Annotated in this window: 53 protein-coding genes, 1 tRNA gene, 1 other RNA gene and 1 pseudogene; 25 read left to right on the top strand and 31 right to left on the bottom strand. The window is 66.1% G+C overall.

The genetic code is table 11. From position 1 onward, the window contains the following. Nucleotides 1-288 precede the first annotated feature (288 nt). The 4 genes from J6500_RS28300 to J6500_RS28285 all read left to right on the top strand — a co-directional run bounded on the left by J6500_RS28300 (nt 289) and on the right by J6500_RS28285 (nt 4,651). Nucleotides 289-978 (top strand): DUF938 domain-containing protein, encoded by a 690-nt coding sequence (locus J6500_RS28300; RefSeq protein ID WP_225715988.1) that lies wholly within the window; start codon nt 289-291, stop codon nt 976-978. 248 nt (nt 979-1,226) lie between these two features. Next, nucleotides 1,227-1,721 (top strand): type II toxin-antitoxin system HicB family antitoxin, encoded by a 495-nt coding sequence (locus tag J6500_RS28295; protein ID WP_225715987.1) that lies wholly within the window; start codon nt 1,227-1,229, stop codon nt 1,719-1,721. Nucleotides 1,722-2,070: 349 nt separating this feature from the next. After that, nucleotides 2,071-3,315, top strand: coding sequence for an MFS transporter (locus tag J6500_RS28290; RefSeq protein WP_225715986.1), 1,245 nt, complete (start codon nt 2,071-2,073; stop codon nt 3,313-3,315). 118 nt (nt 3,316-3,433) lie between these two features. Then, nucleotides 3,434-4,651 (top strand): MFS transporter, encoded by a 1,218-nt coding sequence (locus J6500_RS28285; protein WP_225715985.1) that lies wholly within the window; start codon nt 3,434-3,436, stop codon nt 4,649-4,651. Nucleotides 4,652-4,736: 85 nt separating this feature from the next. Here J6500_RS28285 and J6500_RS28280 read toward each other — a convergent pair whose 3' ends face one another. Both J6500_RS28280 and J6500_RS28275 read right to left on the bottom strand, forming a co-directional pair. Beyond that, nucleotides 4,737-5,231, bottom strand: coding sequence for a VOC family protein (locus J6500_RS28280; RefSeq protein ID WP_225715984.1), 495 nt, complete (start codon nt 5,229-5,231; stop codon nt 4,737-4,739). Nucleotides 5,232-5,380: 149 nt separating this feature from the next. After that, nucleotides 5,381-5,926 (bottom strand): carboxymuconolactone decarboxylase family protein, encoded by a 546-nt coding sequence (locus J6500_RS28275; protein ID WP_225715983.1) that lies wholly within the window; start codon nt 5,924-5,926, stop codon nt 5,381-5,383. 164 nt (nt 5,927-6,090) lie between these two features. Here J6500_RS28275 and J6500_RS28270 point away from each other — a divergent pair, with 164 nt between their 5' ends. Both J6500_RS28270 and J6500_RS28265 read left to right on the top strand, forming a co-directional pair. Next, on the top strand, nt 6,091-7,275 hold the full coding sequence (locus J6500_RS28270; RefSeq protein ID WP_225715982.1) for an acyl-CoA dehydrogenase family protein: 1,185 nt from the start codon (nt 6,091-6,093) through the stop codon (nt 7,273-7,275). 151 nt (nt 7,276-7,426) lie between these two features. After that, a complete protein-coding gene (locus J6500_RS28265) occupies nt 7,427-8,566 on the top strand; it encodes an acyl-CoA dehydrogenase family protein (RefSeq protein WP_225715981.1) in 1,140 nt (379 codons plus the stop codon). Between the two features lie 45 nt (nt 8,567-8,611). Here J6500_RS28265 and J6500_RS28260 read toward each other — a convergent pair whose 3' ends face one another. The 9 genes and pseudogenes from J6500_RS28260 to J6500_RS28220 all read right to left on the bottom strand — a co-directional run bounded on the left by J6500_RS28260 (nt 8,612) and on the right by J6500_RS28220 (nt 16,555). Beyond that, nucleotides 8,612-9,649, bottom strand: a complete 1,038-nt coding sequence (locus J6500_RS28260; RefSeq protein ID WP_225715980.1) for an amino acid ABC transporter substrate-binding protein — start codon at nt 9,647-9,649, stop codon at nt 8,612-8,614. 58 nt (nt 9,650-9,707) lie between these two features. Further along, nucleotides 9,708-10,301 (bottom strand): L,D-transpeptidase, encoded by a 594-nt coding sequence (locus J6500_RS28255; protein ID WP_225715979.1) that lies wholly within the window; start codon nt 10,299-10,301, stop codon nt 9,708-9,710. 170 nt (nt 10,302-10,471) lie between these two features. Next, complete coding sequence (locus J6500_RS28250) at nt 10,472-10,600, bottom strand: DUF2474 domain-containing protein (RefSeq protein ID WP_225715978.1); 129 nt, start codon at nt 10,598-10,600, stop codon at nt 10,472-10,474. Then, entirely contained in the window at nt 10,600-11,610 is a 1,011-nt protein-coding gene (gene cydB / locus J6500_RS28245; protein ID WP_225715977.1) for a cytochrome d ubiquinol oxidase subunit II, read from the bottom strand. Before cydB ends, J6500_RS28250 begins: the two co-directional genes overlap by 1 nt. Then, entirely contained in the window at nt 11,607-13,016 is a 1,410-nt protein-coding gene (locus J6500_RS28240; protein WP_225715976.1) for a cytochrome ubiquinol oxidase subunit I, read from the bottom strand. The genes cydB and J6500_RS28240 overlap by 4 nt, the downstream gene beginning before the upstream one ends. A gap of 161 nt (nt 13,017-13,177) precedes the next feature. Next, nucleotides 13,178-13,756, bottom strand: coding sequence for a thioredoxin family protein (locus J6500_RS28235; protein WP_225715975.1), 579 nt, complete (start codon nt 13,754-13,756; stop codon nt 13,178-13,180). Nucleotides 13,757-13,773: 17 nt separating this feature from the next. Next, a pseudogene (locus tag J6500_RS28230) lies at nt 13,774-14,299 on the bottom strand (cytochrome c biogenesis CcdA family protein). Between the two features lie 345 nt (nt 14,300-14,644). Continuing rightward, nucleotides 14,645-15,256, bottom strand: coding sequence for a sigma-70 family RNA polymerase sigma factor (locus tag J6500_RS28225; RefSeq protein WP_225715973.1), 612 nt, complete (start codon nt 15,254-15,256; stop codon nt 14,645-14,647). A gap of 234 nt (nt 15,257-15,490) precedes the next feature. Next, nucleotides 15,491-16,555, bottom strand: a complete 1,065-nt coding sequence (locus J6500_RS28220; RefSeq protein ID WP_225715972.1) for an acyltransferase family protein — start codon at nt 16,553-16,555, stop codon at nt 15,491-15,493. 165 nt (nt 16,556-16,720) lie between these two features. Between J6500_RS28220 and J6500_RS28215 the strand changes: the two genes are divergently transcribed. The 4 genes from J6500_RS28215 (at nt 16,721) to J6500_RS28200 (ending at nt 23,329) form a co-directional block, all read left to right on the top strand. Further along, nucleotides 16,721-18,040, top strand: coding sequence for a UDP-glucose dehydrogenase family protein (locus J6500_RS28215; protein WP_225715971.1), 1,320 nt, complete (start codon nt 16,721-16,723; stop codon nt 18,038-18,040). A 152-nt stretch (nt 18,041-18,192) separates the two neighbouring features. After that, nucleotides 18,193-20,661 carry an ATP-dependent helicase HrpB gene (hrpB, locus tag J6500_RS28210; RefSeq protein WP_225715970.1) on the top strand — a complete coding sequence of 823 codons (2,469 nt, stop codon included), beginning with the start codon at nt 18,193-18,195 and terminating at the stop codon, nt 20,659-20,661. Nucleotides 20,662-20,821: 160 nt separating this feature from the next. Further along, entirely contained in the window at nt 20,822-21,334 is a 513-nt protein-coding gene (locus tag J6500_RS28205) for a TIGR02281 family clan AA aspartic protease (RefSeq protein WP_225715969.1), read from the top strand. A 495-nt stretch (nt 21,335-21,829) separates the two neighbouring features. Then, on the top strand, nt 21,830-23,329 hold the full coding sequence (locus J6500_RS28200) for a phosphomannomutase/phosphoglucomutase (RefSeq protein ID WP_225715968.1): 1,500 nt from the start codon (nt 21,830-21,832) through the stop codon (nt 23,327-23,329). Between the two features lie 125 nt (nt 23,330-23,454). On the opposite strand, the gene J6500_RS28195 is transcribed toward J6500_RS28200, so the two are convergent. The 6 genes from J6500_RS28195 to J6500_RS28170 form a co-directional block, all read right to left on the bottom strand. Continuing rightward, on the bottom strand, nt 23,455-24,918 hold the full coding sequence (locus J6500_RS28195; protein WP_225715967.1) for a methyl-accepting chemotaxis protein: 1,464 nt from the start codon (nt 24,916-24,918) through the stop codon (nt 23,455-23,457). Further along, nucleotides 24,902-25,276: a hypothetical protein gene (locus tag J6500_RS28190; RefSeq protein ID WP_312018245.1), complete on the bottom strand. Its 375-nt coding sequence runs from the start codon at nt 25,274-25,276 to the stop codon at nt 24,902-24,904. Before J6500_RS28190 ends, J6500_RS28195 begins: the two co-directional genes overlap by 17 nt. A gap of 84 nt (nt 25,277-25,360) precedes the next feature. Beyond that, nucleotides 25,361-25,858 (bottom strand): Lrp/AsnC family transcriptional regulator, encoded by a 498-nt coding sequence (locus J6500_RS28185; protein WP_225715966.1) that lies wholly within the window; start codon nt 25,856-25,858, stop codon nt 25,361-25,363. Between the two features lie 76 nt (nt 25,859-25,934). Next, on the bottom strand, nt 25,935-26,882 hold the full coding sequence (locus J6500_RS28180) for a sugar kinase (RefSeq protein ID WP_225715965.1): 948 nt from the start codon (nt 26,880-26,882) through the stop codon (nt 25,935-25,937). A gap of 79 nt (nt 26,883-26,961) precedes the next feature. Next, nucleotides 26,962-27,912 (bottom strand): NAD(+) diphosphatase, encoded by a 951-nt coding sequence (gene nudC / locus J6500_RS28175; protein ID WP_225715964.1) that lies wholly within the window; start codon nt 27,910-27,912, stop codon nt 26,962-26,964. A 6-nt stretch (nt 27,913-27,918) separates the two neighbouring features. After that, nucleotides 27,919-28,335 carry an HIT domain-containing protein gene (locus tag J6500_RS28170; RefSeq protein ID WP_225715963.1) on the bottom strand — a complete coding sequence of 139 codons (417 nt, stop codon included), beginning with the start codon at nt 28,333-28,335 and terminating at the stop codon, nt 27,919-27,921. Between the two features lie 109 nt (nt 28,336-28,444). On the opposite strand from J6500_RS28170, the gene ffs reads away from it, so the two are divergent. The 5 genes from ffs (at nt 28,445) to J6500_RS28145 (ending at nt 32,213) form a co-directional block, all read left to right on the top strand. Further along, nucleotides 28,445-28,541, top strand: an RNA gene (gene ffs / locus J6500_RS28165) — signal recognition particle sRNA small type. A gap of 214 nt (nt 28,542-28,755) precedes the next feature. Continuing rightward, a complete protein-coding gene (locus J6500_RS28160; RefSeq protein WP_225715962.1) occupies nt 28,756-30,606 on the top strand; it encodes a DNA polymerase III subunit gamma/tau in 1,851 nt (616 codons plus the stop codon). Between the two features lie 21 nt (nt 30,607-30,627). Beyond that, nucleotides 30,628-30,948 (top strand): YbaB/EbfC family nucleoid-associated protein, encoded by a 321-nt coding sequence (locus J6500_RS28155; protein WP_225715961.1) that lies wholly within the window; start codon nt 30,628-30,630, stop codon nt 30,946-30,948. A 93-nt stretch (nt 30,949-31,041) separates the two neighbouring features. Next, nucleotides 31,042-31,647 (top strand): recombination mediator RecR, encoded by a 606-nt coding sequence (gene recR, locus J6500_RS28150; RefSeq protein ID WP_225715960.1) that lies wholly within the window; start codon nt 31,042-31,044, stop codon nt 31,645-31,647. Nucleotides 31,648-31,787: 140 nt separating this feature from the next. Further along, nucleotides 31,788-32,213, top strand: coding sequence for a hypothetical protein (locus tag J6500_RS28145; RefSeq protein ID WP_225715959.1), 426 nt, complete (start codon nt 31,788-31,790; stop codon nt 32,211-32,213). 212 nt (nt 32,214-32,425) lie between these two features. Here the strand turns inward: J6500_RS28145 and J6500_RS28140 are convergent, their stop codons facing one another. After that, on the bottom strand, nt 32,426-33,796 hold the full coding sequence (locus J6500_RS28140; protein WP_225715958.1) for an AmpG family muropeptide MFS transporter: 1,371 nt from the start codon (nt 33,794-33,796) through the stop codon (nt 32,426-32,428). Between the two features lie 191 nt (nt 33,797-33,987). After that, on the bottom strand, nt 33,988-35,196 hold the full coding sequence (locus J6500_RS28135; RefSeq protein ID WP_225715957.1) for a DNA recombination protein RmuC: 1,209 nt from the start codon (nt 35,194-35,196) through the stop codon (nt 33,988-33,990). 171 nt (nt 35,197-35,367) lie between these two features. Between J6500_RS28135 and def the strand changes: the two genes are divergently transcribed. From def to truA, 3 genes are read left to right on the top strand one after another with little or no spacing between them, the layout of a single operon-like run. Beyond that, the gene (gene def, locus J6500_RS28130) at nt 35,368-35,895 is read left to right on the top strand and encodes a peptide deformylase (RefSeq protein WP_225715956.1); all 528 of its coding nucleotides are present in this window, start codon (nt 35,368-35,370) and stop codon (nt 35,893-35,895) included. A gap of 4 nt (nt 35,896-35,899) precedes the next feature. Further along, on the top strand, nt 35,900-36,835 hold the full coding sequence (gene fmt, locus J6500_RS28125; RefSeq protein ID WP_225715955.1) for a methionyl-tRNA formyltransferase: 936 nt from the start codon (nt 35,900-35,902) through the stop codon (nt 36,833-36,835). Beyond that, a complete protein-coding gene (truA, locus tag J6500_RS28120; protein ID WP_225715954.1) occupies nt 36,835-37,575 on the top strand; it encodes a tRNA pseudouridine(38-40) synthase TruA in 741 nt (246 codons plus the stop codon). The genes fmt and truA overlap by 1 nt, the downstream gene beginning before the upstream one ends. Nucleotides 37,576-37,765: 190 nt before the next feature. Here truA and dapE read toward each other — a convergent pair whose 3' ends face one another. The 9 genes from dapE to rpmH all read right to left on the bottom strand — a co-directional run bounded on the left by dapE (nt 37,766) and on the right by rpmH (nt 45,802). Continuing rightward, nucleotides 37,766-38,932 carry a succinyl-diaminopimelate desuccinylase gene (dapE, locus tag J6500_RS28115; RefSeq protein ID WP_225715953.1) on the bottom strand — a complete coding sequence of 389 codons (1,167 nt, stop codon included), beginning with the start codon at nt 38,930-38,932 and terminating at the stop codon, nt 37,766-37,768. A 225-nt stretch (nt 38,933-39,157) separates the two neighbouring features. Then, a complete protein-coding gene (locus J6500_RS28110; RefSeq protein ID WP_249781704.1) occupies nt 39,158-39,853 on the bottom strand; it encodes a pyrimidine 5'-nucleotidase in 696 nt (231 codons plus the stop codon). A 190-nt stretch (nt 39,854-40,043) separates the two neighbouring features. Then, the gene (locus J6500_RS28105) at nt 40,044-41,030 is read right to left on the bottom strand and encodes a DUF1036 domain-containing protein (protein WP_312018247.1); all 987 of its coding nucleotides are present in this window, start codon (nt 41,028-41,030) and stop codon (nt 40,044-40,046) included. A gap of 86 nt (nt 41,031-41,116) precedes the next feature. Beyond that, nucleotides 41,117-42,007, bottom strand: coding sequence for an acetylglutamate kinase (argB, locus tag J6500_RS28100; protein ID WP_225715951.1), 891 nt, complete (start codon nt 42,005-42,007; stop codon nt 41,117-41,119). 213 nt (nt 42,008-42,220) lie between these two features. Beyond that, nucleotides 42,221-42,592: a DUF423 domain-containing protein gene (locus J6500_RS28095; protein WP_225715950.1), complete on the bottom strand. Its 372-nt coding sequence runs from the start codon at nt 42,590-42,592 to the stop codon at nt 42,221-42,223. Next, nucleotides 42,589-43,242, bottom strand: a complete 654-nt coding sequence (yihA, locus tag J6500_RS28090; RefSeq protein ID WP_225715949.1) for a ribosome biogenesis GTP-binding protein YihA/YsxC — start codon at nt 43,240-43,242, stop codon at nt 42,589-42,591. Before yihA ends, J6500_RS28095 begins: the two co-directional genes overlap by 4 nt. 128 nt (nt 43,243-43,370) lie before the next feature. Further along, nucleotides 43,371-45,254 (bottom strand): membrane protein insertase YidC, encoded by a 1,884-nt coding sequence (gene yidC, locus J6500_RS28085; RefSeq protein ID WP_225715948.1) that lies wholly within the window; start codon nt 45,252-45,254, stop codon nt 43,371-43,373. A gap of 28 nt (nt 45,255-45,282) precedes the next feature. After that, on the bottom strand, nt 45,283-45,636 hold the full coding sequence (gene rnpA / locus J6500_RS28080) for a ribonuclease P protein component (protein WP_225715947.1): 354 nt from the start codon (nt 45,634-45,636) through the stop codon (nt 45,283-45,285). Between the two features lie 31 nt (nt 45,637-45,667). Then, nucleotides 45,668-45,802 (bottom strand): 50S ribosomal protein L34, encoded by a 135-nt coding sequence (rpmH, locus tag J6500_RS28075; RefSeq protein ID WP_008542748.1) that lies wholly within the window; start codon nt 45,800-45,802, stop codon nt 45,668-45,670. Nucleotides 45,803-46,181: 379 nt separating this feature from the next. Here rpmH and J6500_RS28070 point away from each other — a divergent pair, with 379 nt between their 5' ends. Next, on the top strand, nt 46,182-47,660 hold the full coding sequence (locus J6500_RS28070) for a sensor histidine kinase (RefSeq protein ID WP_225715946.1): 1,479 nt from the start codon (nt 46,182-46,184) through the stop codon (nt 47,658-47,660). A 219-nt stretch (nt 47,661-47,879) separates the two neighbouring features. Further along, a tRNA-Arg gene (locus tag J6500_RS28065) sits at nt 47,880-47,956 on the top strand. Nucleotides 47,957-48,023: 67 nt separating this feature from the next. On the opposite strand, the gene J6500_RS28060 is transcribed toward J6500_RS28065, so the two are convergent. Next, nucleotides 48,024-48,557 carry a dihydrofolate reductase family protein gene (locus tag J6500_RS28060; RefSeq protein WP_225715945.1) on the bottom strand — a complete coding sequence of 178 codons (534 nt, stop codon included), beginning with the start codon at nt 48,555-48,557 and terminating at the stop codon, nt 48,024-48,026. A 31-nt stretch (nt 48,558-48,588) separates the two neighbouring features. Next, entirely contained in the window at nt 48,589-48,822 is a 234-nt protein-coding gene (locus J6500_RS32255) for a DUF1963 domain-containing protein (protein WP_225715944.1), read from the bottom strand. 235 nt (nt 48,823-49,057) lie between these two features. On the opposite strand from J6500_RS32255, the gene J6500_RS28050 reads away from it, so the two are divergent. The 3 genes from J6500_RS28050 to J6500_RS28040 all read left to right on the top strand — a co-directional run bounded on the left by J6500_RS28050 (nt 49,058) and on the right by J6500_RS28040 (nt 51,941). Then, nucleotides 49,058-49,435, top strand: a complete 378-nt coding sequence (locus J6500_RS28050) for a hypothetical protein (RefSeq protein WP_225715943.1) — start codon at nt 49,058-49,060, stop codon at nt 49,433-49,435. A gap of 420 nt (nt 49,436-49,855) precedes the next feature. Beyond that, entirely contained in the window at nt 49,856-50,929 is a 1,074-nt protein-coding gene (locus J6500_RS28045; RefSeq protein ID WP_225715942.1) for a GNAT family N-acetyltransferase, read from the top strand. Between the two features lie 13 nt (nt 50,930-50,942). Beyond that, nucleotides 50,943-51,941, top strand: a complete 999-nt coding sequence (locus J6500_RS28040; protein ID WP_225715941.1) for a glycosyltransferase family 2 protein — start codon at nt 50,943-50,945, stop codon at nt 51,939-51,941. Here the strand turns inward: J6500_RS28040 and J6500_RS28035 are convergent. After that, complete coding sequence (locus J6500_RS28035) at nt 51,864-53,249, bottom strand: lipopolysaccharide biosynthesis protein (protein ID WP_225715940.1); 1,386 nt, start codon at nt 53,247-53,249, stop codon at nt 51,864-51,866. The genes J6500_RS28040 and J6500_RS28035 overlap by 78 nt on opposite strands. A gap of 429 nt (nt 53,250-53,678) precedes the next feature. On the opposite strand from J6500_RS28035, the gene J6500_RS28030 reads away from it, so the two are divergent. Both J6500_RS28030 and J6500_RS28025 read left to right on the top strand, forming a co-directional pair. Beyond that, nucleotides 53,679-55,040, top strand: coding sequence for a GumC family protein (locus tag J6500_RS28030; protein ID WP_225715939.1), 1,362 nt, complete (start codon nt 53,679-53,681; stop codon nt 55,038-55,040). Continuing rightward, a partial coding sequence (locus J6500_RS28025) for an O-antigen ligase family protein (RefSeq protein ID WP_225715938.1) occupies nt 55,037-55,931 on the top strand: 895 nt, incomplete at its 3' end. The genes J6500_RS28030 and J6500_RS28025, both read left to right, overlap by 4 nt.

Below are 55,931 nucleotides of genomic sequence, written 5' to 3'. Positions count from 1 at the left end.
TCGCAATATAGAGAGTGGAAAGCACAAAGGCCATCGGCTGGCAATGCGGAGAATAGGCTGGCGAGACGGCGGTTAATGATGTCCGCGTGCGCCCATTCAGATCCGTCGCCCTGAGGTGGCCGCTTCTTCAGCGGCCCTCGAAGGGTCGACGGCCCCGCTGGCGGCCGTGCATCTTTCGAGGCTCGCCGAAGAGGCTCGCGCCTCAGGATGACGGGGCAGACAATGTTGGGCGGGGTTCCAACTTTGCCGTTGGGATCGAGTCCACAAACAGGCTGACAGGAGAATGCGGTGGCAGAGTTCGTCGTGGAGTTCGGCAAGGACGGCAGCCCCGTTGAGCCGGATGGGCGGCTCGATGCGGCTGCGTTCCATCGCAACCATCGGCCGATCTGGGCGGTCCTGAAGGATTTCCTCGCCGGCCGGTCCGGCGACGTGCTGGAGGCCGGCAGCGGCACCGGCCAGCATGTCGTCTATTTTGCCGGTCATACGCCCGACATCGTCTGGTGGCCGAGCGATCTGAGTGCCGCGCATCTGCGCAGCATCGCGGCCTGGCGCGCTCATGCCGGCTTCGCCAACATCCGGCCGCCGCAGCCGATCGATCTGTCCGATCCGGCGTGGTCGCCGGCACCGCCGGACGGCAAAGGTCCGGACAAACTGCTGGCGATCTTTTGCGCCAATGTCGTTCACATCGCGCCGTGGCGCGTCGCCGAGGGCCTGTTCGCCGGCGCGGTGCGGCATCTGCGCGCCGACGGGCGGCTGTTCCTCTACGGCCCGTTCAAGCGTGACGGCAAGCACACCGCGCTGAGCAACGCCGTGTTCGACACTTCCTTGCGCGAGCGCGATCCGGAGTGGGGCGTCCGCGACATCGCCGATCTACAGGCACTGGCCGACAGCGTCGGCCTGCGACTGGCCGAGACCTTCGAGATGCCGGCCAACAACATGATCCTGATGTTCGTCCGCAAGGATGTTGCTCAGTCGTAGGCGAGGCGCCACCCGCTGCCGCGCAGCCGGCAGCGCTCGTCGGAAATATCTGAAACGCGCTAGGTCCGTGTCACCTCTGGCAGCCGCGGTGGGCGAAGGCTTCAGCAAGCGCTTGTTCTCCTGTCCCAGCCGTCATGATGCGGAGTTCGGCTTGCCGGTCCATTTGCGGTTCTCCTGCTGCCCCGATGATGTGTCATTTGACACACCTAGGTATGTGAAATAGCATACTCGCGGATACGGAGGCCAGAATGAAGAAGCGGCTTTATCCGGCAGTGCTGGAGCGCGGGTCCCGCGGCGCTTTCGGCGCCTGGTTTCCCGATTTCCCCGGCTGCGTGGCCGGCGGCAAATCGCAGGAGGAGGCGATCGAGCGTGCCGAGCGCGCGCTGGCGCAGGCTGTCGACGGCTGGGTCGAGCAGGGGCGCGTGCTGCCGGAGCCGACGCCGATCGAACGGATCGTGCCGCCCAAGGGCTCCGACGTCGCGGCCTATTTCATCGTCGGCGTCGATCCGCCCGATCCTTCCGAGCGCGTCAACGTTTATTTGCCGAAAAGCCTGATCGCGCGGATCGACAAGCGCGCCGCCGAGCTCGGCATGAGCCGCTCCAGCTTCTTCGGCTTCGCCAGCTCGCTCGCGCTGGAATGGCCCGGCGGCTATCCGCGCGGTGCCCCGATCGGCCCGCGCTCCAAGGTGCACAAGACCGGCACGATCCGCGCCGAGAAGCGGCCGGGGAGGAAGGCGCGATAGGAGCGCAGTCGTTTCTCTCTGTCATTCCCCGTGCCCAATGCGCACCTGAGGGCTCGCCTCTTGGCGCGAGCCCGGAATCCATCAGGCCGCACGTTCTGACGATGAATGGATTCCGGGCTCTCGCTTCGCGAGCCCCGGAATGACAGAGTGGACGGCTCGTTCCTTCTCGCCGCGCCGCGCGCGAACTCCATGACCGTCACCCTCTCAGGATGACGGGACCGGCAATGCGAGCCACCGTGCGCTCCCCGCATAGCCTGCGCCCGTTTGCGTCGGTTGATCGGCCCCCATGCGCTCTCCATAGTGCCGGCCATTCGAGGCTCCCGCCGGGGCCTGCCAGGCGGGACTGCCGATGATCGACGTGACTGCTTCCGACGAGACCGCCGACGACGCGCGGGCGCGCAGCAATGTGTGGCGGCTCGCGGCGGCGCAGGCGCTGACCGGCGCCAACTCGGCCGTGATCTTCGCCACCGGCTCGATCGTCGGCGCGACGCTGGCCCCATCAGTCTCGCTCGCGACCGTGCCGCTCTCGATGTATGTGCTCGGGATGGCCCTCGGCACGCTGCCGACCGGCGCGATCTCGCGCGCCTATGGCCGCCGCACCGCCTTCATCATCGGCACGTTCTGCGGCACGCTGACGGGCGCGCTCGGTGCCTGGGCGATCCTGCATTCGTCGTTCTGGCTGTTCTGCGCCGCGACGTTCCTCGGCGGGCTCTATGGCTCGGTCGCGCAATCCTACCGCTTCGCGGCGGCCGATGGCGCCAGCGTCGCGTTCCGCCCCAAGGCGGTGTCGTGGGTAATGGCCGGCGGCGTGTTCGCCGGCGTGCTCGGGCCGCAGCTCGTGCAGTGGACCATGGACGTCTGGCCGCCCTATCTGTTCGCGTTCTCCTTTGTGATGCAGGCGCTGGTCGCGCTGGTGGCGATGGCCGTGCTGTCGGGCGTCGATGCGCCGAAGCCGGCGGCGGCGGACCTGCATGGCGGCCGTCCGCTGCTCGAGATCGCAAGGCAGCCGCGCTTCATGGCCGCGGCGTTGTGCGGCGTGATCGCCTATCCGATGATGAACCTCGTGATGACCTCGGCGCCGCTCGCGATGAAGATGTGCGGGCTCACAGTCAGCGATTCCAATTTCGGCATTCAGTGGCACATCGTCGCGATGTACGGCCCGAGCTTCTTCACGGGATCGCTGATCGCGCGGTTCGGCGCGCCGCTCATCGTCGCGCTCGGGCTGGCGCTGGAAGCGGTCGCCGCGATGATCGGGCTGTCCGGCATCACGGCGCCGCACTTCTGGGCGACGCTGGTCGTGCTCGGGGTCGGCTGGAACTTCGCCTTCGTCGGCGCCTCAGCGCTGGTGCTGGAAACGCACCGGCCGCAGGAGCGCAACAAGGTGCAGGCGTTCAACGATTTCCTGGTGTTCGGCATGATGGCGGTCGGCTCGTTCTCGTCCGGCCAGCTGCTCGCGCATTACGGCTGGAATGCCGTGAACCTGGTGGTGTTCCCGCCGGTGCTGCTCGGCCTCGTCGTGCTGTCGCTCGCCTCATTCGCGCAGCGCCGCGCCAAATTGCGCGCGGTGGACGAGATTCCCGATCCCAGCATCTGATCTCTTGCTGCCAGCTGCTGACATTTCGATCCGGATCGAAATGATCGGCTTGCCAGCCTTCTTACATCGTGAGAACGGATTGGTCCGGCCATGACGATGTGAGAAGCAAGAGCAAGAAATGGACGCATCCTCATCCTCCCCGAATGACGAAGCGACACTGCGCTACGAGGGCTGGCGCATCGTCGTCGTCTGCTTCCTGCTGGCGACCTTCGGCTGGGGCCTCGGCTTCTACGGGCAGAGCGTCTACGTCGCCGAGCTGCAGCGGCTGCACGGCTGGCCGGCCTCGCTGATCTCGTCGGGCACGACGTTCTTCTATCTGTTCGGTGCGGCGCTGGTCGCCTTCGTCAGCGAGGCGATCCGGGCGTTCGGTGCGCGCAGCTGCCTGATCGCCGGCACGTTTGCGATGGCGGTTGCAGCGGTCGCGATCGGCGAGGTGCGCGAGCCCTGGCAGCTTTATCTCGCCAACGCGCTGCTGGCGTTCGGCTGGGCCGGCACCAGCCTCGGCATCATCACCAACACGCTCGGCCTGTGGTTCGACAAGAAACGCGGCATGGCGATCAGCCTGGCGCTGAACGGCGCCAGCTTCGGCGGCATCGTCGGCGTACCGCTGCTGGTCGCGGGAATCGGCGCCTTCGGCTTCTCCGGTGCGATGATCGCCGCCGCGGTGCTGCTGGTCGTAGTGATGGTGCCGGTGATCGTGCTCTTCGTCGGCCGGCCGCCGGCGCATCTGCACGCGGTGACGGCGGCCGCCGCCGACGCGCCGTCGGCGACGCAGGTGCGCGCGCGGGCGCTGCGCGACGTCAGCTTCCTCTCGGTCTCGGTGGCCTTCGCGTTGGTGCTGTTCGCCCAGGTCGGCTTCATCGTGCATCTGATCGCCTATCTCGACCAGGTGATCGGCCGCGAGCGCGCCACGGTGGCGATGGCGCTGCTGACCGCGATGGCCGTGGTCGGCCGCGTCTCGTTCTCCTTCGTCATCGACCGGCTCAACCAGCGGCTGGCCTCGGCGCTGTCGTTTGCCAGCCAGGCGGTCGCGCTTGCCGTCATCATCAACGTGCACAACGACATCGCGCAGATCGCGGCCTGCGCGCTGTTCGGTTTCTCGGTCGGCAATCTGATCACGCTGCCGGCGCTGATCGTGCAACGCGAGTTCGATCCGCGGGCGTTCGGCGTGCTGGTCAGCCTGATCACGGCGATCAACCAGATCACCTATGCGTTCGGCCCCGGCGTGGTCGGCCTGCTGCGCGATCTCTCCGGCAGCTACGCGCTGCCGTTCTACGGCTGCATCGGCCTCGAGCTGATCGCCGCCGTGACGATCATGGTCCGGAGACGATTGTAGCCCGGATGGAGCGAAGCGTAATCCGGGGGCAGTCTCGCCCGGCGGAGAGATCCTGGATTGCGCTGCGCACATCCGGGCTACGGAATTAGGTCACCCGCTGCTTCATGAGATCATCGAGATCGAGCCGCCGCGTGAACATCGCGAGCTTGCCGTCGCCATCGCGCGGCCATTCCGCTTCAGGGCGATCCCAATACAGCTCGACGCCGTTCTCGTCGGGGTCGCGCAGATACAGCGCCTGGCTGACGCCGTGGTCGCTGGCGCCGTCGAGCTGGATGCCGGCCGACAGCACCCGATGCAGCGCATCGGCGAGAGCCGGGCGGGTCGGATAGACGATCGCGGTGTGGAACAGGCCGGTGGTGCCCGGCGGCGGCGGATGGCCGCCTTTGCTCTCCCAGGTGTTGAGGCCGATGTGGTGGTGATAGCCGCCGGCCGCGATGAACGCCGCGCCCGAGCCGAGCCGCTGCTGCAGCTCGAAGCCGAGCACGCCGCAATAGAAGCCGAGCGCGCGGTCGAGATCGGCGACCTTGAGATGGACATGCCCGATCCGCGTGCCCGCGATGATGGGAGGATTTTGCGGCATGCCCTGGCTCCATTGTTTTCTCTAAACCGCAATCTAAACCTCGGTTTGGGGATCGAACACCGATCAGTTCCGAAACACATCGTTTCCGGCGGCGGCGCCGCCAGCCTCGCTCCGCTTCTCCCCGTAAGAACGGGGAGAGGGAGAAGATATCAGCCGAGCTCCGACAGCTCGCCGCCGGGCAGCTCGAATTCGAACGTGTTCAGCGTCATCGACACCATCGTGTAGTAGCCGCATAGGCCGATGATCTCGACCACGCCGCGCAGGCTCAGCACCTCGACCGCCTCGTCGTAGAGCGGCTTCGGCAGGCCGTGCCCCTCGTGCAGCGCCTTGGCGACGTCATAGATCATCTTCGCCCTGGGGTCGTCGAAAACAGGCGTGCGGCGGACGCGGATGTCCTCGATCAGCTTCGGATCCATGCCGCCCTTCAGGGCGAGCCGCTTGTGGGCGTACCATTCGTAATGCGCGGTCCAGTGCCGCGCCGTGACGAGGATCGCGATTTCCGACAGCTTTGGGGGAAACACCGTGTCGAAGCGCAGCACCTCGCCGAGCCGCGTGGCGTGCCGCGCCATCTCCGGGCTGTTGAGCCAGGCCATCATCGGCGCCGGCGGCGCGCCGCGTTTGCCGGCGATCGATTCGTCGTAGGTTTCTTTTTGGGCGGCGTTCATTTCGCTAGGCGAAAGCAGCTTGAGCCGCATGTCCGTTTCCTCTTGTTTTTCAATTGTTACCCTGTCTCGCGATACACCCGATCATGCAGCCTGACCACCGCCGTCAGAGCATGGCGCGGCCGCGAGACATATTGAATTCCACGGTGTGGTGGCTAAGGTCGATTTCAATTCGTCTGATATGACCGGAAACGTACATGGCTGACCTCGAGACATTCCGCAGTGAGACCCGCGCCTGGCTGGAGCAGAACTGCCCGCCGGAGATGCGCAAGCCGATGACCTCCGACGGCGACACCTTCTGGGGCGGCCGCAACGCGACATTCTCCTCCGAAGCGCAGCGCGTCTGGTTCGAGCGGATGCGCGACAAGGGCTGGACCGTGCCGCACTGGCCGAAGGAATATGGCGGCGGCGGCCTCGATGCCGAGGAGGCCAAGATCGTGCGCCAGGAAATGGCCGCGATCGGCGCGCGGGCGCCGCTGACCTCGTTCGGCATTTCGATGCTCGGGCCGGCGCTGTTGAAATACGGCACCGAAGAGCAGAAGCGGGAGCATCTGCCGAAGATCACGGCGGGCCTGATCCGCTGGTGCCAGGGCTATTCCGAGCCGAATGCCGGCTCCGACCTCGCCTCGCTGCAGACGCGCGCGGTCAGCGACGGCGACGACTACATCATCAACGGCCAGAAGATCTGGACGTCCTATGCCAACTACGCCGACTGGATTTTCTGCCTGGTGCGCACCGACCCGGCGGCGAAGAAGCACGACGGCATCAGTTTCATCCTGTTCGACATGACCTCGAAGGGCGTATCGACCAAGCCGATCCTGCTGATCTCCGGCTATTCGCCGTTCTGCGAGACCTTCTTCGACAATGTCCGGGTGCCGAAATCGCATGTCGTCGGCACCGTCAACCGCGGCTGGGATGTCGCAAAGTATCTGCTGCAGCACGAGCGTGCGATGATCTCGGGCATGGGCGAGCGTGGCGTCGGCCGTCCGCTCGGCCAGATCGCGGCGGATTCGATCGGCACCGATGCGCAGGGCAAGCTCGACGACGCACAGCTGCGCAGCCAGATCGCAAGCTTCGAGGTCGACGAGGCCGCGCTTGCCGCGGCCGCTGAGCGCGCGGTCGATCTCGCCAAGGCCGGGCAGTCGCATCCGGCGTTTTCCTCGGCGATGAAATATTACGGCACCGAGCTCAACAAGCGCCGCCACGAGATCCTGATGTCGGCCGGCGGCATCGACGCGCTGGAGTGGGAAAGCGAACGCTCCAAAGGCGGCGCCCGCCCGCGCGCCTGGCTGCGCACCAAGGCCAATTCGATCGAGGGCGGCACCTCAGAGGTGATGCTCGGCATCGTCGCCAAGCGCATCCTGGATTTGCCGGGAGCCTGACGCTCTCCGCCGTCATGGCCGGGCTTGACCCGGCCATCCACGTCTTTGTTGCGGCAGGCTGAAGACGTGGATGCCCGGCACAAGGCCGGGCAGACGACATCTTGGAATTCAACCGAACGAACGATCAACTTCAGAGTTACCGGATCCATCCATGGCCCTCGTCCTCACCGAAGAACAATCCATGCTGCGCGACAGTGCGCGCGGTCTCATCAGCGACAAGGCGCCGGTGTCGCATCTGCGGGCCCTGCGCGACGGCAAGGATGCCGACGGCTTCTCGCGCGAGCTCTGGAAGACCTTTGCCGAGATGGGCTTCTCCGGCCTGTTGGTGCCGGACCAATTCGGCGGCAGCGGGCTTGGTTGCGTCGAGGCCGGCATCGTCATGGAGGAGATCGGCCGCACCTTGATGCCGTCGCCGTTCCTCGCGACGTCGGTGCTCGCCGCATCCGCGCTGTCGCGCGGCGGCAGCGTGGCGCAGAAGGCGCAACATCTGCCCAAGATCGCCGACGGCTCGCTGCTGGCGGCGCTCGCGATCGACGAGGGCGCCAAGCACCGGCCGTTGCAGACCAGGCTCGCGGCGACGCGCTCCGGCAACGGCTTCAAGCTGTCGGGCGACAAGGCTTTCGTGGTCGACGGTCACGCCGCCGATCTGTTGATCGTCGCTGCGCGCAGTGCAGGCAGCGCCGGCGACAAGGACGGGCTGACGCTGTTCCTGGTCGATCCGAAGGCCAAGGGGCTCGCGATCGAGCGCACCGCGATGGTCGATTCCCACAATGCCGCGCGCATCGTGTTCGACAAAGTCGAGGTCAACGCCGACAGCGTGCTCGGCGAGGTCGATCAGGGCTTTGCATTGCTTGAGAGCGTGCTCAATATCGGCCGCGGCGCTGTCGCCTCCGAGATGGTCGGCCTCTCCGAGGAGGTGTTCGGCCGCACCGTGACCTATCTGAAGGAGCGCAAGCAGTTCGGCAAGGCGATCGGCGAATTCCAGGCGCTGCAGCACCGCGCCGCCCAGCTCTATATCGACATCGAGATTACCCGCGCCGCGGTGTTGAAGGCACTGCAGGCGCTCGACGCCGATGTCGGCAAGGCCGGCACGGCGGTCGCCGTGGCCAAGGCGCGCGCCGGCACCACGGCGACGCTGGCGGTGCAGGAGGGCGTGCAGATGCATGGCGGCATGGGCATGACCGACCAGTTCGATATCGGCTTCTTCATGAAGCGCGCCCGCGTCTGCCAGGAACTGCTCGGCGACAGCAACTTCCACGCCGACCAACTCGCGCGCGGCAAGGGTTATTGAAGGTAGGCCTCACCACTTAGGCGCGGTCCTCGCGAGACTTCGCCGTCACCGAATCGGCGGCGCGTACTGGACGCCGCCGGCGTTCCAGAGCTGGTTCATGCCGCGCGGAATTTTCAGCTTGGAGTCGGCGCCGACGTTACGGTCGTAGATCTCGCCGTAATTGCCGACACGGCGGATGATGCGCGCCGCCCAGTCCTTGCTCAGGCCGAGATCCTCGCCGTAGGAGCCCTCGGTGCCGACCAGCCGCATCACCTCGGGCTTCTTCGACTTCAGCGCCTCGTCGATGTTCTTGGAGGTGATGCCGAGCTCCTCGGCGTTGATCATGGCGTAGAGCGTCCACTTCACGATCATCATCCAGTCGTCGTCGCGCTGGCGGACCACCGGCGCCAGCGGCTCCTTGGAGATGATGTCGGCCAGGATCATGTGGTCGTTCGGCTTGGCGAGGTTGAACCGCAGCGCGTAGAGCTGCGATGCGTCCGAGGTCAGCGTGTCGCACTGGCCGGAATTGTAGGCATTCACCACGTCGTCGAGCTTCTCGAACTTCATCTCCGTGTACTTCATGTTGTTGGCACGGAAATAGTCGGCGAGGTTGAGCTGCGTCGTGGTGTTGGCCTGCACGCAGACCTTGCTGTCGTTGAGGTCGAGCGCGGAATCGATGTTGCGCGAGCGCGGGATCATGAAGCCCTGGCCGTCATAATAGGCGACCGCTGGGAAATAGAGGTCGTAATTGGTCTCGCGCGACATGCTCCAGGTGGTGTTGCGCGAGAGGATGTCGACCGTGCGGTTCTGCAGCTCCTTGAAGCGCTCGCCGGCATCGAGCGGAACGAACTTCGCCTTCGACGGATCGTCGAAGATCGCGGCGGCGACCGCGCGGCAGAAATCGACGTCGAAGCCGGTCCAGTTGCCCTTGTCGTCGGGGATCGAGAAGCCGGGCAAGCCCTTGTTGACGCCGCACAGCACCTCGCCGCGGCGCATGGTGCGCTTCAGCGTCTTTGTGTCGTAACGCTCGTAGGTGATGGCGGCGGCCGCCACCAGCACGGCGACCGCGAGCCCGATGATCAGGCCGCCTCGAAATGTGCGCATGGATTCTCTCTCGCGAATGACCGGGAAAAGCGGACGGATATCGAAGGCGGGTGAGCGGCTAGAGTTCGGGCTTCTGGCGGATGATCACCTTGGTGCCGACAGGCACGCGGTTGTAGAGGTCGGCGACGTCGTTGTTGACCAGGCGGAAGCAGCCCGAGGAGACGGCGGTGCCGATCGTGTCGGGCCGGTTGGTGCCGTGAATGCGGTAGACCGTGGTGCCGAGATACATGGCGCGGGCGCCGAGCGGGTTGCCGGGGCCACCGGCCATGAAGCGCGGCAGGTAGGGCTGACGGGCGATCATTTCGGGCGGCGGCACCCAGTCCGGCCACTCCGCCTTGCGGGTGATGGTGACGAGGCCCTGCCACTGAAAACCCTCGCGGCCGACGCCGATGCCGTAGCGCAGCGCGCGACCGTTGCCCTGGACGAGATAGAGGTGGCGCTCGGCGGTGGCGACGATGATGGTCCCCGGCGCCTCGTTGGTGCGGTAATACACCACCTGCTTCTGCCATTCCGGATCGAGCTCGTAGCTGTCGTCGGCGATCAGGCCGGGCTCGTCGGCGTCCGGGCGCCCCTGGGCGAAGCCCTGCGATGTCGACAGCACGAGGACGCCCGTGGCGATCAACATCCAGACCAGGTGACGAAGTCTCGTCATTGCAAAGCTCTCCTTGTTGGCCCGAGGCCAAACGGTTGCTCCACCCAAATCGCCGAATCATCAAATCCCAGCGGCAGCTTGATGGCAAGCTTGCGGCGAGCATGGTCGGTATATCGCTGTAATGCTTCCGTTTTTTGTCGCCGGGTAGAAACGCGCGACGGTGTCCGGCTTTACTTCGGCGCGATCCAGATTCGCAGGACGAACGAGATCAGCGCCACGGTGCCGACGCCGCCGAGCCACAGCGCCACGAACCACAGCAGGCGCTGGCCGAGCGGCCGCCGGGATGGATCGGTCGGCATCAATGGTACCCGTGCCCGGGACGGACCTTGCCGCGGAACACCCAATAGGCCCATGCGGTGTAGCCGAGGATCAGCGGGATCAGGATCGAGACGCCGAACAGCATGAAGATCTGGCTGTTCTCCGGCGCGGCGGCCTGCCAGATCGTGATGCTCTGCGGCACGATGTAGGGATACATGCTGATGCCGAGCCCGGCATAGGACAGCGCGAACAGCGCCAGCGATAGGAAGAATGGCTGGACGTCATTGCGATTGCTGAGCGCACGCAGCAGCAGCGCGGTGACGGCGGCGACCGCGATCGGCACCGGCGCGGTCAGGATGATGTTGGGCCAGGCGAACCAGCGCTGGGTGTATTGCACGGCGAGGAAAGGCGTCGCGATGCTGACCGCGCCGATCGCGCCGAGCATCGCGATCAGCAGCACCCAGCTCAAGACGTAGGCGCGCTCGCGCAGCCCGCCTTCGGTCTTCAGCACGAGCCAGGTCGCGCCCAGAAGCGCATAGCCGATCACCAGCGACACGCCGGTCAGGATGCTGAACGGCGTCAGCCAGTCCCACCAGCCGCCGGCATAGTGGCGTCCCTCGACATGGATGCCCTGCAGGATGGCGCCGAGCGCAATGCCCTGCGCCACCGTTGCCAGCAGCGAGCCGCCGGTGAAGGCGATGTCCCACTTGTTGCGCGCCTTCTGGGTGCGCCAGCGGAATTCGAAGGCGACGCCGCGGAACACGAGGCCGAGCAGCATCGCGATCATCGGCGTGTAGAGCGCCGGCATCAGCACCGCATAGGCCAGCGGAAACGCCGCCATCATGCCGCCGCCGCCGAGCACCAGCCAGGTCTCGTTGCCGTCCCACACCGGCGCCACCGTGTTCATGATGACGTCGCGGTCGGTCTTCTGCGGAAACAATGGAAACAGGATGCCGAGGCCGAGATCGAAGCCATCCATCACGACATAGACGAACACGGCAAAGGCGATGATGAAGGCCCAGATCGTGGTGAGGTCGATCGCGATGCTCATCGTGCGCCCTCCACAGCTGCGGCACCTGCCGCCGGCGTGATGCCCGCGGCCCGTGCCGGCAGGTCGGTCGCCGGGCCCCGCTCGCCGGGCTGCGGCGGCTGTGCCATCAGCCGCAGGATGTAGATCACGCCCGCGGTGAAGACGGCGAAATAGACGATGATGAAGGCGATCAGCGAGGAGCCGACCGCCGGCGCCGCCAGCGGCGACACCGAGTCGGCGGTGCGCAGCAGCCCGTAGACGGTGAAAGGCTGCCGTCCCGTCTCGGTGGTGATCCAGCCCGCGAGCACCGCGATGAACCCGGCCGGCCCCATCGCGACCGCGAAGCGATGCAGCAGCGCCGACTGGTACATCATTCCGCGCACGCGCATCAAAAGGCTGAGCAGGCCGAGCCCCATGATCAGGAAGCCGAGCCCGACCATGACGCGGAACGCCCAGAAGGTGATCGGCACCGGCGGCCAGTTCTCACGCGGCACGGTGTCGAGGCCGGCCAGCGGCGCGTCGAGCGAATGCTTCAGGATCAGCGACGACAGTTTCGGCACCTCGATCGCGTATTTCACCTTGGCGTCCCTTTCGTCGGGCCAGCCGAACAGCACCAGCGGCGCGCCATTCGGATGGCTCTGGAAGTGGCCTTCCATCGCCATCACCTTGGCGGGCTGATGCTCCAGCGTGTTGAGGCCGTGCTGGTCGCCGGCCAGGATCTGCAGCGGCGCCACCAGGGTCGCCATCCACATCGCCATCGAGAACATCACGCGCGGTCCGGCCAGATGCTGGTCGCGCAGCAGATGCCAGGCGCCGACCGCACCGACCACCAGCGAGGTGGTGAGATAGGCCGCCAGCACCATGTGCACGAGACGGTAGGGGAACGACGGGTTGAAGATCAGCTTCAGCCAGTCGGCGGCGACGAACTGGCCGTCGGCGTTGATGGCGTGACCGGCCGGCGTCTGCATCCAGGAATTCGCCGACAGGATCCAGAACGCCGAGATCAGCGTGCCGATCGCAACCATCAGCGTCGCGACGAAATGCAGCCGGGGACCGACGCGCTCGAGCCCGAACAGCATCACGCCGAGGAAGCCCGCCTCGAGGAAGAACGCGGTCAGCACCTCATAGGCCATCAGCGGGCCGATCACCGGCCCAGTCTTGTCGGCGAAGGCGGACCAGTTGGTGCCGAACTGGTAGGACATCACGATGCCCGACACCACGCCCATGCCGAACGCGACCGCGAAGATCTTCAGCCAGTATTTGAACAGGTTGATGTAGACCTCGCGCCTGGTGATGAGCCACAGCGCTTCCAGCACCGCGAGGTAGCTCGCAAGGCCGATCGAGAACGCCGGAAACACGATGTGGAACGACATCGTGAAAGCAAATTGCGCGCGGGCCAGCGCGACCGCATCCCAGCCTTCGAACATCACGCACCATCCATCACTGCTCTGGCGTGGAGCCTACCACGCCAGAGGTGACGGCAATACGGGACGGATTGTCTAGGGATTGCTGCTCTTATTGAATCAGGAGCAAACCCTTAGAGTCTTGTTTTGATGCGCTTTCTTGACGCCATTATGCGCGAACCGCTCTAGCTGTTGGCGTTCAGCAGCCGGGCGACGGTGCGGTCGATCTCGTCATACTGGCCCTCGCCGGCGTGCTGGAACACGATCTTGCCGTTCTGGTCGATGATATATTGCGCCGGCCAATACTGGTTGCGGTAGGCGTTCCAGGTCTGCGAGTCGTTGTCCTGCGCCACCGGATAGAGGATGCCGTGGCGCTTCAGCGCCGCCTGCACGTTGGACGCGGAATGCTCGAACGGGAATTCCGGGGTGTGGACGCCGATCACGACGAGGCCGCGATCCCGGTACTTTGAATGAAGTTGCGTGACATGCGGCAGTGTGTTGACGCAATTGACGCAGCCATAGGTCCAGAAGTCCACCAGCACGACCTTGCCACGCAGATCGGCCAGCTTCAGCGGCTGCGAGTTGAACCATCTGTTGATGCCGACGAATTCGGGCGCGGTCTCGGTCTGCCCCGCGGTCATCGCGGTCAGCATCGGCACCGGCCGCGCCGGCACGTCGGCCTCGGTGCAGAGGCCGGGGATCACGGCGCCGCCGAGGCCGAGGGCGGCAACGAGGGCGGATACGGCAAGCAGGCGGACGGGCATCGAACTCTCCTCTCGGTCTACAGGCCGATCTGGCCGTTGGGATAGAATTGCGTCAGCCACGCCACGATCAGCGTGTCGTATTGCAGGTAGGACAGCGCGGCGAAGCCGATGATCACGACGCCGAAGCCCTGCTGCAGCCGCGGCGCGATCCGCGCCAGGCCGCGCACGCGGGTGGTGACCGTCTGGCCGCCATAGGCGATCGCGAGCATCGGGATCGCCGCGCCGACCGCGTAGATGACGAGCTGCAGGCTCGCCCACGCGGTGTCCTTCGAGGTCGCGACGATGGTCAGGATCGAGCCGAGCACCGGGCCCGCGCACGGCGTCCAGACCAGGCCGAGCGTCGAGCCGAGCACGAAGCCGCCGAACAAGCTCGGCGACGGCACGGCGTTGCCGAGATTGCCCGCGGCGGAGCGCGATCATCGCGGGCCGCGCCTTGCGAGTCTGCCCTATCGATGCCCCGAGCAGGATCGGCAGCATCGGCAGGGTGCAGGGGGCGGCGACGGTGGCGACACCGGCAAGCAGGGCAAGAGCAAGGCTGAGCATCGTCATCCGTCCATCAGATCCCGGCGCGCCTGATCAGGCCGTGCCAGGGACGCCTGATGTACTTCGGGAGACGGCTTGCGCCGTTACGCCGATCCGGTCGCTGACACCCTCACGTCTGTGTGAGACGGGCCAGGCTCTGCATCACGCAAATCGGACCGGGGCTGATCGCAAGCATGCGCCAAACAGAGAACGACCCGGCTAGGGGGCATCCCGCCGGGTCGTTGGAGGCTACTTGGGAGGTTGGTTCAAAAAGCGTCGTCGTCGGTAGCAGGTATAAGGGCTAAATTTTTCGGGCCGATGTCGTCGTCTGTTTCAATTGTTTCGTCGTCGGAAATTTTCGGCTTTCTATGCCGCCACGCTGTCCACGCCGGCGCACTTCAGCAGGTCGGCGAGCTGCTTGCGGGCGTAGAACATGCGGGTCTTCACCGTGCTCTGCGGAATGCCGATGATCTGTCCGGCCTCCTCGACCGACTTCTCATGGTAGTAGACCAGGTTGATGATCTCGCGGTGCGCCGGCGACAGCTTGGCGACGCAGGCGCGCAGGATCTGGCTGGTGGTGGCGCGGTCCAGCGAGGTTTCCGGCGTGTCGGCGCTGTCGGCGATCTCCAGCACGTCCTCCTGGTCGATATCCTCATGCTTGCGCTGGCGCAGCGCGGTCAGCGCCTTGAAGCGGGCAATCGACAGCAGCCAGGTCGAAACCTGCGAGCGGCCTTCGAACTGCGTGGCGGTGCGCCAGACGTCCAGGAACACCTGGCTGACAAGGTCCTCGGCCAGCGTGGTATCGCGCACCATCCGCAGCACGAAACGGTAGACCCGGACGTTGTGGCGGGAATAGAGCACATGCATCGCGGTGCGGTCGCCCTTGCCGATACTCTCGAGCAGCATTTCATCCGAGGTCGCGCGGGCAGCGACAATGTGCTTCTTGGCTGCGGCGTTGATGGCGATGACGTTCGGCATGACAGGCTCCCAGTTCGCCGTTAGGCGGCAGTTCGTTGGGAGGATTGTTAGTTACCGCCGGTTTCTGGATGTCTGCGCGAAAAGCGGAAAATGGTTTCGTGAGCGGGAGAATTGTTTCGTCGGCGGCGCCGCGACGAAACATTCGGGGCCAAAAAACCAATTATTTCAATGGGTGGAAAATTCGAACGGCAAGAATCCGCTCCGATTGAACGAATCCCGGAGTGACTTTTGGCACTATTCGGCCGCTTGCAAAGCAGGCGCTGCCTTCTTCGGGGCGATCCAGAACGCGGCCGGCCGCTCGAACAGGAAATTGGCCCGGGCCGCCAGCGCCAGCCGCCAGATCACCAGCGAGCCGGCGACGCCGACCGCGGTCACGATCAGCGAGATCAGGCCGATGTCGGCGATCACGCCGGTCCGCAGCAGGAGCGTCCGGGTCGCGGCCATCGGCAGAAAGAAGGCGAGATAGATCACGATAGAATGCTCGCCGCAGAAGCGCAGGAAGTTGAGCCAGCGCGCCCGCGCCAGCAAGGTGCCGATCACGATGATCGCGCAGGCGCCGGCGAGCCCAAGCGCCAGCGACACCAGCGGCCATTCGCTGACCTCGAGCGTGACCAGGCCGCCATTGACGAGCGCCCAGACGCCCAATCCGAGCAGGGCGAGGGCGGGTCGTGCCCGCGCGCGGTCCGACAGCGCGAAGACGTAGTCGGCCAGGATGTAGCCGGTGAAGAAATAGACGAAGCGCGAGCAGAATTCGTCGATCACCATCCAGCCGGTCGCGACATGCGCCATCTCGAGCGCGGCGGCGAGCAGCCAGATGACGAATGGGTGAACATTACGTGTCAGTTTGGTGACGACGAAGAAGATCGGCAGCAGATAGATGAACCACAGCGTGCCGAACGGCTCGATGAAGGATTGCAGATAAAGCAGCCCGACCTGGCTCCAGCCTGACTCGGCGGCCATCGACGGCGCCTTGAAGCCGAGCTGGATCGTCACCCACAGCACATAGAAATAGGCGAAGTGCACCACCTTGCGGTCGAGATAGGTGCGCCAGTCGCGATCGATCACGACTGAGAGGAAAAGCCCGGAAATCAGGAAGAAATCCGGCATCCGGAACGGTTTCGCGAACATCACGACATAATTCATGAAGCCGATCTCGTGGGCGGCCTTCTCGACCCCGAGCACCGAGTGCATCATCACCACCATCACGATGCAGATGCCCTTGGCATAGTCGACCCAGTCGACGCGTCCGGCCGTTCCGGCGGAACGATCTGTCGCGGTGGTTGTGCCGTTTCTGGTCATCTTCGTCTCGTTTCAGCGTGGCCGGCGCCATCATCGGCCCGATCCGTTGCGTTCTCCTAAATTCATTCAAGCAATGTGCCGGGACCTGCGCTTTCCCTGGGTCGGCAAATGTTCTAAGAGGCGCACGAATCCAGGGGCGGTTAACCATAGGAAGCGGGTTGTTTCATGCGCATTGCCATGATTGGCACGGGTTACGTGGGGCTGGTGTCGGGCGCCTGTTTTGCGGATTTCGGTCACCATGTGACCTGCGTCGACAAGGATGCCGGCAAGATCGCCGCGCTGCATCGCGGTGAGATCCCGATCTTCGAGCCCGGCCTCGATGCGCTCGTCGCGGCCAATGTGAAGGCCAAGCGCCTCGAATTCACCACCGACCTCCCGGCGCCGGTGGCCGAGGCCGACGCGGTCTTCATCGCGGTCGGCACGCCGTCGCGGCGCGGCGACGGCCATGCCGACCTCACCTATGTCTACGGCGCCGCGCGCGAGATCGCCGCCGCGCTGAAAGGCTTCACCGTCGTGGTCACCAAGTCGACCGTGCCGGTCGGCACCGGCGACGAGGTCGAGCGGCTGATCCGCGAGGCCAATCCCGCGGCCGATGTCGTGGTCGCCTCCAATCCGGAGTTCCTGCGCGAGGGCGCCGCGATCCGCGACTTCAAATTCCCCGACCGAATCGTGGTCGGCACCTCGGACGAGCGCGGCCGCAAGCTGCTCGGCGACGTCTACCGGCCGCTGTCGCTGAACCAGGCGCCGGTGATGTACACGGCGCGGCGCACGGCGGAGCTGATCAAGTATGCCGCCAACGCCTTCCTCGCCACCAAGATCACCTTCATCAACGAGATCGCCGATCTGTCGGAAAAGGTCGGCGCCGATGTGCAGGAGGTCGCGCGTGGCATCGGGCTCGACAACCGCATTGGCTCGAAATTCCTGCATGCCGGTCCCGGCTTCGGCGGCTCCTGCTTCCCCAAGGACACCCGCGCGCTGATCCAGATCGCGCAGGACCACGACGTGCAGCTGCGTATCGTCGAGGCGGTGCTCGGCGTCAACGACAACCGCAAGCGCGCGATGGCGCGCAAGGTCGCCAGCCTGTCCGGCGGCAACCTGCGCGGCAAGACCATCGCGGTGCTCGGCCTCACCTTCAAGCCCGACACCGACGACATGCGCGAGGCGCCGTCGATCCCGCTGGTCACCGGGCTGCTCGACATGGGCGCCAAGGTGCGCGCGCACGATCCGGTCGGCATGGAGCAGGCCCGCAAGGAGCTGCCCGACATCGAATATTGCGACGATCCCTATGATTGCGTCAGGGGTGCCGATGCCATGGTCGTCGTCACCGAATGGGTGCAGTACCGCACGCTCGACCTCGAGCGGCTGAAGGCCGAGCTGAAGCAGCCGGTCGTGATCGACCTGCGCAACATCTACCGGCCCGAGGACATGGCCGCGCTCGGCTTTGCCTATGAGAGCGTCGGCCGCCCGTCGCTGCCGCGGACGTGATATCTGTTTCACCTCGCCCCGCTTGCGGGGAGAGGTCGGCGCGGAGCGCCGGGTGAGGGGGGCTCGCCACAAGCGCGCTGTGGAAAGTCCCCTTACCCTGACCCTCTCCCCGCAAGCGGAGCGAGGGGAAGTGTCGCCACACCGGATCAATATTGCCTCGAACTTTTGACTCACCCCTCCCGATCGATGCCGTGCTCGATGACCTCGACCGCACGCTCGAGGGCCACAACGCCGCGGTGCTGGTGGCGCCGCCCGGCGCCGGCAAGACCACGCGCGTGCCGCTGGCGCTGCTCGACGTCCCCTGGGCCAGGGGCAAGAAGATCATCGTGCTGGAGCCGCGCCGCATCGCCGCGCGCGCCAGCGCCGAGCGGATGGCGAAGACGCTTGGTGAACGTGCCGGCGAGACGGTCGGCTATCGCGTCCGCTTCGGCTCCAAGGTGTCGCGCGCGACGCGGATCGAGGTGGTCACCGAGGGCATCTTCTCGCGGCAGATCCTCGACGATCCCGAACTCACCGGCGTCGCCGCTGTTTTGTTCGACGAATTCCACGAGCGCTCGCTCGATGCCGATCTCGGGCTGGCGCTGGCGCGCGACGCGCAAGCCGGGCTGCGCGAGGATCTGCGCATCCTCGTGATGTCGGCGACGCTCGACGGCGCGCGCGTCGCCGAACTGCTCGGCGACGCGCCGGTGATCGAGAGCGAGGGCCGCGCCTTCCCGGTCGAGACCCGCTATGTCGGCCGCAAGATGGATGCGCCGGTGGAGCGGCAGATGGCGGAGACCATCGCGACTGCGCTACGCGCTGATGCCGGCTCGGTGCTCGCCTTCCTGCCCGGCGCGGCCGAGATCAGGCGCACGCAGACGTTCCTCGCCGAACGGGTACAGGACCCGTCGGTCGAGATCGTGCCGCTGTTCGGCGCGCTCGATGCGACCGTGCAGGACCGCGCCATCGCGCCGGCGCCGAAGGGCGTGCGCAAGGTGGTGCTGGCGACGTCGATCGCCGAGACTTCGCTGACCATCGAGGGGGTCCGCATCGTGGTGGATTCGGGCCTCGCCCGAGTGCCGCGCTACGAGCCTGATATTGCACTGACCCGGCTGGAGACGGTGCGGGCCTCGCGTGCGGCGGTCGACCAGCGGCGCGGCCGCGCCGGCCGCATCGAGCCCGGCGTCTGCTACCGGCTCTGGGACGAGCCGCAGACCGCCTCACTTGCGGCCTACACCGCGCCCGAAATCCTGTCCGCCGACCTGTCCTCGCTGGTGCTCGACCTCGCGCAATGGGGTGTCAGCGATCCTGCGGGCCTTGCCTTTCTCGACCCGCCGCCAGCGCCGGCCTGGAAGGAGGCCAAAGCGCTGCTATCAGAGCTCGGTGCGCTCGACGGCGACGGGCGCATCACTGCGGAGGGGAAGAGCCTGCGCGCGCTGGCGCTGCCGCCGCGGCTGGCGCGCATGATCGTGGATTCCGCCCGCTTCGGCGCGGCGGAGGCGGCGGCCGACATCGCGGCTGTTCTCACCGAGCGCGGGCTCGGCGGCGACAGCGTCGACCTCGATGTCAGGCTCGATCAGTTCCGCCGTGACCGGTCGCAACGCGCGTCGAGTGCGCGCAGCATGGCTGAGCGCTGGGCGAGACAGGTCGAGGCGTCAGTGAGCGAAGAGCAGACTCTCTCGACCGGCGTGATGCTGGCCTTCGCGTTCCCGGATCGTGTCGCCAAGAACCGCGGCAATGGCAGTTTCGTGCTGGCCAATGGCCGCGGCGCTGCCGTCGAGCAGACCTCAGGCTTGGCGCGTGCGCCCTACATCGCGGTCGCCGAGCTGACCGGAACGGCGGCGAGCGGCCGCATCCTGCTGGCGGCGCCGATCACGTTGGAGGAGATCGAGCAGCGCTTCGGCGACCAGATCGACAACGTCGAGGAGGTGACGTTCGACCGCGGCGCCATGGCGCTGCGTGCGCGCCGCCGGCGATCGCTGCATGCGATCACGCTGTCGGAGGCGCCGATGCCGCTCACCCCGTCGGCCGAGACCGCGCGCATCTTCGCCGATGGTCTGATCGCGGCCGGGCTCGACCGGCTGCCCTGGTCGAAACACGCCAAACAATGGCGCGACCGCGTCATGTTCCTGCGCAAGGCCGAGGGCGACAGCTGGCCCGATCTGTCGGATGCCGCGCTTGCCGCGCGCGCCGACGACTGGCTGGTGCCGGCGCTCTACGACAAGGCGGCGCTGAAGGATCTCTCCGCCGGCGATCTGTCGGATGCGCTGACGGCGCTGTTGCCGTGGGAGCTGCGGGCGCGGCTCGACCGCGAGGCACCGACGCATTTCGAGGCGCCGACCGGCACCCAGCTTGCGATCGATTACGAGGCCGAGCAGGGTCCGACCATCGCGGTGCGGCTGCAAGAGCTGTTCGGGCTCAACACCCATCCCTCGATCGCCAAGGGCGCGGTGCCGCTGGTGCTGGAATTGCTGTCGCCGGCGCAGCGCCCGGTGCAGGTCACGCGCGACCTGCCGGGATTCTGGCGCGGCAGCTATGCCGCCGTCCGCTCCGACCTGCGCGGCCGCTACCCGCGCCACCCCTGGCCGGAGGATCCCGCAAGCGCATTGCCGACCAGGCGGGTGAAGCCGCGCGGCACCTGAGCGCTTTGGGCTAGATCGGTTTCTTCACGCGAACCGAGTGTTCGCATTAACTCTTCGCTCATCCTTTTCGCCAAAATGGCAGGTTCGCACTGCCGCCCTTGCTCGCGGCGGGGTGCGCGGCGTGGTGAAATTGCGTGTTCGGTTGTCCGAGTATGGTGTCATGCGTAACCTGATGATTTTCGCGGCCATCCTGATCGGGCTGGGCACGTTCATGGCCCAGATGGCCAGCAGGATGACGCCCGCCGCTGCGACCACGACGCCGCTGATCGCAGCGTCCGCCGTCACGGTGGCGCAGGCCGGCGCCCGCACGCTGAGCATTCCCCGCGACTCCCGCGGTCATTTCGCGACCGACGGCCGCATCGACGGCCAGCGCGTCAACTTCATGATCGACACCGGCGCATCGGTGGTCGCGCTGAACGAGAGCTCGGCCGCGCGGTTCGGCGTGCGCCCGACGCCGAACGCCTACACCGCGCGCGTAACCACCGCCAACGGCACCATCAAGGCCGCGCCCACGCGCATCGCCATGATCACGCTCGGCGACCTCACCGTGCGCGACGTCGAGGCGCTGGTGCTGCCCGACGAGGCGCTTTCGGAAAACCTGCTCGGCCTGTCCTTCCTGTCGAAGCTGAAGCGCTTCGAATACGCCAACGGCAAGCTGGTGCTGGAGCAGTAAGGCCGATTGGCACCAAGCCTTAAACCAGCAAACCGCCAGGCTGATTTTTACCCGTCATCTTACAGCAACGCTCGATCTCTCCGCTCTCTCCAGCCCCGATGAAGTCGGCATTCGGCCCCACAACCTTGTGAGTCGAAAGCGAGTGAGTTGCCGACGTGTCAACTGACTTGGTCGAGCATGGCTTGGTCGAGCACTATTCGACGCGCAGATTGCAGAGCGGGAGCGGCTGAAATAACAACCGCACCTGTCCATGCCTGGCCACCCCTGCAGAAGCCATGCTGGATCGGAGCGATTAGCGGTCAGGCAGGTCCTAGGACGCAACAACGCGGCGTATTGCGCCAACCTGCAAGGACGGGTGGATGATGGCAGTATTTTGCCGACGCCAAATCTGCCGCAATTATTAGCCACAAGCCGTCAATCCCGCCTTTCGCTGCGGCGATGCATTCGCTAAAGCCAGCGGCATTGTTTCTCCGCACTCCCACGAGGCCATTCCTGATGTTTCCCAAGCCGAAATCCGCGCTGGTTCCGAATACCTATGCGTTCGAATCCGAGCCGATGGTGAAACCGACCGGGTTTCGCGAATACGATGCACGGTGGCTGTTCAACAAGGAAATCAACCTGATGGGCGTGCAGGCGCTGGGCATGGGGCTCGGCGCGCTGATCGCGGAGCTCGGCGTCCGCCAGGAGATCGTCACCGGCCATGATTTCCGCGGCTATTCCGCCTCGATCAAATATGCGCTGATCTCGGGCCTGATGGCGGCGGGCTGCAAGGTGCATGATATCGGCCTTGCCGTCACCCCGATGTCATACTTCGCGCAGTTCGATCTCGATGTGCCCTGCGTCGCCATGGTCACCGCCTCGCATAACGACAATGGCTGGACCGGCGTCAAGATGGGCGCCAACCGTCCGCTCACCTTCGGCCCCGACGAGATGACGCGGTTGAAGCAGATCGTGCTCAACGCCGAGTTCAACAACAAGGCCGGCGGCTCCTACCAATTCCATGAAAACTATCCGGCGCGCTACATCGCCGACCTCACCAACCGGCCGAAGCTGAAGCGCAAGCTCAAGGTCGTCGCCGCCTGCGGCAACGGCACCGCGGGTGCCTTCGCGCCGCGGGTGCTGGAGGCGATCGGCTGCGAGGTGATTCCGCTCGACACCGAGCTCGATCACACCTTCCCGAAATACAATCCAAATCCGGAAGACATGGAGATGCTGCACGCGATCCGCGATGCGGTGCTGGCGCACAAGGCCGATGTCGGTCTCGGCTTCGACGGCGATGGCGACCGCTGCGGCGTGGTCGACAACACCGGCGAGGAGATTTTTGCCGACAAGGTCGGCGTGATGCTGGCGCGCGACATGTCGGCGATCCACATGGACGCGCAGTTCGTCGTCGACGTGAAGTCGACCGGGCTGTTCGTCACCGACCCGGTGCTGCAAAAGCAGGGCGCCAAGACCGTCTACTGGAAGACCGGCCATTCCTACATGAAGCGCCGCACCAACGAATTGGGCGCGCTCGCCGGCTTCGAGAAATCCGGCCATTTCTTCTTCAACAAGCCGTTCGGCCGCGGCTATGACGACGGCCTGGTGTCGGCGATCGCGATCTGCGAGATGCTCGATCGCGCGCCCGGCAAGTCGATGGCCGATCTGAAGGACGCGATTCCGAAGACCTGGTCGTCACCGACCATGTCGCCGCATTGCGCAGACGAAGCGAAGTACGGCGTCGTCGACGCCGTGGTAAAGCACTTCGAGACGTTGCAGCAGAAGGGCGGGAAGGTCGCGGGCCAGGCGATCCGTGATCTCGTCACCGTCAACGGCGTCCGCGTCACCGCCGAGGACGGCAGCTGGGGGCTGGTGCGGGCGTCATCGAACAAGCCGGAGCTGGTGGTCGTGGTCGAAAGCCCGGTCAGCGAACGGCGCATGCACGACATGTTCGAGGCGATGGATTCGGTGCTGCGCACCCATCCCGAAGTCGGCGAGTACAATCAGAAGATCTGAGCGGAGCCGTATCTTCTCCGATTGTCATTGCCGGGCTTGACCCGGCAATCCATCGCCGAAAGATCCTTGCGCAGGTCTATGGACACGCCGGTCAGGCCCGCGGGTGACGATCTGCATTGACGGCATCACGCCGCCTGCAGCGAGTCCAGGAAGCGGTCGAGCTCGGATTTCAGCCGGTCCGATTGGGACGACAGGCCGTTCGCGGCATCGAGCAGTTGCGCGCTGGACTTGCCGGCCTGCTCGGACGCCTGATTGACGCTGAGGATGCCTCTGCTGACATCCCTGGTGCGGTCAGCGGCCTGCTGCAGGTTGCCGGAGATCTCGCGGGTCGCGGCGCCCTGCTGGCCGACCGCGGCGGCGATCTCGCCGGCGATCTGGTCGATCTCGGCGATCGTGCCGCCGATCGCGGCGATGGCGCCGACGGCCTCGCCGGTTGCGCTTTGGATGTCCTGGATCTGCGCCGAAATTTCCTCGGTCGCCTTGGCGGTCTGATTGGCGAGCGCCTTGACCTCGCTCGCGACCACGGCAAATCCCCTGCCATGTTCGCCGGCGCGGGCCGCCTCGATGGTCGCGTTCAGCGCCAGCAGGTTGGTCTGGCTGGCGATGCTCGAGATCAGCGTCACCACTTCGCCGATCTTCTGCGTGCCGGCGGCGAGCCCCTCGACCACGGTGTTGGTGCGGCGCGCTTCCTCGGCGGCCTTGGCGGCAATCTGGGTCGAGCGCGTCACTTGCTCGGCGATGCTGTTGACGGAGGCGGTGAGCTCTTCGGTCGCCGACGCGACGGTTTCCACATTGCTCGATGCCAGCCTCGATGCGGAGGCGACCGCTGCGGCCTGGCGCATGGTTTCCGCGTTGCCGTCGTCCATCGACGCCGACAGCGACTGCATCGCGCCTGCTGCCGCCGCGACCGCCGCGACGACGTCACTGATCTTGCGCTCGAAGCCGGCGGCAAGCTCGCGCCGCGCCGCGTCGCGGCTCTGCTTGGCCTGCTCGGCCTCGAGGCGGTCGGCATTGGCGCGCGCTTCGGCGGCGCCGGCCGCCTCGGCCTCCGCGGTCTTGCGGGCCGCCGTCTCGAACAGGCCGGCCAGCGTGTGGGCGAGCCAGATCAGGATGCCGGCCTCGATCAGCAGGATGACGGCGTGCAGCACGACACGGCCGAGATCGGCGCCGCCGGGATAGATCGCGGCCGGCAGCAGGAAGTTCAGCGTCAAATGATGCAGCGCGACCGCCGCGGTGCCGGCGACGACCGGCCGCCAGTCGCAATAGGCGACGAGGCAGGCGAGCGCCGCGAAGAAATACATGTGCATGTCGACCTGCCAGGCGTGGCCGGCAAACTGGTAGACCAGCATCGAGACGCCGGCCATCAGGGCGACGGCGACGATCATGCGGGTCGCAGCGCCATTGCCCGACGCGCGCCACGACAAAGTCGTGGCCAGCGCCATCGCCACCATGAAGGCAGCGGGCATCAGCCATTCGGTGTGCAGCACGAGGCCGATGCCGATTGCGATCGGCACGTGCAGCCAGAGCACCGCGAGCAGGATCTTGCCGGCCGTGCCGCGCAGCGCGGCCATTTCATTGCCTTCGAACATCCCCAGCCCCCAGGTCGTCATTGGCCTTGAAGCAGGCGGCGATCGCCTGCGGATCAAGGGTCAGCCAGGCACCGGCCGCGTACAGCCGGCGCAGCCCGTCGTCGCGATCGGGCCGCACCACCAGCACGGTCGGAACGGCAGTCATCCGGACGATCGACGCATTGGCGGATGCTGTGGCCTGAAACGCCCGTTCAGCCTTCCACCACGGCGGAAAAGCGATAGCGACCAACTCGGCACCCGCACGCGCCTGGAGCGACATCGCCGCCAGCACGATCCAGCTCGTGATCAGCAGCGCAGCCGCGCCCAGCCATGCAGGCCATCGCGTCGTCGGGATGATGCCCCCCGGCTCCATGGGCATAGACTATGCTGGCGGCGCTAACTTCAGGTAAATGCCTGCACCGGCAAACTACTTGGGGTGTTCGCGCAAGGGTGTGGCGGTGAGTTACGCCGCCGGCACCGGCAGTGCGGTCACGGACTTGATCTTCTCCATCGCGAAGCGCGAGGTGACGTTCTTCAGCGGCACCGCTGAGATCAGCTTCTTGTAGAAGACGTCATAGGCCTGCATGTCGGCGACAACGACGCGCAGCATGTAGTCGACGTCGCCGGCCATCCGGTAGAACTCCATCACCTCCGGCATGGCGCTGACGGCGTCGGCGAATTTGCGCAACCAGGCTTCCGAATGGTCGGCGCTCTCGACCGAGACGAACACCGAGATCCCGAGCCCGATCTTGTTCTGGTCGACCAGCGCCACCCGGCGCAGGATCACCCCGTCGGCCTCCAGCCGCTGGATGCGCTTCCAGCACGGCGTCGACGACAGCCCGACCCGGTCGCCGATCTCGGCGACGGAGAGCGAGGCGTCCTCCTGCAGCACGGTCAGGATCTTGCGGTCGATGGCGTCAAGCCGGCGGTTCTCTGGAATCTGAATGGCAGCGTCGGACATAGAAGAAAGTTCCACATGAAGGTTCGATATCCCTCATATAGAGAAAAATCTTCTCGAGCAAGCGGTTCCTGTCCGCCTAAACCGTCGAGGCTTCCTGGTGTTCGGCCAAAAACGCTTCAACTTCAGCACGTTGCGGTGCGGCATAAGCGCCCCCGTAGCGGGTGCATTTCAGCGCTGCGGCGGCCGAGGCGAAGCGCAGCGCCTGCCGCAGCTCCTGCCCCTCGGTGACGGCCAGCGCGAACGCCCCGTGGAAGACGTCGCCGGCCCCGAGCGTGTCGACGGTATGCACTGGGAACGCCGGGGTCTCCTCCAGCGCGCCCCTCTCATTGAGCCAGATGGTGCCCCTTGGGCCGCGGGTCCCGGCCAGGAAGGAGGGGGTCAGCTCGGCGAGCTTCCGCAGCGCCTGGCCGTCGTCGGTGACGTCGGCGGTCTCCTGCAGCGGCTCGCTGGAAAACACCAGGTGGGAGGAGGCGGTAAGCAACCCCTCGCGCATCGACATCGCGCGGTCGACGTCGACTACCACGGGGATGCCGCGCCTGACAGCCTCGGCGCACAGCTCGGTGCAGAAAGAGGCGCAGCGGCTCTCGGTCAGGATCGCCGCGCAATCCTCCAGCAGCACGTCGGTCGGCGGCAGCTTCACCTTCCAGAGTTCGGGATCGCGGAAGGTGACGATGGTGCGCTCGCCGGTGTCGTCGATCATGATCGCCGAGATCGGCGTCACCAGGTTCGGCATGTGGATGAGATGGTTGGTCTCGATGCCTTCTTCGGCCATTTTCTCGAAGATGTAGCGGCTCGAGGTTTCCCTGGCATCGCCCATCGGTCCGCAGATCGAGGCGCGGCCGCCGAGCCGGGCGATCCCGATCGCCGCATTCAGGGCGTTGCCGCCGCAGATCTCGTCGAAATGCGTCGCATTTTCCTTAGAGCCGCGCGCCGGCACGCTGACGCGGAAGGTCAGGTCGCGCACCGGAAGGCCGATGCAGAGGATGCGGGGCGGGACTTTTGAGGCGCCGTTTTGAGGATTCATGCGGGGGTCCGTCGCGAGGGTTCCGTCAACTGCCAGAACCGGTGTCCGATCTAATCGGCAGAACGATGTCCGGTTCCCACTATTTGCCGGAGCCGGCTCCGTCGTGCACCCAGCGGCCGAGCAGATGATGGGCAATGGCGAACGGATGCGGGCCGGCGAGGCCGTCGGGGTGCTCGCGCTTCAGCATCAGCGTCGCCTCGGCCCGGTCGAACCAGCGGGCGTCCTCCAGCTCGGCACGGTCGACCACGATCTCCTCGTTGGTCGCGCGCGCGGTGCAGCCGATCATCAGCGATGACGGATAGGGCCAGGGCTGCGTCATGTAGTAATTGACGTCGGTGCAGCGGATGCCGGATTCCTCGAAGATCTCGCGGCGCACCGCATCCTCGATGGTCTCGGCCGCCTCGACGAAGCCGGCGAGGCAGGAATACATGCCGGGCATGAACTGCTTCTGGCGGCCGAGCAGCACGCGGTCGCCATGGGTCACCAGCATGATCACGACCGGGTCGGTGCGCGGGAAATGCTCGGCCTTGCAGCTCGGGCATTCGCGCTTCCAGCCGCCGTCCTTCATCGCGGTGCGCACGCCGCAATTGGCGCAGAAGCCGTGGCGCTGGTGCCAGCTCACCAGCGATTTCGCCATCGCGATGGCCGAGAGCTGCTCGACCGGCACCACGCCCTGCATCGCCATGCCGCGCAATTCGGTGACCGCGACGTCGCTGCGCCCGACCAGCTTCTCGGCGGCCTGCGGCGCGATGCCCATGCCGAACACCGGCGCGCCGTCGCGCAGGCCGAGGAAGATCGTGCCGGGATTGGCGCCGAAGCCGCGCGCCTCGTCGAGCGACAGCAGCGCGCGGGCGCCGCCATCCTCCCGCTTCACCACCAGCGAGTCGCGGTAGATCACATAGGCTCTGGCCTCGCGGTGGCCCTCCAGCGCGAACAGCTTTTCGTCATTGGTGCGCAGATGCGCCGCGCGGTCGAGCACATTGGTGACGAAGGCCGGTTGCCCGAGCGGAAACGAATTGGATGCGGACATTGAATATCAACCCAACCAGATCTTGCGGCGAAGCGCGTTGATGAAATTCTGCACTTCCTCGGCGTCATGCGCCAGCGGCGGCATCACGCCCCAGACGGGACGCGGCCATGCAGCATCGGTCGTGCGGCGGGCAATGACGTGGACGTGGAGCTGCGGCACCATGTTGCCGAGCGCCGCGACGTTCAGCTTGTCGCATTTGGTGATCTCTTTCAGGGCCCGCGAGACCCGGGTGATCTCGGTCATCAGCTGGGCCTGCGCGACCTCGTCGAGATCGATGATCTCGACCGCGCCCTCGCGCCTCGGCACCAGCAGCAGCCAGGGGTAATGCGCGTCCTTGATGACCAGCACCTTGCACAGCGGCAGGTCGCCAATATCGATGGTGTCTTTCTCGAGCTGCGCGTGCAGCGTCCATGTGGCGGGCATGAGGGGCAAGTAATGCCTTTCCGTGTTCCCTTACAAGTCCCACAAACCGGACCGCCAAGCTGCGTCAGGCCGCTTGCTTTCCGGCGCTTTTGGCCCCAAATAGGGACCGGGAGATTGGCGGTGGACGAGCCACTCGCCAACCGGGTCAGGTCCGGAAGGAAGCAGCCCTAACGAGGTCCGGATCGGGTCGCTCGTCAGTCTCCTACCTGTTTTTCCGAGCGAATCGCGCTGGAACGGCGGTCTCCGCGCCCGGCCGCTCGATTTTGGCTCCTATCCGCACGCCGGCTGCCCTGGAGCGTTTTTGAGCGAAGTGGTTACCGGTTCGCGTAAAGAAAACGCGTCAAAACAAGAATCCAGAGCTCCGCTCCGATTCCATCGGAGCGGAAAACGCTCTGGAGAGATCAAGTTGCGGATCGACGCATGAACGACGCTGGCGACCCTCCCCACTCGTCCGACGGTGCAGGCCAAGGCAGCTTTGACCAAGGCGGTTTCGATTTGGGCGCGGCGGATGCCGCCAGGCCCTACCGCGTCCTCGCCCGCAAATACCGCCCCTCCAGCTTCGAGGACCTGATCGGCCAGGAGGCCATGGTGCGCACCGTCTCGAACGCGTTCGAGACCGGGCGGATTCCGCAGGCCTGGATCCTGACCGGGGTGCGCGGGGTCGGCAAGACCACGACCGCCCGCATTCTTGCCCGCGCGCTGAACTACGAGAAGCCGGACGGTTCGGTGCAGGGGCCGACCATCCACATGCCCGACCTCGGCGTGCACTGCCAGGCGATCATGGAAAGCCGGCACATGGACGTGCTGGAGATGGACGCCGCCTCCCACACCGGCGTCGACGATGTCCGCCAGATCAACGACAGCGTGCGCTACGCGCCGGCCAGCGCGCGCTACAAGGTCTACATCATCGACGAAGTCCACATGCTGTCGACGGCGGCGTTCAACGCCTTCCTGAAGACGCTGGAGGAGCCGCCGGAGCACGCAAAATTCGTGTTCGCCACCACCGAGATCCGCAAGGTGCCGATCACGGTGCTGTCGCGCTGCCAGCGCTTCGACCTGCGCCGCGTCGAGGCCGACGTGCTGATGAAGCACCTCGGCAATATCGCGGCCAAGGAAGGCGTCGGGGTCGAGCCGGAGGCGCTCGGCATCATCGCGCGTGCCGCCGAAGGCTCGGTGCGCGACTCGCTGTCGCTGTTCGACCAGGCGATCGCGCATGCCGCCGGCCAGGTGAAGGCCGATGCGGTCAGGCAGATGCTCGGCCTCGCCGACCGCACCCGCGTCATCGACCTCTTCGATTCGCTGGCGCGTGGCGACATCGCCAGCGCCTTCGCCGAGTTCCGCGCGCAATACGACGTCGGCGCCGATCCGGTCGTGGTGCTGTCCGATCTCGCCGAGTTCGTCAATTTCGTCACCCGCGTGAAGTTCGTCCCCGCGACCGCAGACAATGTCGCGTTCGGCGAGACCGAGCGCGTCCGCGCGCGCGAGTATGCGGCCAAGCTGTCGACGCGCGTGCTGTCGCGGATGTGGCAGATGCTGCTCAAGGGCATCGCCGAGGTGCAGACCGCGACGCGGCCCGCGGCGGCGGCGGAAATGGTGCTGGTGCGGATCGCCTATGTCGCCGACCTGCCGACGCCGGACGAAGTCATCCGGATGATCGAGCAGAATGGCGGCGGCTCGGCGCCCGCGATATCATCAGGGGCTTCAGCGGCGTCACGCGGCGCGCCGACATCGGCGATGTCTGCGGCATCCTCCGCGCCGGTCCGCGCGCCGCAGGGCGCGCCGCGCGCCGATCTCGCGGCGCGGCCGCAGATGGCCGCGCCTGCAGCCGGTGCGACACCCGCGCTGCGGATATCGAGCTTTCCGCAACTGATCGCGCTCGCCGGCGAGAAGCGCGACATCATGACGAAGGCCGCGCTGGAAGCCGATGTGCGGCTGGTGCGCATCGAGGACGGCCAGCTCGAGATCGCGCTGGAGCCGAAAGCCCAGCGCGCGCTGGTCACCGATCTGTCGCGCAAGCTCGAACTATGGACCGGGCGGCGCTGGACCGTGATCATCTCCAACGAGGCCGGCCAGCCGACGGTGCGCTCGCAGAACGAACAGGCGCGCAGCGAGCATCAGCGCGCCGCCGAGGCCGATCCGCGGGTGCAGGAGGTGCTGGCGCGATTTCCCGGCACCAAGGTGATCGAGGTTCGCCGCCTGGCCGCCGAGGTCCCGGTCGCGGATGCCGCCGGCGAAGACGCGATTGAAACTTCCGACAGCGACGACGATTGATCTGGTCACAGGGATTGAGCCATGGCTGATTTTCTCGGCATGATGAAGCAGGCAGCGCAGCTGCAATCGAAGATGCAGGCGATGCAGGACGAACTCGGCAATGTCGAGGTCGAGGGCATTTCCGGCGGCGGCCTGGTCGCGGTCCGCATGACCGCGAAGATGGAGGTGAAGGGCGTCAAGATCGATCCCTCGCTGATGAAGGAAGAAGAGCGCGAGGTGCTCGAGGACCTGCTCGTCACCGCGCTGGGCGATGCGCGCCGCAAGGCCGAGACCGCGATGCAGGAAAAGATGATGGCGCTCACCGGCGGCCTCGGCCTGCCGCCGGGATTCGGTCCGACATAGGTGCGGTGAGATCAAGATGAATCATCGCTTGGCTCTTTGTTTGAGCATGATCTTCTCGGAAAACCGCTTCGCACTTTTCCGGATCATGCTCTAATGCCCGCAAGCGTTGCCGGCCCCGAGATTGAACGCCTGATCCAGCTCCTGGCGCGTTTGCCCGGGCTTGGGCCGCGCTCGGCGCGGCGCGCGGCGCTGCACCTGATCAAGAAGCGCGAAGCGCTGATGACGCCCCTGACCGCGGCGCTGCAGGTGGCGATCGACAAGATCCAGGTCTGCAAGACCTGCGGCAACATCGATACACATAATCCCTGCACGGTATGCACCGATCCACGCCGCGATCCCTCGATCATTGTCGTGGTCGCCGATGTTGCCGATCTCTGGGCGCTGGAACGCGCCAACGCGACCAATGGCCGCTATCACGTGCTGGGCGCGACGCTGTCGCCGCTCGACGGCGTCGGCCCGCAGGACCTCACCATCGATCAGTTGGTGGCACGCGCGCATGCGCCTGAGGTCAGCGAGATCATCCTGGCGCTCAATGCCACCGTCGACGGCCAGACCACGGCGCATTACATCACCGACCTGTTATCGGAAGCCAATGTGCGGGTGACGCGGCTGGCGCATGGCGTCCCGGTCGGCGGCGAGCTTGATTATCTCGACGAAGGTACGCTATCGGCTGCGATGCGGCAGCGGACGCTATTCTAGCGCCAAAGGTTCAAAAGGCCGGACGCGGCGATGCCCGTTGGGCATCTGAAGAGGCCGCGCTGAAACAATGTGATAGGGTGGATGACGATTCGGGGACGGTCATTCACGCTGCTCGCGAATCAAATACGGATTCACTCGACATGACGACATACCGATTCGGCGTCCGCCTGAGCTTTGCGCTTCTGGCGGTAACTCTGGCGTCCCCCTGCGCGATAGCGCAGCAGGCCGACGTGCCGCAGAAGCCCGGCAAGCCGATCCATGCCGGCGACGTGCTGTCGGGGGAACTCAGCGCCCTGCGGGTGCGTGCCGGCAAGCAGGGCAAGCGGGTCGCGACCTACCAGATCACCAGCGAGCCGCGCCGCCTGCCGGCGCCGAACGGCCTCTGCAACCTCGAGACCGGTCCCGAGACCTTCCAGCTCGTCACCACCAGCGACGCGCAGACCACGCAGCTCAAGCGGCTCGTCGGCAAGGAAATCTCGGTGAAGATCGACGAGGTCGCCTGCGCCCAGGACGCCGGCCAGGTCAGCGAAGCCATCGTCACAAAGTGGAGCGTGGTGACGAAGTAGGCTCGCGCCCCAATTCCGCTGTCATCGCCCATGAGCGGCACCAAACGTTCAGCGTCGTCCTGGCGAAAGCCAGGACCCATTATCCCAACTGCTTGGTGTTGCGCGACGCTGGGGCCACTATCCCGCTCTCAATCAGATTCGGTGGTTATGGGTCCTGGCTTTCGCCAGGACGACGGGGAGGCTTACCGCAATTCCATCATCGTCACCCTGAGCTAAACCCGCACCGGCCCGAGCTCGTCGAAATGCCCCCGCCGTTGCAGCCAGGCGAGCAGCAGCAGGCTCGGGATCGCGACCAGCACGCAGATCACAAAGAACGCCGACCAGCCGACATACTGCGCCACATAGCCGGCACCCGATGACAGATAGGTGCGGCCGACCGCGGCGAGCGCGGTGAGCAGCGCGTACTGGGTCGCGGTGTGCAGCGGATTGCGGCACAGCGCCGAGAGATAGGCGACGAAGATCACGGTGCCGATCGCGCTGGTGAAGTTCTCCGCGGTGATCGCGAGCGCCAGCGCCCATTGATTGACGCCGACATGGGCGAGCCAGGAGAAGGAGAGATTGGCCAGCGCCTGCAGCACGCCGCCGATCCAGAGGCTGGTCGCGAGGGGGTAGCGCCGCGCCACGAAGCCGCCGGCAAAGCCGCCGATCAGCGTCGCGGCGAGGCCGACGCCCTTCACGATCGCGGCGTAGTCGACCTTGGAGAAGCCGATGTCGATCACGAACGGCGCGGTCATGGTGCCGGAGAACGCGTCGGTGAACTTGAACAGCACCACGAAGGCCAACGCGGCGAAGGCGTCCTTGCGGGTCAGGAACTCGGAGAACGCGCCGAGCGCGGCGTGGAACACGCGTTGCGCCGCATTCTGGGCATGGGTGGCGGCTTCGGCGTCCCGCGATTGCGCCGGCTCGGTGGCGGCAAGGGCGGTGACGACGCCGATCAGGATCATCGCCGCCATCACCACATAGCCCCACATCCACGCCGATGGACGCGCAAGGCCCGACGATTCGAAGCCGCTGACGATGAACAATGCGCCCGCGGTCGAGACCAGCATGCCGACGCGATAGGCCGCGACATAGGATGCCATGCCGGCGGCCTGCTCGCTCTCGGGCAGGCTCTCGACGCGGAACGCGTCGACCACGATGTCCTGCGTCGACGACGTCGTCGCCACCAGCAGCGCGGCAAAGGCAGCGAACCATGGCGAGCCCGCCGGATCGGCCATCGCCAGCACCAGGATCGCGGCGATCAGCAGCAGCTGCGAGAACAGCAGCCAGCCGCGGCGGCGCCCGAACATCTGGGTGAACAGCGGCACATGCAGCGCATCGACCAGCGGCGCCCACAGGAACTTGAGCGTGTAGGGCGTTCCGATCAGCGCCAGCAGCCCGATGGTGCCGAGATCGACGCCGGATTCCTTCATCCACACCTGCAACGTCGAGCCCGACAGCGCCAGTGGCAGGCCAGAGGAGAAACCGAGCAGCAGCACGATCAGCACCCGCGGCTGCAGGTACACAGCAAGGCTGTCGCGCCAGGAGGTGGGCTTCGGTGCCATCTTTGCAGATACGTCCGACGTCGCTTCAGGTGCGGTCATGCCTCCTGTTAGCAGATTCGAGCGACGCTGCCTCCGCTCCCTCTCCCCGCTCTTTCGCGGGGAGAGGTGGGGGTGAGGGGCTGCTTGAGCGAATTCGGACGGGGTCGCATGCGGAGGCTTCCCCTCACCCGAAATTCGCGCGATGCGCGAATTTCGACTTCTCCCCGCGCGCGGGCGAGGTGACTCCGTGGCTACTCCCCCGCCTGCAGCTTGCGCGGGGCGGGGAACAGTTCTTGTGTTGCGCCCTTGACAAAGCGGGGGACTTCGATCGGAGCTTCGGACTTGCTGAAGTCGAGCTCCTCGATGCGGCCGGCGCGCTTTTCGATCTTGTCGGCGGAGATCAGGATCTGCCTGACGTCCTCGTTGACCTGGCCGAAATGGGTTTGCAGCTTGAGCACGCGCTCGCGCAGGCGGCCGAGGTCGTCGCCGAGATGCATCACCTCGTTGCGGATCTGGTCGGCGGCGTCGCGGATGCGGGCATCCTTCAGGATCTGCTGCATCACCTGGATCGCCAGCATCAAGAGCGAGGGCGACACCAGCACGACGCGGGCACGGTAAGCCTTCTGCACCACGTCGTCGAACCCGTCATGGATCTCGGCATAGACCGATTCCGACGGCACGAACATCAGCGCGGTGTCCTGGGTCTCGCCCGGGATCAAATATTTCTCCGCGATGTCGCTGACATGCTTGAGCACATCGGCGCGCAGCCGCTGGCTGGCGAATTTGCGCTCGTCGTCGCTGCGCGCGTCGTGCAGCGCGGTCATCGCCTCCAGCGGAAACTTCGCGTCGATGCAGAGCGGGCGCTGGTCCGGCAGGAACACCACGCAGTCCGGCCGCTTGCCCGTGCTCAGCGTGTGCTGGAACTCGTAGGAGCCCTGCGGCAGGCCATCCTGGACGATCGCCTCCATCCGCGCCTGGCCGAACGCGCCGCGCGACTGCTTGTTGGCGAGCACATCGCGCAACGTCGTGACCTGGGTGGTGAGCTCGTTCAGGTTCTTGTGGGCGTGATCGATGATCCCGAGCCGCTCGTGCAGCACGCGCAGCGAGTCCATGGTGTTGCGGGTCGATTGTTCCATCGATTGGCCGACCCGGTGGGTGACCGAATCCAGCCGCTCGTTGACGGCGCGCGCCATCTCGGCCTGGCGGCCGGCGAGCGCCTGCGCCATCGCGTCGACCCGCCCGGAGGATTCGCTCTGGGCGCGCAGCACGGCGGCGAGCCGCTCTTCCAGCTCGTCGGCGCGGATGGTCTGGGCCATCGCCAGTTCCGCGCCGTGCCGGCTTGCCCGCACGATGACGATCGCGATGGTGAGCAGCAGGATCAGCGCCAGCATGCCAAGGCCGATTAACGCGTCGGAGACGCGGACCGGCAGGTCGCCGATGGTGAGGAGAATCTCGTTCATGCCGGCCGTTGTACCCCGATTCGCGGCCGGCTGCGAACGAAGAGGGAACATTTATGCCTAATCGATCGTTAAATTTCGTGGTTAACGGCGTGTGAAGAAACGTGGTTAACGCCCGCTTGACCGGTTCCGGGGCGCATTGACCCCATCAAGTCAGCGGCTTAAATCGCCGCCATGGCATTAAGAGAAATCATCATCCTGCCGGACAAGCAGTTGCGGCTGGTGTCGAAACCGATCGAGAAGGTGACGCCGGAAATCCGCAAGCTGGCCGACGACATGCTGGAGACCATGTACGACGCGCCCGGCATCGGGCTCGCGGCGATCCAAGTCGCTGAGCCGCTGCGGCTGATCACCATGGACCTCGCCAAGCGTGACGAGAACGGCGAAACGCAGGCGAAGCCGCGCGTCTTCATCAATCCGGAGATCGTGGCGCGGTCCGAGGAACTGTCGGTCTACGAGGAAGGTTGCCTCTCGATTCCCGAATATTACGAGGAGGTCGAGCGCCCGGCGCGGGTGCGCGTGCGCTTCCTCGATCTCGACGGCAAGCTGCACGAGGAAGACGCGGAGGGGCTCTACGCCACCTGCATCCAGCACGAGATCGACCATCTCAACGGCGTGCTGTTCGTGGACTATTTGTCGAAGCTGAAGCGCGACCGCGTCTTCAAGAAATTCGAGAAGGCCGCCAAGCGCGCGGCAGAGTAGCGCCATGCCGCTTCGTCTTGTTTTCATGGGCACGCCCGATTTTGCGGTGCCGACGCTGCTGGAACTCGTGGCCCACGGTCACGAGGTGGTGGCGGTCTACACCCGCGCGCCGAAGCCCGCCGGTCGGCGCGGGCTGCAGTTGCAGCCGACCCCGGTCGAGCGGGAGGCGCGGCGGCTCGGCATTCCCGTGCTGACGCCGAAGACGCTGAAGACGGCCGAGGCGCTCGAGGAGTTCCGCGCGCATGACGCGGACGCGGCGGTCGTCGTCGCCTACGGCATGATCCTGCCGCAGGCCATTCTCGATGCGCCAAAACTCGGCTGCTTCAACCTGCACGCCTCGCTGCTGCCGCGCTGGCGCGGCGCCGCGCCGATCAACCGCGCCATCATGGCCGGCGATGCCGAGAGCGGCGTCATGGTGATGAAGATGGACGTCGGCCTCGACACCGGCGACGTCGCGATGGCCGAGCGGCTGGCGATCTCCGACAGCATGACGGCATCCGACCTGCACGACGCGTTGGCGCCGCTCGGCGCCGCTCTGATGGTGCGCGCGATGGCCGGGCTCGAGCGCGGCAGCTTGCTACTCACGAAGCAGAGCGAGGACGGCGTCACCTACGCCGCCAAGATCGAGAAGGCCGAGGCGCGGATCGACTGGTCCAGGCCGGCGCATGCGGTGCTGCGGTATATCCACGGGCTGTCGCCGTTCCCGGGCGCCTGGTGCGAACTGGCCGGCGAGGGCGAGCCAGTGCGGCTGAAGATTTTGCGCTGCGAGCTCGCCAAGGGGTCGGGCGCGCCCGGCGACGTGCTCGACGACAATCTGGCGATCGCCTGCGGCGACGGCGCGATCCGGATTCGCGAATTGCAGCGCGCCGGCAAGGCGCCGATGAAGGCCGCCGACTTCCTGCGCGGCACGCCGCTGAAGCCGCCTGCGCGGCTCGCCTGATGCCCCGCTACAAGCTCACCATCGAATATGACGGCACGCCGTTCTCCGGCTGGCAGATCCAGGACACCGCGCCGACCGTGCAGGGCACGCTGGAAGCCGCGGTCAAGGCGATCTGCGGCGAGGATGTGCGGGTCCATGGCGCGGGGCGTACCGACGCCGGCGTTCATGCGCGCGGCCAGGTCGCGCATTGCGACATCGCCAAATCGTTTCCGCGCGGGCGCCTGCGCGACGGGCTGAACGCGCATTTGCGCCCGCATCCGATCGCCGTGCTTGCAGCCGAGATCGTGCCTGACGATTTCGAGGCGCGCTTCTCGGCGATCAAGCGGCATTATCTCTATCGGATCGTCAACACCCGCGCCAACCTTGCGCTCGACATCGGCCGAGTTTGGCGGGTGCCGCGCGCACTCGATGCCGGCGCGATGCACGCGGCCGCGCAACGGCTGCTCGGCAAGCACGACTTCACGACCTTCCGCGACACCGAGTGCCAGGCCAAGTCGCCGGAGAAGACGCTCGACCAGCTCGACGTCACGCGCGAGGGCGACGCCATCAACATCGTCACATCGGCGCGCTCGTTCCTGCACAGCCAGGTGCGCTCGATGGTCGGGTCGCTGGTCTGGGTCGGCGAGGGCCGCTGGAGCGCCGACGACCTCGCCGCCGCGCTCAAAGCCCGCAACCGCGCCGCCTGCGGTCCAGTCGCGCCGCCGGAGGGGCTATATCTGGTGCGTGTAGACTATCAGTAACCCCAATACTTACTGTGCATGGGGTTGTTTTCGGGGTTTTCACCTCGCCCCGCTTGCGGGGAGAGGTCGGAACGTCAGATGCGTTCCGGGTGAGGGGGAGCCTTCGCGAGTTCGACTGCCGCCTTATACGCGGAAGCAGCCCCTCACCCTGACCCTCTCCCCGTAAAGAACGGGGAAAGGGGAGCAGGCACTAAGCAAAATACCGGTCGAGGATGCCGCGATAGATCCGCGTCAGCTTCTCCAGGTCGGACACCGGGGTCCGCTCGTCGACCTGGTGCATGGTTTGGCCGACCAGGCCGAACTCGATCACCGGGCAATGACTGAAGATGAAGCGCGCATCCGAGGTGCCGCCTGATGTCGAGAGCTCCGGCTTGCGGCCGGTGACCTCCTCGATCGCCGACACCGCGAGGTCGGTGAACGGGCCGGGCTTGGTGACGAACACGTTGGAGTTCGACGGCGCCCATTCGATGCGGGCGCGGATGCGGTTGCCGCAAGCTTTCGCGAGCCGCTCGTCGACCAGCCGGCGCAGGCTCTCCTGGCTGTGGTTGTCGTTGTAGCGGATGTTGAATTTCGCCCGCGCCTGGCCGGGGATCACGTTGCTTGCGGCGTTGCCGACATCGACCGTGGTGAATTCGAGATTGCTGGCCTGGAACTGGGCGCTGCCGTGATCGAGCGGCTCGTCGCTCAGTGCCACGATCAGCCGCGAGATATCGGGCACCGGGTTCGAGGCGCGATGCGGATAGGCGACATGGCCCTGCACGCCGTCCACAATGAGCGTGCCGGATTGCGAGCCGCGCCGGCCGATCTTGATCATGTCGCCGAGCACCTCGACATTGGAGGGCTCGCCGAGCACGCAATGGTCGAACTTCTCGCCGCGCTCGGCGCACCATTTCAGCAACTTGACGGTGCCGTTGATCGAGACGTCCTCCTCGTCGCCGGTGATCAGGAACGAGATCGAGCCCCCGCCGTCTTCGCGCGGCCTGCCGCCATGGTCCTTGAGATATTGCAGCACCGCGGCGACGCTGCAGGCGATGCCGCCCTTCATGTCGACCGCGCCGCGGCCGTAGAGATAGCCGTCCTTCACCTCGCCGGAGAATGCGCCGACCGACCACGCGGCCTCATCGCCGGGCGGCACCACGTCGGTGTGGCCGGCGAAGGTGATGTGCGGCGCGGCGCTGCCGATCCGGGCATAGAGATTGTCGATGTCGGCGGTGCCGGGCTCCGAGAAGGTGACGCGATGGACCTCGAAGCCGGCTTGCTTCAGCAGGGCTTCGAGAACGCCGAGCGCGCCGGCATCGGCGGGCGTGACGGACGGGCAGCGGACGAGATCGCGGGTAATCGAAACGGCATCACTCATGCCTCCCGCTTAACACGCCACACCGGCAGTGGACCAGCTTCGTGCGGCACGATTTCGAGCTCGCTCTGCTGATCCCAGCCCTGCGTGGCGCGCGGCCTGTTGTCGCGGTTGTCACGCGGTCTTGCCTGGACTTGCTTCAGCGGATTGGCGCCGTAGCGATTGGGATAGCGGGTGCCGCACACTCGTGCAGCTGCGTAGCCCGGATTGCGCTGCGCTCCATCCGGCTTACGGCTTCCCGTTCAGCCGCTGCAGGAAGCCGGTCAGATCGTCGGTGACGTGGTCGACATGGGCGGCGTCGCGGCCTTCCAGCTCCCAGGTCTCGCGCACCACCTCCTGGCTGCCGTCGGGGACGACCAGCACGGTGGTCATGCCGAGCTCGTGCGGCACCACGAGATTGCGCGCAAGATCCTCGAACATCGCGGAACGCTTGGGGTCGACGCCGTGGAGCTTGAGGAATTTCTGGTAGGTCTGCGGCGCCGGCTTCGGCTCGAGCTCGGCGGCGATGATGTCGAACACGCCCTCGAAATGGTGGCCGATGCCGAGCCGGCCGAGCACCGCATCGACATGGTCGACCGAACCGTTGGTCAGGATCAGCTTGCGTCCCGGCAGCCGCTCGATCGCAGCACCCATCGCCGGATTGGGCTGCAGCGGCGAGTGGTCGATCCTGTGCACATAGGCGAGATAGTCGTCGGCCTGCACGCCGTGCTCGGTCATCATGCCGCGCATCGTGGTGCCGTAGCGCAGGTAATAGTCCTTCTGCAGCACCCGCGCCTCCTCGGGCGAGATCTTCAGCCAGTTGCTGACGAACTCGCCGATCCGTGCGTCGACCTGCTGCCACAGATTGACGTGATGCGGATACAGCGTGTTGTCGAGGTCGAACACCCAGGTGTCGACATGGTTGAAAGCGCGGGGAGTTTTCATGATTGTCCTCCATCCGTCGGCGCAAGCCTTGCCCAGCCCTCCGCCGTCGTCCTGGCGAAAGCCAGGACCCATACCGCGGAATCCACCAATAGGGCATGGTGCTCGTTGTTCTTCGCCAAACGCAATCCTGTGGTTATGGGTCCTGGCCTTCGCCAGGACGACATGGATATTGCTGGCACCACTGTGGCCATCACGGCATCGCAAAGCGCAGCGTCTTGCCGCCGGTGGTCATGTCGACGGTGGTAAAGCCGGTTGCGGCGAGGCCGCGGCTGGCGCAGTCGCCCTGCTCGTTGACCTCGAACTTGCTCTCGCGAGTGCAGAGCTGCACCGCGCCGCCCCAGTTCAGCGGTCTGTCCTTGATGCGGATGGTGCGGTTGTCGCTGTCGACCGCCTCGGCGAAGGAATAGATCTGCTTCGGCGTGCCTGAAACATCGGGATGCAGGCACTTGCCGGGATCGATGCGATACCAGCCGCGGCTGGTCACCACCTTGCCATCGTCAATCGCGACCGCCGCCATCACCTTGTGCGGCGTGTCGTTGCACCAGGTCAGCCCGGATGGTGACGGCTTCTGCACGGCGTCGACCATTGTGGTGAAGAAGGTCGGCGACTGCACGATGTCGCTGCTCAGCCCGCGGCTCTTCAGGAACGCCGACAGCGCAGCCTGCGTCTTCGGCCCGTCGACGCCGTCGATCGGCGCCGCGTCGTAGCCCGCGATGACCAGCAGGCGCTGGATGCCGGCGAGCCGCGCCTGTTCGTCGTCGTACTCGCTGTCCTCAGCAAGATAGGCGACGAGATTGCCGTCGTCGGTCCGGGTCGGCGTGATCTGGGTGAATTGCGCGGGCGTCTGGCCGGAGCGGCACTGGCGTGCGGCGGCGATCACGAAATTGTCCTGCGCGACGCAGAGCGTGTCGGTGCCGTTCTGCGGGATCGGCGAGGCGCCGTAGACGCCGAGCGCGCGGGCATTGAGCAGCAGGCGGTCGGCAGTGAGCGCGCCCTGCACCAGGACGCGGCAGGTCGCGGGATCGATTCGGAACCAGCCGCGCGTCGCGGTCGCTGCCTTGTCGTCGATGCCGATCGCGGCCTCGATCACATAGCTCATGCGGTTGCAGAGCTTGAGGTCGGCATGCGCCGGCGCCGACGAGAACAGGAACGAGGCGGCGGCGGCGGGCAGCGCCATCATGAGCCGCGCGGGCGGCGACCGGCGCGGCCGCCTAGCCGTGAGCCAGGCGACGATGGTCTTCAATCGCGCTGCCGCGCCTGCCATCACTTGTGGATCAGCGTGCCGGTGCCCTGGTTGGTGAAGAGCTCGAGCAGCACCGCGTGCGGCGTCTTGCCGTCGATGATCACGACGCCCTGCACGCCCTGTTCGAGCGCGTAGATGCAGGTCTCGACCTTCGGGATCATGCCGCCGGCGATGGTGCCGTCGGCGATCAGCTTGCGGGCGTCCTTGATCGACAGGTCCGGGATCAGCTTCTTCGACTTGTCGAGCACGCCGGGCACGTCGGTCAAGAGCAGCAGGCGCTTGGCCTTCAGCGCGCCCGCCACCGCGCCGGCGAAGGTGTCGGCGTTGACGTTCAGCGTCTGGCCGTCCTGCGAGGTTGCCAGCGGCGCCAGCACCGGGATCAGCTCGTAGCCGATCAGCTGGTTCAGCAGCGTGAGGTCGACCTTCTCGGGGTCGCCGACGAAGCCGAGATCGACCGCCTTCTCGATGTTGGAGTCGGGATCGACCATGGTGCGCGTCGTCCTCGACGCTTTCACCATGTTGCCGTCCTTGCCCGACAGGCCCACGGCCTTGCCGCCCGCCTCGTTGATGTAGCCGACCAGCTGCTTGTTGACCGAACCTGCCAGCACCATCTCGACGATCTCGATGGTCGCGGCGTCGGTGATGCGCAGGCCCGCGGCGAATTCCGACTGGATGCCGAGCCGCTTCAGCATGGTCGCGATCTGCGGCCCGCCGCCGTGCACGACCACCGGATTGATCGCGGTCTGCTCCAGCAACACGATGTCGCGGGCGAACGCCTTCGCGGTGTCCTCTGCGCCCATGGCATGGCCGCCATATTTGATGACGATGGTCTCTTCGTCATATTCTTGCATGTGCGGCAGCGCTTCCGACAGGATGCGGGCCTGATCGAGCGGGCTGATGTGGTCGGTCATGGGGCGGGTCTCGTCGTCAGCGGAGGGATCGGCGCGGTTCTAGCTGATTGCCGGGCAGGGCGCAAAGCGGGAGAGGTATTTGCAGATTTCAGTAGCCCGGATGGAGCGGAGCGAAATCCGGGGCTGTCCCCGCGGCAAGATCCCGGATTGCGCTTCGCTCCATCCGGGCTATGGCTCTCACTTTCTCCCACAGGGGAAGAAGGGAAGGAAGGATCAGCGCTGCCTCGGCCACATCGCGGCGACGGCGAGCAGCACCCAGCTTGCGATCAGCAGCGTTCCGCCGGCCGGAGCGGCCATCGGAAACAAGCCGTGGCCGGCATATTGGCGCAGCACGAGGTCGCCGGCGAACAATGACGTGGCGATGACAAAGCCGGACGCCGCCACGATCCCGATCGTCGCATGAACGATCGCGCGGTCCGCAACCGCAGCCGTCGCGATCGCCGCACAGGCATGAAACAGCAGCATCGAGGAGGCCGCTGCCAGCCGCGAAGCGTCGGGCAGATGGGCCGCGGCGGCCGCCAGCATCACGCCGCACGCGCCCATGATCGCGGCGAGGACGATCAGGAGGCGAGGGACGCCGCTCATCGGCGCCGCTCCTCGATCAGGCGCACCATCGCGGCGCGCAGCTCGGGCATGCCGCCGCCGGTGCGGGACGAGGTCACCAGCACCTCGGGGAACGCCGCGGGATGCTTTGCCAACGCCGCCGTGGTGTCGGCGATCATGGTTTTCAGTTCGGCGGGTTCGACCTGGTCGGCCTTGGTCAGCACGACCTGATAGCTGACCGCTGACTTGTCGAGCGTCTTCAGCACGTCGAGATCGACGTCCTTGATGCCGTGGCGGGCATCGATCAGGACATAGACCCGCGCCAGCGTGGCGCGACCGAGCAGGAATTTGTGGATCAGCTCGGTCCAGGACGCGACCTTGGACTTCGCCGCCGCGGCGTAGCCGTAGCCGGGCATGTCGACGAGGCGGAAGCCGGCGCTCGCAGGTCCTTCGAAGAAGATCAGCTCCTGGGTCCGGCCGGGCGTGTGCGAGGTGCGTGCCAGGTTGTTGCGGCCGGTCAGCGCGTTGATCAGGCTCGACTTGCCGACATTGGACCGGCCGGCAAAGGCGACCTCGAGCCCCGACATCGGCGGCAGCGTCGCGATCGAGGGCGAGGCCCAGATGAAGCGCCAGTCGCCGGCGAACAGCTTTCGCCCCTGCTCGATCAGCGCCGCGTCCGGTTCGGTGCTCATGTGAAGACGTCCATCAAGGGGCCGGCCGGCCCATCCGTCATTGCGAGCGAAGCGAAGCAATCCATGTCTCGGCGCGGCGAAAGATGGATTGCTTCGTCGCTCCACTCCTCGCAATGACGCGATTGGAGCTACGTTGCCTTAGTCTCGGTCTTCACGCTTTTTTTTTGAAATGTCGACTTGAGATTGTCGAACAGTTCCACCTTCACGCCGTTGAGGCGCATGATGTAGCTCTGCTGCAGCACCGACAGCAGGTTGTTCCAGGCCCAGTAGATCACAAGACCTGCCGGGAAGCCCGCCAGCATGAAGGTGAAGATCAGCGGCATCCAGTCGAAGATCATCTTCTGGGTCGGATCCGGCGGCGCCGGATTGAGCTTCATCTGCACCCACATCGTGACGCCCATGATCAGGGGCCAGACGCCGAGCCACAGATAGTGGCCGAACACCGGAATCTGCGTCGGATCGAAGTGCAGCAGGCCGAACAGGTTGAACAGATTGGTCGGATCGGGCGCCGAGAGGTCCTTGATCCAGCCGAAGAACGGCGCGTGCCGCATCTCGATGGTGACGAACAGCACCTTGTAGAGCGAGAAGAAGACGGGAATCTGCAGCGCGACGGGAAGACAACCGGCGATCGGGTTGATCTTCTCCTTCTTGTAGATCTCCATCATCTCCTGCTGCTGCTTCACGCGGTCGTCGGGATAGCGCTCCTTCAGCGCCTGCAGCTGCGGCTGCACCGACTTCATCTTCGCCATCGAAGCGTAGGACTTGTTGGCGAGCGGGAAGAACAGCAGCTTCACGATCACGGTCACGAGCAGGATCGAGACGCCGAAATTGCCGAACAGGCGGAAGAACCAGTCGAGCGCCAGGAACATCGGCTTGGTGATGAAGTAGAACCAGCCCCAGTCGATCAAGAGGTCGAAATGGTTCAGCCCGAGCTGCTTGTTGTAGCCGCCGAAGCCGACCAGCGGGAAGTTGATGCCGACGACGCTGGCTTCCTTGGCGCCGGCGAACAGCCGCGCATTGGTGCTGATGGTGCCGCCGATCGGCAGCGTCTGCGCATCCTGCAGATAATCGGTCTGGTAGTTGTGATTGTTGCCGACCGCGTTCGACCGGTAGGTCACGTGCAGCTTGGCACTGGTGTCGGGCAATAGCGCCGACGCCCAATACTTGTCGGTCATGCCCATCCAGCCGTTGGTGACGTCGAAGGTCACCGCCTTGGTCTCGTCGATTTTCTTGTAGGCGTATTCCTGCAGGCCCTGGTCGCCGAGATAGCCGATCAGGCCTTCATGCAGGATGTAGTAGCCGGAGACCTGGGGCGTGCCGTGGCGCGAGATCAGCGCGAACGGATAGAGGGTGACGGGCGCGCTGCCGAGATTGCTGACCTCGTCCTTGATGGTGAACAGATAGCGCTCGTCGACCGCGATGGTGCGGCGGAAGGTGAGTCCTTCGCCATTGTCGTATTTCAGCGTGATCGGTGTCGTCGGCGTCAGGCTGCCGGAGCCCTCCTGCTGCCACACCGTGTTCTGGTCGGGAATCTTCGTCGTCGTGCCGCTCGCGGGCACCCAGCCGAACTCGGCGTAGTAGGGAGAAGCGGTCTGCGACGGCGCGAACAGCACGATCGGCGGCGATGCCGGATCGACCGTCTCACGGTACTGGACCAGCGCGATGTCGTCGATGCGCGCGCCCTTCAGGGCGATGCTGCCAGCGAGGCGCGGGGTCTCGATCTTGATGCGCGGGCCGGCCTCGAGCGCGGCTTCGCGGCTGATGACCGGTCCGGCGCCGGCCGGCTGTGCGGGAGAGGGCGTGCCGCTGGCCGACGGGGTCGGCGCCGTGGAGCCCGGAGCCGCCTGGCCCGGGGCCGGCGCCGGCTGCGGCGCCGCCTTCTGCAGCTCCGCCTGACGCTGCTGCTCGGCGCGCTGCTTCTCCATCTGCGGCATGTTGTAAAAATATTGCCAGGCGATCAGGACGAGGCCGGACAGGATGACGGCAATGATGGTGTTGCGGTTGTCGGACATCTCTTAAGGTCTCGTCATTCCGTTCGGATTACGCGCCCTGGTTACGCGCTTTGGGCGCAGGCCGGTCGAGCCGGCGCAGCGCCGACCGCAGGTCGTCAAGCATGGTCGCAAAATCGCGCGTCAGCGCATCACGGCGGCCGACTAGCACATAATCATGATGTGGGCGCATCGATACCTCGTCGATGCGCTTCACCACTTCGCGGAGCCGGCGGCGGATGCGGTTGCGCTCGGTCGCGGTTCCATTCTTCTTGGTGACGGTGAAGCCGATGCGGACCGGGCCCTCATCGTCGCGGCGGCGGCCCTGCAGCACAAAGCCGGCGGTATTCGCCCGCGCGCCATTGGCAACGGCGAGGAAGTCCGCCCGCTGCCTTAGCCGATCCATAAAGAATCTCCTGAAGAGGAGACGTCCGGGCTCAGGCGCTTAGGCGCTTGCGGCCACGCGCACGGCGCGCAGCGAGAACCTTGCGGCCGCCGGCCGTGGCGAGACGGGCGCGGAAGCCGTGACGGCGCTTGCGCACCAGTTTGCTGGGTTGATAAGTCCGCTTCACGGGTAAGTCTCCGCTGACCGGGCAATTTGCCAGGATTAAGATACGTCCATTGAGATGAAGTCCGGTGATGCTGGCGGGCTCAATGCAGGCCGTTTGCGGCCCCAAACGAGCCGCCCCCGGTCAAGAACCGGGCCATCGCGGACAGTTGGCGCGGCTTATAAGGGAGTGCCCAGTTTTCGTCAATCTCGGAGGCCGCCGCCAACGGGCTTCTTTGAAACGTCGCAATTCGGGCGAATATATCTGTTTTCACGGTGTTTTTGACGGTGAGGGGGCGCTTGGCGGCGCTCCGGGGAACCGCCGACATTAGCGATCCGTAATTTGACCGGCTTGGGGGCCGGGCCGCATCTTCCAGCCCCGGAGCCAAACAAGGCCTTATCTTTTGGCTGAAACTGACGATCAGGCTGCATTGCAGAAGCCTCGGCCCAAGCCGTCTGTCCGGCTGGGACTGTCGGGCAAGCTTTTGCTGCTGACCATTCCCCTGGCGATGATCGCCGGGATGCTGATCTATATCCCTGCGATCGCCAACTTCCGCGTCAACCGCCTGAACGACCGGCTCGCCGCCGCCAATACCGCGGCGCTGGTGCTGGACGCTGCGCCCTCCGGGATGGTGCCGGATTCGCTGGCGCGGCAGATCCTGTCCAGCATCGGGGCGCGCGCGGTCGCCATCAAGCTCGGACAACAGCGCCGCCTGCTCGCCAGCGCCGACCTGCCGGCCGCGATCGACCATGACATCGACATGCGGACCATGACGGTGTGGTCGGCGATCGTCGATTCCTTCGAGATGATGCTGGAGCGCGGCGATCAGACCATCCGCGTGGTCGGAGCAGCACCAGGCCAGGCGCAGTTCATTGAGGTGGTGATCGACGAGAAGCCGCTGCGCCAGGCGATGTATCGCTTCTCGCGCAACGTCCTCGTGGTGGCGCTGCTGATCGCCGGCCTGACCTCGGGTCTGGTCTATCTCGCGCTGCATTATTTGTTCGTCCGTCCGATGCGGCGGCTGACCGCGAGTCTGATCGGCTTCCACGAAAATCCCGAGAGCTCGGCGCGGATCATCGTGCCGAGCCAGCGCGGCGACGAGATCGGCGTGGCCGAGCGCGAGCTGTCGGACATGCAGCGCGATCTGGTCTCGATGCTGCATCAGAAGAGCCGGCTCGCCGCGCTGGGCCTTGCCGTCTCGAAGATCAACCACGATTTGCGCAACCTGCTGGCATCCTCGCAACTGCTGTCGGATCAGCTCGCCAGCGTGCCCGATCCGCGGGTGCAGCGCTTTGCGCCAAAGCTGCTGCGCTCGCTGGAGCGCGCCATCGCCTTCTGCCAGTCGACATTGTCGTACGGCCGCGCCCAGGAGGCGGCACCCGACCGGCGCATGATCCTGGTCGAGCCGGCGGTCGCCGAGGTACGCGAATCGGCCGGGCTCGCCACCGATGCCTCGATCACCTGGATCAGCGCGATCGAGCGTGGGCTGACGATCGATGCCGATCCCGACCAGCTGTTCCGCGTGCTGCTCAATTTGGTGCGCAACGCCGCGCAGGCGCTGGAGAGCCGGACCACGGGCGACGGCGGGGCGCAGCAGATCCGCATCACCGGCCGCCGCGAGGGAACGGTTGCGATCATCGAGGTCTCCGACACCGGCCCCGGCGTGCCGGCCAAGGCGCGCGAGCATCTGTTCGAGGCGTTCCAGACCTCGGGCCGCCCCGGCGGCAGCGGCCTTGGCCTTGCCATCGCCGCCGAGCTGATCCGCGCCCATGGCGGCAACATCCATCTGGTCGAGGGCACCATCGGCGCCACCTTCCGGATTTCGATTCCGGACCGCCCGGTGGAACTGCTGTCGATCCGCAGCGAGCGGGCGCGGGCGTAGGCCGGTCTCATTCCCGCATCGGGAATCCCGAGATCCGGGCTCGTCGCTGGCGCGAAGCCCCCGGAACGACGAAAAATCGGGGCTCTCCCCGTCAAATCGCCGTTCCAAACATGCCAGCCAGACCTTGCCAACCGGACCGGGAGCCTGTAGCTAGAGCGCTCTTTCGCGATGGTTCGGGCCTCCCGGATCCCCGCGGGCTTCGAACCCTGCCGCGAAAATGCGCCCGTAGCTCAGCTGGATAGAGCATCAGACTACGAATCTGAGGGTCGGACGTTCGAATCGTTCCGGGCGCGCCATTCCGCTGAATCCACGATTTCCGCGATGCGCTATGCCGTGTCGGCGAACATCCCTCTCGCGTCAGCCTCACGCCGGCACGCAGGTCAACCTGACCGTGTCCTCGCCGATGCGATCGTTGGCGACCAGGCGGAGCGGCGGGCGGGGGCTGGTGAAGAACGGCTTGCCGCGGCCGAGCACGAAGGGACGGACGTAGAGTTGATACTCATCGATCAGGCCAAGGTCGCTGAGACTTCCCGCAAGGTCCGGTCCGCCGACGTCGATCTCGCCCGCGTGCTCGGCCTTCAGCCTGCGGATCAACGCCTCGATGTCGTCAGCGACGAGCGTGGCGTTGGGGCCGACCGACTTCAGCGATCGCGAGACGACCCATTTCGGCTGGCTGCGCCACGCCGCCGCGAACTCATGTTGCTCCGGCGTCCACTCGGGATGGTCGTCGTCCCAATAACGCATCAGCTCATACAAGCGGCGGCCGTACACGCTGCCGGTCAGGCCGCGCACCTGCTCGATGAAGTGACGAAACAGCAGGGGACCCGGCGGCGCATATGCGTCATGGTCGACATAGCCGTCCAGTGACACGTTCATTCCGAACACGATCTTCGCCATGCTGCAAAACCTCCATCCCGGGGTTTTCAGACTAGCTTGAGCAGCCACTCCGCGTAAGGGAAGTCGGATGCGACCGGCGCGCCGTGGCGCGGAGATCGGCCAGATCGATCTGGGCAACGAAGTGCAGCGGCTCGCCACTCCCGTCTCTCGGCCACGACGCCGCGCCCAGCCGCGGCGCACCACCGAGCCAGCTCCGCGCGGTTGGCCAATTCCCGTTCGGCCGACGGGGGCAACGCGACAGGAGGATGGTAGGCAGATGGCGCATGACCGGACCAATCGGGGGTCTTTGCGCATGGTGCCTGCGGCTCGTTAAGATCCGCCCACGAAGCTCGGTTAGCCATGCCCTAAAGGGACATGTCAAAATCCGCCGATGTCGGCGGTGGTCGGCGCCGGCGAGCAAATTCGGCGTGCGCGCAGAACCTGCGCGGCATGGACGGCGACCAACAGCTCGGGGTAGCGTGCGATCGCGCCGCACCGTCGGCGCGTCCGGGAGTAAAATGATGTCGAACAGGACCGTGCTCGGCTACCTCGTCGGCAGCGCCGTGATCCTCGCTGCGCTTGGCGCGTCGGTGCACGCGCAGACGCCGTCGAGCTGCAAGGAGCCGCCATCGGGCAGCAAGCGCGTTCCGCTGCTGTGGCCGCCGCAGGCCGGCGTGGTCACGGGGACGCGACGGGTGAAGTTGTATTCCGCGCCGAACCTGCACTGTCCGGTCAGCGGGGTCTTCCTTGTCCCAAAGGATGAACTCGTCGCGTATGCGCAAACCCGCGATGGCTGGTCGTCCGTGATGTACCTCAACGCCAAGACCGGCAAGGATGTCTCGGGCTGGGTCAGGTCGGCGCGGCTGAAGCTCACCGGCACGGTCAGTCCGAAACAATAGCGAGCCACGCGATCCACCTTGCCCGCCGGACCACTTGCCGCATTAACCTCCACAAGTTGAATTTCTTGACGGCTCCCGGCTCAAGATAGAGGGTTGCGAGCACGCAAGACGGCGGATCGGGTGCGCGGCTTCCGATCCTGTTGCGGGACTACGATGACCGCTCAGCGCACCACATGGTGAGCCATGAGGCGGTCATCGATACTTCGAGATTATTGATACTGGGCGTCTGGCGACGCCGTTGCGATTGGGCACGACATCACGTGGCGAAGCATGCTGAACTCAAGGCTTCATACCGTTCCCCAGGCTACACATCCGCGTGACGCGGGATCGCGTCCGCCAATCCCCGTGCGCTAGATGCAGCAGGCCGGACCACGAGCGCAGGTCGCTGCGCCGGCCCCGCGCAAGGGCGCCGTCAGGGCGATGGCGTCAGCCGATGTGCCGGCGGTCGCCCGCCTGTTCCTCAAGGTCTTCAGGGGCGTCGACCGGCCGGCGAGCGAGGACCTTGAAGCATATCTGCGGGCGCTGACCCTCGGCTCTCCCTCCCACAGCGAAACGGTTGGCACGCAAGTCTATGAGCAGCAGGACGGGCGTATCCGCAGTGCGCTGCTTGCGGTGCCGATGCGCTTCGTCGCCTGCGGCAATATCGTGCCGGGGCGGCTGCTCGGCGTCTTCATGACCGACGCCAACAAGGAGGCGGCCGGCGCCGCGCAGCTGATCCTTGCCCTGCGGCCGCGGCGTGCGGACTTTGCCTTCTGCGACAGCGCGTCGCCGACCAGCGCGAGCCACCTTCTGGCGATCGGCGGCCGGCCGATCCCCGTTCAGAACCTCGAATGGTCGCGCAGCTTCCGTCCGATGGGAGCCTTCGCGGCGCGCGTTGGTGAGCGGGTGCTGCGCCGCAGGGATCCTGGTCTTGCAACGCTCGTGCGGCCTGTCGACATGCTGCTCCGGCGCTGGCGCGGCGGCGCTGACGCCGAGCAGGCCGGTGCGGCGAAGGCGACGGAAATGTCCATCCCGGATTTTCTCGTGCACGCGCCACGGCTCATCGCGCACTATGCGGTGCGGCCGCTGTGGCCGGAGGATGAGCTCGCCTGGCTGGTGTCGCTGGCGGCGCAGAACACCAGGCTCGGCGCATTCACGATCCGCGCGGTGGAGGATCGCACCGGCGCGATCGTCGGCGCCTTCGTCTACTACGCCGCGCCGGGGCGGACCGCGCATGTCCTCAACATCCTGTCGCTTCCCGGCCAGGAGATCGCCGTGCTCGATGCGATGTTCCGGCATCTCGAAAGCTCCGGCCATGTCGAGGCCCGCGGCCGTGCGCAGCCAGCGCTAATGATGGGACTGGCGCTGCAGCGCTGGCTGGTGTTCCGGCACAGGGCGTTCGCGATGGCGCTGACGCGGCTGCCGGATGTCGGCGAAGCTGTCGCGCGCGGCGACGTCTATGTCGGCGGGCTGGCGGGCGAGGACTGGAGCCGGCTGATGAACGATTTCCACTGAGGCGGGCGGCACGATGGCGGTATCGGTCATTCTCAAGACGCTCAATGAGGAGGCGAGGATCGGCGCTGCGATCGAGAGCGTGCTGACGGCGCTCGAGGGAATCGGCGGCGAGATCATCGTGGCCGACGGCGGCTCGCGCGATCGCACGCTTGCGGTCGCGGCCAACTATCCGGTCCGCGTCGTTCAGCTCGTTCCCGCGATCCCGCCGAGTTGCGGCATCGGCCCGCAACTCGGCTTCCAGTATAGCCGCCAGCCGTTCGTCTGCCTGATGGACGGCGACATGCTGCTCGATCCCGCCTTTCTGCCGGACGCGCTTGCCTACCTCGCGGCAAATCCCGGCGCGGCCGGCGTGACCGGCCATGTCGTGGAGATGAACGACACCAGCCTGGAATATGTCCGCCGCGGCCGCAGGGTCTCGCCGGAGAACCGCACCGGCGCGATCGATCGCATGAACGGCGGCGGCCTCTACCGGCGCGAGGCGATCGAGCAGGTCGGATATCTGTCGGACCGCAATCTGCACGGCTATGAGGAGTTCGATCTTGGCGTGAGATTGCGCGCGCGGGGCTGGACGCTGCATCGTCTCGACCGCAGCTTCGTCCGTCATTTCGGGCACGCGGTGAATGCCTATGCGCTGCTGGTCCGGCGCTGGAAGTCGGGCTATTTGCGCGGGATCGGGGAATTGCTGCGCGCGGCGTTCGGCAAGCCGCAATGGAAGCAACTGGTGCAGGAGTTGCCCGAGCTGAAGCTATGGGCCGCGGTCTATCTGTGGCTGGCCGCGATGGTCGTGCTGCCGTTCCTGACCACGCCGCCGGCTCTCGGACTTGCGATCGATGCCGCGCTGATCGCCGGCATCGTCGCATTGATGAGCGTCCGCCAGCGCAGCCTGTCGCTCGGCCTCTACGCCGTCGTCGCCTGGCTGTTCCACGCTGCGGCGCTACCGCTCGGCTTCTTCCAGGGCCGCAAGGCTCCGGCGGCCTGGATCGACAGCCGCGTCGTCCAGGACATTTCCTGACGGCGCGGCGGTTGCCGTCGCAAATTGTGCTGCATCCCGGCGGCTGCGGCGCGACAGCCGCAGCAGCACCAGCCAGGTGGAAATGACGAGCAGTACCTCGATTGCATAGAGCGCAACGAACGTGCCGATCGGGGCGGCGAGCCACGTCGCGGCTGCGATCAGGCCGCTGCCGACGAGATTGATGCTGTTGAGGATCAGGGCGCGCGCGCCTTGCCGGCCCGATGCGCCCAGCAAGTCGATCGCAACGCCCCAGGCGCCGATCAGGATGACGGTGCCCGACAGGCAGCGCACGAAGAACGGCAGGTCATGGTACTCGCGCCCGAACAGCAGCGGCAGCTCGGGCGCGAGCGCGAACACGGCAAGGAACGTCGCGACGCCGAGGCCGAGCGCCGCGACCAGGGCGCGCTTTGCCGCCGGCAGCGCCAGATGCAGGCCGTCATGGCTGGCGCGCGCGAAGCGCGGATAGATCAGCCGGTTGAAGGCGTCGATCGAAAGATAGCTGCTGTCCATGATGCGCCGCGCCACGCCGTAGCTGCCGACGGTTTCGATCGGCGTGAACAGGCCGATCACGAACAGGTCGACATTGGAGCGGAGCGCGCGGACGACGAATTGCGAGCTGAACAGGATGCCGGGACGCAGCTCCGCGCGCAGGATCGCAAGCTGCGGCCGGCCGAGCGGCCGCAGCCACGCCAGCGCCACCAGCGCATAGAGCAGGTGGCCGCAGAACTGCCAGACCGCCCATTCCGCGAGGCTCGATGCCTTGAACGCGAAGCAGGCCAGCGCTGCGGTGGCGGTGCGCGCGAGAGCAAAGCCGATCACGGAGCGGCTTGCGGCGCGCACCTCGCCGAGACCGAGGAATACGGTTTCGACGAGAAGGATCAGGCGGATCAGCACGATGTTGCTGAACAGCAGCAGCGCCACGGTCGAGACGGCGATGGCCGGGTCGGACGCCGTGCGCGTCCAGAACTCCATCGCGGCGACGCCGCCGAGCACAAGCACGATGCCCGAGAGGCCGATCAGGAGCAGATTGTGGCCGAGCAGGGGGGCGTACCTCGCCCGATCACGCGCGACGCCGCGCAGCAGGCAATCCGAACCGCCGAGGCCGCAGATCTGTGCCGCGATTGCGGTTGCCGCCGATATCTGCACGAACAGGCCGAACTCGGCAGGCCCGAGGGCGCGCGCGAGGATCGCAAACGTCACGAGCTGGGCGATGCTCGCCGCCGCCAGCGATCCGCTCGACAGTAGATAGCTGACGACCATCGGCGTGGCCGTCGAGATCGTCCGGCTGACGGCTTGCACGTACAGCATTGCGTTACAGCCCTTCGTTGCGCGCCGCCGGCACCGACGGTTCGGCGCCAGGCTCATTCGATGTTGCGGGCGGAACGGCGACCCCGCTCCGCCCGGGTCGTGCAGGCAACGTCCGTGCGCAGGTTCAGCACGCAGGGTCAATCAGAGTTTCAATTAAAGGTTGATTTTAATGTCCGATAAATACGCTGCCAGGCATCAGCTTTGATGGGGATATCAGGGCAAACGCACCCATCACGCAATTTGATAGTAAGGTTAACATTAATACCTAACGCTAAAAGCTACTTAAAGTTGTCTGCGGAAACGGGAGGGAGATAGTGGGCCCGGACGGGCACAAGTTGAAATTGAACTGACATGTACACAGCAGCCGACAACAGCAGGACGCAGCGCACCGATGCCGTCCCGTATCGGGTGGTGAGCGGGACTGGCTCGATGCCGGGAGCCGCAATCAGCGCCATGCAGGTCGCCGGCTGGCTGCTTCGCGGCTGGCGGTGGATCGTCGCCGCGGTTCTCGCCGGCGCAATCGCAGGCGTCGGCATCACTCAACTGATGACACCGAAGTTCACGGCGATCACCGAGCTGACAATCCCGCCAACGAACCTGGTGGTGACCCCGAACGATCTCTACACGGCGAACTTCCAGAGCGACAGCCAGATCCTGGACATCGAGAGCAAGATGCGGACGATCACGTCCGGAAACGTCCTGCGGCGCGTGATCGACAAGCTCGGCCTGATCGGCGATCCGGAATTTGCGGACAAGCCGCGCTTGCTCGATCTCGGCTGGCTGTTCGACCGTCCGTCGGCGGCGGCGCAACGCAACGCGCTGATGAGTGCGCTGGCCAAGCGCATCACCGTCACGCGGCAGGAGCGGTCCTATGTCGTGACGCTGTCGGTCTGGGCGAGCGAGCCTGCGATCTCGGCGCGGCTTGCCAATGCCATCGCCGAGACGTTCCGCGAGGAAATCGTGCGCGCCGATGCCGAGCGCGCCGGGCGTGCCGCGCAGGGGCTCGCCGCGCGGCTCGGCGAGCTCAAGGCCGCCGCGACCGAGGCCGCCGACCGCACCGAGGAATTTCGCCGCGCTAATGGCCTGCAACAGGGACCGTCCGGCCAGCCGCTCAGCTCCGAGGCGATGGAGCGGATGAACGGCAAGCTGACCGATGCGAGAGCGCGTCTCGCCGAGGCCGAGGCGCGCTACAATGAAGTCTCGCGCGCGGTTTCGCTCTACGGCGTGCAGGGTGGCGCGGTGCAGTCGCAGACGCTGTCGGGCCTGCTCGCCGACGAGGCCGCCTTGCGCCGCCAGATCGCCACGCTGTCGCAGACGCTGGGGCCGCGGCATCCCGCCATGCTCAACGCGATGGCCGAGTCCGAGGCGCTCGGCAAGGCGATCAAGGCGGAGACCGAGCGGCTGCGCCGTGCCGCGCGCCTCGACGTCGATCAGGCCAGGGTGGCGCTCGACACGCTGAACCAGGAGACGCGCGCGCTGCGCGGCAGCGTGTCGGTCGACGACCAGGCCCAGGTGAAACTGCGCGAACTGGAGCGCGAGGCGGGCGCCAGGACCGCGCTCTACCAGACCGTTCTGAAGCGGGCCGGCGAGGCCGCCGAGCGCCAGCAGATCGACGCCACCGACGTGCGGGTGATCTCCCCGGCCGTCGCGCCGCTGCGCGCGACCTGGCCGCCGCGTCCGCTCATCGCCGCAGCGGCGGGCGCGTTGCTCGGCCTGCTGCTCTGCGCCGGCTTCCTCGCCGGTGCCGGCTATCTCGGCGCGTTGCGGCTCGCCAGGAGCAAGGCGGCATGATGCCGGCCGACGATATCCGCGAGGGCGGAGCGATCGGCGTGCTGGGGCCGCCGCTGTTCGTGGCGACGCTGCTGTTCTACTTGATCACGCTGACGCCGTTCATCGACCTGTCGGGCGCCGACGCGGGAGACCCGGCCGCCGACCGTTCGAACACGATCAACCAGATCGTGTTCCTCGGATTGACGGCGAGCCTCTGGCTGACCGCGTTCTCCTCGCCGGCTCGCCATCTTGCGGTGCGGCCACGCAGCCTCCTGATCGTGACACTGCTCTGGTTTGCGATCGTCTCGGCCGTGTCGGCGCATCCCGACCTCGCGCTCAAGCGAGTCGTGCTGGCCGCGCTGACGATCGTCAATGCCGGCATCTTCCTGCTGCTGCCGCGTTCGGAACGGCAGTTCGCCGGTATGCTCACGATGTGCTGTCTCGGCGCGCTGCTGCTGGCCTATATCGGCATCGCCCTGCTGCCGCAGCTTGCGATCCACCAGGCCAGCGAGACCCGCGAGCCGATGAATGCCGGGCTCTGGCGCGGTCATTTCGCGCACAAGAATGTTGCCGCCGCCGCCATGGTGGTGATCAGCTTCGTCGGGCTCTATCTCTACGCCACCGGCCGCCGCATCGCCGGCGCGGTGATCACGCTGCTCGCGGTCGTGTTCCTTCCGCAGACCGGCGGCAAATCCTCCACCGCGGCGCTGCCCGGCATTCTCGCCATCGCCTGGATCTTCGAGCGATGGCCGGCGATCCGGATCCCGCTGGTCTTTCTCGGGCTCGCCACCTTCAACATCGTCACGATCGGCTGCTCAATCTCGCCGGCGATGCGCGAGCTGGTTGCCCTGGTCGGGGTCGATCCGACCTTCACCAACCGCATCGACATCTGGCGGGTCGGGGCCGCCGCCG

The sequence above is a fragment of the Bradyrhizobium semiaridum genome, from assembly GCF_020329505.1.
In the GTDB taxonomy this organism is placed as follows: Bacteria; Pseudomonadota; Alphaproteobacteria; order Rhizobiales; family Xanthobacteraceae; genus Bradyrhizobium; species Bradyrhizobium semiaridum.
Note: the sequence above shows the minus strand (reverse complement) of the source record. Positions and strands in the feature narration are given on the sequence as shown.

What these genes read in the sequence shown, in the direction of transcription:
- J6500_RS28295 (WP_225715987.1), top strand. Translation starts at nt 1,227, where the DNA reads ATGAAGAAGCGGCTTTATCCGGCAGTGCTGGAGCGCGGGTCCCGCGGC.
- dapE (WP_225715953.1), bottom strand. Translation starts at nt 38,932, where the DNA reads ATGAGTGATGCCGTTTCGATTACCCGCGATCTCGTCCGCTGCCCGTCC.
- J6500_RS28180 (WP_225715965.1), bottom strand. Translation starts at nt 26,882, where the DNA reads ATGAATCCTCAAAACGGCGCCTCAAAAGTCCCGCCCCGCATCCTCTGC.
- argB (WP_225715951.1), bottom strand. Translation starts at nt 42,007, where the DNA reads ATGACCGACCACATCAGCCCGCTCGATCAGGCCCGCATCCTGTCGGAA.
- J6500_RS28050 (WP_225715943.1), top strand. Translation starts at nt 49,058, where the DNA reads ATGTCGAACAGGACCGTGCTCGGCTACCTCGTCGGCAGCGCCGTGATC.
- J6500_RS28235 (WP_225715975.1), bottom strand. Translation starts at nt 13,756, where the DNA reads ATGCCCGTCCGCCTGCTTGCCGTATCCGCCCTCGTTGCCGCCCTCGGC.
- J6500_RS28040 (WP_225715941.1), top strand. Translation starts at nt 50,943, where the DNA reads ATGGCGGTATCGGTCATTCTCAAGACGCTCAATGAGGAGGCGAGGATC.
- J6500_RS28280 (WP_225715984.1), bottom strand. Translation starts at nt 5,231, where the DNA reads ATGCCGCAAAATCCTCCCATCATCGCGGGCACGCGGATCGGGCATGTC.
- J6500_RS28255 (WP_225715979.1), bottom strand. Translation starts at nt 10,301, where the DNA reads ATGACGAGACTTCGTCACCTGGTCTGGATGTTGATCGCCACGGGCGTC.
- J6500_RS28260 (WP_225715980.1), bottom strand. Translation starts at nt 9,649, where the DNA reads ATGCGCACATTTCGAGGCGGCCTGATCATCGGGCTCGCGGTCGCCGTG.
- J6500_RS28035 (WP_225715940.1), bottom strand. Translation starts at nt 53,249, where the DNA reads ATGCTGTACGTGCAAGCCGTCAGCCGGACGATCTCGACGGCCACGCCG.
- def (WP_225715956.1), top strand. Translation starts at nt 35,368, where the DNA reads ATGGCATTAAGAGAAATCATCATCCTGCCGGACAAGCAGTTGCGGCTG.
- J6500_RS28205 (WP_225715969.1), top strand. Translation starts at nt 20,822, where the DNA reads ATGCGTAACCTGATGATTTTCGCGGCCATCCTGATCGGGCTGGGCACG.
- J6500_RS28060 (WP_225715945.1), bottom strand. Translation starts at nt 48,557, where the DNA reads ATGGCGAAGATCGTGTTCGGAATGAACGTGTCACTGGACGGCTATGTC.
- J6500_RS28265 (WP_225715981.1), top strand. Translation starts at nt 7,427, where the DNA reads ATGGCCCTCGTCCTCACCGAAGAACAATCCATGCTGCGCGACAGTGCG.
- J6500_RS28095 (WP_225715950.1), bottom strand. Translation starts at nt 42,592, where the DNA reads ATGAGCGGCGTCCCTCGCCTCCTGATCGTCCTCGCCGCGATCATGGGC.
- J6500_RS28170 (WP_225715963.1), bottom strand. Translation starts at nt 28,335, where the DNA reads ATGCCCGCCACATGGACGCTGCACGCGCAGCTCGAGAAAGACACCATC.
- J6500_RS32255 (WP_225715944.1), bottom strand. Translation starts at nt 48,822, where the DNA reads ATGCGCCATCTGCCTACCATCCTCCTGTCGCGTTGCCCCCGTCGGCCG.
- J6500_RS28045 (WP_225715942.1), top strand. Translation starts at nt 49,856, where the DNA reads ATGGCGTCAGCCGATGTGCCGGCGGTCGCCCGCCTGTTCCTCAAGGTC.
- J6500_RS28160 (WP_225715962.1), top strand. Translation starts at nt 28,756, where the DNA reads ATGAACGACGCTGGCGACCCTCCCCACTCGTCCGACGGTGCAGGCCAA.
- J6500_RS28105 (WP_312018247.1), bottom strand. Translation starts at nt 41,030, where the DNA reads ATGGCGCTGCCCGCCGCCGCCGCCTCGTTCCTGTTCTCGTCGGCGCCG.
- yihA (WP_225715949.1), bottom strand. Translation starts at nt 43,242, where the DNA reads ATGAGCACCGAACCGGACGCGGCGCTGATCGAGCAGGGGCGAAAGCTG.
- J6500_RS28135 (WP_225715957.1), bottom strand. Translation starts at nt 35,196, where the DNA reads ATGAACGAGATTCTCCTCACCATCGGCGACCTGCCGGTCCGCGTCTCC.
- J6500_RS28250 (WP_225715978.1), bottom strand. Translation starts at nt 10,600, where the DNA reads ATGCCGACCGATCCATCCCGGCGGCCGCTCGGCCAGCGCCTGCTGTGG.
- J6500_RS28140 (WP_225715958.1), bottom strand. Translation starts at nt 33,796, where the DNA reads ATGACCGCACCTGAAGCGACGTCGGACGTATCTGCAAAGATGGCACCG.
- J6500_RS28215 (WP_225715971.1), top strand. Translation starts at nt 16,721, where the DNA reads ATGCGCATTGCCATGATTGGCACGGGTTACGTGGGGCTGGTGTCGGGC.
- cydB (WP_225715977.1), bottom strand. Translation starts at nt 11,610, where the DNA reads ATGAGCATCGCGATCGACCTCACCACGATCTGGGCCTTCATCATCGCC.
- rnpA (WP_225715947.1), bottom strand. Translation starts at nt 45,636, where the DNA reads ATGGATCGGCTAAGGCAGCGGGCGGACTTCCTCGCCGTTGCCAATGGC.
- J6500_RS28190 (WP_312018245.1), bottom strand. Translation starts at nt 25,276, where the DNA reads ATGCCCATGGAGCCGGGGGGCATCATCCCGACGACGCGATGGCCTGCA.
- truA (WP_225715954.1), top strand. Translation starts at nt 36,835, where the DNA reads ATGCCCCGCTACAAGCTCACCATCGAATATGACGGCACGCCGTTCTCC.
- fmt (WP_225715955.1), top strand. Translation starts at nt 35,900, where the DNA reads ATGCCGCTTCGTCTTGTTTTCATGGGCACGCCCGATTTTGCGGTGCCG.
- J6500_RS28200 (WP_225715968.1), top strand. Translation starts at nt 21,830, where the DNA reads ATGTTTCCCAAGCCGAAATCCGCGCTGGTTCCGAATACCTATGCGTTC.
- yidC (WP_225715948.1), bottom strand. Translation starts at nt 45,254, where the DNA reads ATGTCCGACAACCGCAACACCATCATTGCCGTCATCCTGTCCGGCCTC.
- J6500_RS28285 (WP_225715985.1), top strand. Translation starts at nt 3,434, where the DNA reads ATGGACGCATCCTCATCCTCCCCGAATGACGAAGCGACACTGCGCTAC.
- J6500_RS28240 (WP_225715976.1), bottom strand. Translation starts at nt 13,016, where the DNA reads ATGTTCGAAGGCTGGGATGCGGTCGCGCTGGCCCGCGCGCAATTTGCT.
- J6500_RS28290 (WP_225715986.1), top strand. Translation starts at nt 2,071, where the DNA reads ATGATCGACGTGACTGCTTCCGACGAGACCGCCGACGACGCGCGGGCG.
- J6500_RS28110 (WP_249781704.1), bottom strand. Translation starts at nt 39,853, where the DNA reads ATGAAAACTCCCCGCGCTTTCAACCATGTCGACACCTGGGTGTTCGAC.
- J6500_RS28145 (WP_225715959.1), top strand. Translation starts at nt 31,788, where the DNA reads ATGACGACATACCGATTCGGCGTCCGCCTGAGCTTTGCGCTTCTGGCG.
- J6500_RS28275 (WP_225715983.1), bottom strand. Translation starts at nt 5,926, where the DNA reads ATGCGGCTCAAGCTGCTTTCGCCTAGCGAAATGAACGCCGCCCAAAAA.
- J6500_RS28195 (WP_225715967.1), bottom strand. Translation starts at nt 24,918, where the DNA reads ATGTTCGAAGGCAATGAAATGGCCGCGCTGCGCGGCACGGCCGGCAAG.
- J6500_RS28155 (WP_225715961.1), top strand. Translation starts at nt 30,628, where the DNA reads ATGGCTGATTTTCTCGGCATGATGAAGCAGGCAGCGCAGCTGCAATCG.
- J6500_RS28030 (WP_225715939.1), top strand. Translation starts at nt 53,679, where the DNA reads ATGCCGGGAGCCGCAATCAGCGCCATGCAGGTCGCCGGCTGGCTGCTT.
- J6500_RS28185 (WP_225715966.1), bottom strand. Translation starts at nt 25,858, where the DNA reads ATGTCCGACGCTGCCATTCAGATTCCAGAGAACCGCCGGCTTGACGCC.
- J6500_RS28220 (WP_225715972.1), bottom strand. Translation starts at nt 16,555, where the DNA reads ATGACCAGAAACGGCACAACCACCGCGACAGATCGTTCCGCCGGAACG.
- J6500_RS28225 (WP_225715973.1), bottom strand. Translation starts at nt 15,256, where the DNA reads ATGCCGAACGTCATCGCCATCAACGCCGCAGCCAAGAAGCACATTGTC.
- nudC (WP_225715964.1), bottom strand. Translation starts at nt 27,912, where the DNA reads ATGTCCGCATCCAATTCGTTTCCGCTCGGGCAACCGGCCTTCGTCACC.
- recR (WP_225715960.1), top strand. Translation starts at nt 31,042, where the DNA reads ATGCCCGCAAGCGTTGCCGGCCCCGAGATTGAACGCCTGATCCAGCTC.
- J6500_RS28270 (WP_225715982.1), top strand. Translation starts at nt 6,091, where the DNA reads ATGGCTGACCTCGAGACATTCCGCAGTGAGACCCGCGCCTGGCTGGAG.